The sequence below is a fragment of the Paraburkholderia haematera genome (genome assembly GCF_905220975.1).
Taxonomy (GTDB): Bacteria; Pseudomonadota; Gammaproteobacteria; order Burkholderiales; family Burkholderiaceae; genus Paraburkholderia; species Paraburkholderia haematera.
In genome coordinates, this window is the sequence record NZ_CAJNBK010000006.1 from 230378 (window position 1) to 285992 (window position 55615).

The window sequence follows — 55615 nt, forward strand, 5'->3', positions numbered from 1 at the left end:
GCGCGACCAGCGCCCGCGCCAGCGCCACGCGCTGCTTCTGTCCGCCCGAAAGCTGCGCCGGATGATTACCCGCCACGCTTTTCAACTCGAGCGCATCGAGCCAGTAATCGACTTGCGGGTGCGAGATCCGCGCGCGCGGATTGAACCACCCCTGCTGCAACCCGAAGCCAATGTTCTGCCGCACGTTCAGATGCGGAAACAGCGCGTAGTCCTGAAACAGATACGCGATCTTGCGCGCCTGCGGTTTTTGATCGACGCCACGCACGCTGTCGAATAAAGCGTTGCCGTGCAGCGTGATCGCCCCTTCGTCGGGGCGCAGCAAACCCGCGATGGCTTGCAGCGTCAAGCTCTTTCCTGCTCCGGATGGCCCGAACAGCACGACGCGCTGCGTGATCGCCTTGAACGAGACGTCGAGCGTGAAACGGCGCTCGGCGCTCTCGAAGGTCTTGCGGATGTCGACGGCGAGCGGCATATCAGCGGGACGACAAAAGCGTGTGCTGCGGCACCAGACGGCCCGCGAGCAACAGGATCACGACACACGTCACCGAAGTCACGAGCACGAGGAAATTAGCGGTGCTGTCGTCGCCGGCCTGCACGGCCGAATAAACCGCGACTGAAAGCGTCTGCGTGCGTCCTGGCAAGTTGCCCGCAATCATCAGCGTCGCGCCGAATTCGCCGAGCGCCCGCGCAAATGCCAGCAATCCGCCGGCGAGAATGCCGCGGGCGGCGAGCGGCAGCGTCACGCGAAAGAAGACGGCCGTTTCGCTGACGCCGAGCGTGCGCGCGGCCCGCTCGAGCTGCGGATCGACCGCTTCGAAGGCGGCGCGCGCCGACTTCAGCACGAGCGGAAACGCCACCACCGTCGACGCGATCACCGCACCCTGCCAGGTGAACACTAACTGGATATCGAAGCGGTCGAGCCACGCGCCGATCACGCCGCGTCGGCCCAGCAGGACAAGCAGGTAGTAGCCGAGCACGGTGGGCGGCATCACGAGCGGCAACATGAGCAGCGAATCGATCACGTCGCGCGCGCCCGAGCGCCAGCGCGACAAACCGAAGCCGGCCGCGACGCCGAACACCAGATTGAGCGCGGTGGCCCAGCCCGCGACTTTCAACGACAGAAGGAGCGGAATCCAGGCCTGTTGCATGAGCGTGCCGGTCCTGGATTAGTGTGCGGGCTTGAAGCCGTACTTCGCGAGCACGGCCTGGCCGGCCGGAGAGAGCACGAAGCCCATAAAGGCCTGCGCATCGGCCGCGTGACGGCTGCCTTCGACCTGCGCGATCGGATAGGTGATCGGCGTTTGCGTCGGCACGTTCATCGCGACCTTGACCTTGTCCGGCATAACGGCGGCGTCGGTGCTGAACACGAAGCCGGCGTCGACTTCGCCACGTGACACGTAGTCGAGGCTCTGGCGTACGTTCGATGCCAGCACGGCCTTCGCGCTAACCGCGTCCCACACGCCCGCGGCCTGTAGCGCGCCTTGCGCGTAGCGCCCGATTGGCACCGAAGCCGGATCACCATAAGCGACGCGCTTCACATTCGCCGACGCCAGATCGTTCAGCGAGGCCGGTGCGAAATGGCTGTCGGCCGGCACGATCAGCACCAGCGAATTGGCGGCGAAGTCCTTGCGCGTGGCGGGAACGATCACTTTTTCCGCGGCGGCCTTGTCCATCGCTTTCTGATCCGCGGAGGCGAATACGTCGGCGGGCGCACCCTTGGCGATTTGCTGCATCAGCACGTCGGACGCGCCGAAGTTCAGCAGGACCTTGGTGCCGGGATGCTGCTGTTCGAAGACCTCGCTCACTGCTTTGAACGCGTTGGTCAGGCTGGCGGCAGCGGAGACCACCAGTTCGTCGGCACGTGCGTTGGCGCTGACGGCAACGGAGAGGGCGCTGGCGATGAACAGCGCATGTTTCGCAAGGCGGAGGGACAGGGTCATGAAGACTTGAGTGTCCGGCGTGGACCGGAACGGTGGGTTAAAACGCTATCGTAATATATGAAAGGTTATAACGGTACCCATGACGATTATTCAACTGCGCGCATGAGGTGGCGCGTGGATCGGCGGGTGTGGACTTCAGTTGCCGGAAGGGCAATCGGTTGAGTGTGCTTCAGACGTCCGGCGAGTGCGGCGGCGTCAGCGTGTTGAGCGTTTGCGACAGCGGCGCCGTGGCGGGATGTACGTCACGCACGGCCCTCCACTTGGCTCGGATGAACGGCCGCTCGTGGCCGGACACCTTCAGCGCGATATGCGTGACCCAGCGTTGCGTCGGCACGTGCACGCCGTGCATCAGCACCGCGAGGACCATCAGACTCGCGGTGACGGGCAACGCCGACAGCCGGCCCGGCTCGAGATTCCACGCCATGCGCACAAAGACCAGCGCCGCCAGCGCGCCGACCAGGCAGCCGGTGACGGCTTCGGACGGTGAGTGCGCGCTCAGCACGACGCGCGACAAGCCGACCGCGATGCCCGCGGCGAGGCCCAGTATGACGCCCAGCAGACGAATTGCCGGACGCGCCGGCAGCAGCATCAGGAACAGCGCGACCGGATAGACGGCGGTAGAGAGCATGGCGTGACCGCTGACACCGGTGAAATCCAATTCGCGTACGCCGACGCCCCAGCCGAGAAAGGCCAGCTTGGTCACGGTCACAATGCCGATGGCAGCACCGAGCAGCAGCAACCAGCCGGCAGCCATGCGCCACGTGTAGCCGACCGCCAGCCAGAGTGCGATGGCGAACGCGAGCGGCAGCGTCATACCGGCGCCGCCGAGGCTGGTGATCGAGTACCACAGATGGGCAGGTAAATCGGGCATGGCAAAAAGCGCGACCAAGGCCGCGTAGAATCGGGTTGGTAGTGGTTTAACGCGCGAACGGCGTGAATCGCCGACGCCGCAAAGACGTGTTCCGAAATTATTTACCCGCCAGTATAGACGGGTGCTTCGGACCAGGCTTGCCACGCGTCAGGCTTTTTGTGACGGGACGTTGGCTGGCGAACAAGCTTTGCAATGATTTGACGTTGTTGCTGCTGCAAGGTTCGCCGGGCGGAAAAATCGGTGCTCGACAGGGGCTCAGGCTTCCAGCATCGCATGAGGAATGGTGTTATTGTGCATTGCACAACAAAGCGTCGTTCTATCGAGCGTCACCTGTCCCTTTTTGCGAGGTTACCCGCCGATGGCAAAAAGTCTATCGAAAATCTGGCTGCGCGGTCTCAAGCGGTTGCTCGCCATTCAAACCGAGCACGCCCACGCAACCACCAAGCGTGCTCCCACGCGGCCGGCACGCGCTGCGACCAGTAAGCCTTCGGCCAAGGTCCGTCCTGTCAAGCCGGTGGCCGCGCTGCGCGGATCCGCGAAACGCGAGGCGCCGCGCGCCGCGCCACGGGAGTCGCGGGTTCGTCCGCGCGCTTCGGCCTGGGCGAGCGGTTCATGGACGCGCTCGTTCCATTCGGCGCCTGTCTCGCCGGGGCGGCTCGTCAACCACCTTCAGTACGGTTTGTATATCCCGACCGGCCATGCACACGAGGCGATGCCGCTGGTGGTGATGCTGCACGGCTGCACCCAGTCGATTGAGGAATTCGCGGAAGGCACGCGGATGAATGTGCTCGCGGACCGGTTCGGCTTCGCCGTGGTTTATCCGGAACAGTCGAAGCATGTGCATTCGCATCGCTGCTGGCATTGGTACGACGCCGGCGATAACGCGGGCGGCGCTGAGGCGCGTGCGGTCGTCTCGCTGGTGGATTCGCTGCTTGCCGAGCACGGCTTTGACAGCGAGCGTGTGTATGTCGCCGGAATCTCCGCCGGCGCCGGGCTGACCGCGCTTCTGGCCGCCAACTATCCGGAGCATTTCGCTGCGGTCGCGCTGCATTCCGGCCCCGCTTTCGGGGAGGCGCGCTCCGGCATTACCGCCATGGACGTCATGAGGCGCGGCACACGACGCGAGCCCGCCGAGTTAGTCGACGAACTCGTTAATGTGGCGGATTACCCCGGCATGCCGGCCATCATTCTCCATGGCGACGCCGACCATGTGGTCGCGCCGGTCAATGCGGACCAGTTGGCGGAGCAGTTTCTCCGCCTGAACCGGATCGTCGACGAGAAAGGCGTGCGCAAATCGGGTGAGGTCAAGGAAGAGCGCAAGGGAGGCGTGGTGATGCGTGACTATGTGCGCGGCGGACGGCGCGTGGTGCGCCTGTGCCGCGTGCAAGGTCTCGCGCACGCCTGGAGCGGCGGTGACGACGCTGTACCGTTCCACTCCGCCAAAGGTCCCGACGCAAGCTCTATGGTGTGGGAATTCTTCCGGCACCAGCGCCGCACGGGCACCGGTCGTATCGCTGAAAGCACCGTCACAGAAGCCTCGGCGGACGAACGGTGAACTTGGAACAACACCTCGAAATGAGTGATAGCGTAATCCTAGGGTTTTCCCTATAATGCGGGTTATCCCCTAGGCGTTAACGCCTAAACTCATTGTCGAGGTTGACCATGTATCTGCTTAGCCGCCTGTTTCTGTTCCTGACCAAATCGCCCGATCAACTCGCGAAAGAACGCGCTGACGCTTTCCTCGCAGAAGCAACCGATCTGTACGATCTGGAATTCCGTATGCGCAAGCTGGATCGTGAGGCGACCACCCGCCATCCGTCGTGGATGACCCAGCACTAAGCTGCGCGAGTTGTTTGAAGCATCGGCGCGTATTGAAGAACGCCGGTGCTTGGGGGCGTGCCCAGGCGATCAGCGCCAAAACACGAGTAGCGACGGCAAACGGCGCTTCTTACAGTATTCCCAGACACTCCGATCACAACAACGTGAGCGGGTACTTACTTGCCGAAAAGGGCAAGCGTACGCTGCCGCGCCTCGTCGTGATCGACGATTGGTGCAGGACAATCCTTGCCCAATATCCCGCCGCATTCCTCTCGATCCCCTTTCCGCACCCGGCAGCCACGGCGCTCGCATCAGATGCGCTCGAATTGCTTGAGCGCATGGTATAGCGGGGCGTTGTCCATGCTGTACAGTTCGTGGCGAACCCAGACCAGACCGCTATCGAAGGCGTCGTCGAGGCGCTGAACGCGTCTCATCGGAATCCCACATTGCGTGCCGAGCCCGTAAAACGGTGCAGCGCCCATCCCCGTTTTGCAGGGCATGGGCGCTGTTTCAGGTGCCGCGATTTTGCCGTGCGGCGTCAACTATTCATCCACCAGCCGTTCAGGCGGCGGCTTACGCGATTTGCAGACGCACCGCGACGTTGTTGCGCGTAGCGTTCGAGTACGGGCAGACCTGATGCGCTGCGTCGACCAGTTCCTTGGCTGCGTCGGCAGCGAGGCCCGGCAATGAGACGCGCAGATCGATGTCGAGCGCGAAGCCGCCGTTGTCGTTCGGGCCGATACCCACTTCTGCCGTCACTTGCGTGTCAGCCGGCAAAGTTTGCTTGTGCTGGCCGGCGACGAATTTCATCGCGCTCAGGAAACATGCCGAGTAGCCGGCTGCAAAGAGTTGTTCCGGGTTTGTGCCCGCTGCGCCGTTGCCGCCCAGTTCACGCGGTGCTGCCAGCTTCACGTCCAGCGCGTTGTCCGACGATACTGAACGGCCGTCACGGCCACCGGTGCTGGTTGCGCTTGCTTTGTAGAGGATGTTCATGGTGATGCTCCATTGTCTCGGTTATCAGGGATTGCATGCTTGCCGCTGCTTGTCCGCCCTTCTGGCGGAGCCGTATCGAAGCGGCATGTGATAAAGATAGTGCACAAATCATTTGTGTGCAAATGAATTTTTGTATCAGATCGATAGCGTGCGTTTTCAAGCGGGCCGGCTAGTGGCCCATGTAGTCGTTGAGGGTGGCGCGCAGGCGCGTCAGATCGTCGCGCAGACGGAGCAGGAATTCCGGCGTCTGCTGGGTCGCGCAGAAGATCTCTGCCGGCACTTCGCGCGCCTGGCGCTTCAGGGCGGTGCCCGCTTTGGTGAGCCGAATGTAGACGAGCCGCTCATCTTCGATACCGCGTACCCGTTCCAGGTATCCCTGCGCTTCGAGACGTTTGAGCAGCGGCGTGACCGTTGCCGAGTCGAGATTCAACCGCGCGGCGAGGTCCTTGACCGTGACGTCGTCGGCTTCCCAGAGCACCAGCATCGCCAGATATTGCGGATACGTGAGGCCGAGCTTGTCGAGCAACGGCTTGTACGCTTTCGTCATTGCAAGCGAGGTCGAATAGAGCGCAAAGCAGAGTTGCTCGTCGAGCGTGAAGGGCAAGGCGGGGCGCTGGGTCATGGTGCATCTCGCATAAAAAGAGCGTGCAAATCGATTGCGCGCAAACTATTGTGCCGCAAATCGGGGCAGGTTGACGAGTACGGCTGGGATTTGACGAAGCAGCGGGCGGCGTGGCGCGCCCTGAGACGGAACTACGGCAGAACTACGGCCGGGCGCCAGAAAAGCGCCCGCGCCTGGACAGCGTTCAGGCCGCCGGGGTGGTCGGCAGGTCCGGTGCTTCGGGCGTTTGCACGCCGAAACAGCCGCGATAGGTCGCGTAGAACGAGCAATACAGCATGGTCGTGACGATCATCGTGGCGGGCATCAGAATCGCGAACGCGAAATCGGCCGCGCCCAGCGCCTGCATCAGTGCGGTCAGTCCGAACGAGACCGTTGTCGCCACCGCGAACCACAGTGCGCCGAACACGATGAACGCGCCGCGATTACGCCAGCAACTGACGACGCTGAAGAACATCGCCTTGATGGGCGGCACGTCGTGCCACGCGGTAAGAATCGGCGAGAACCAGAAAATCATCGCGACCGGAATATAGAACGCGAACGCGGCGATCACCGCCAGCGGGATATTGCTGTTGGCGATCGCGTCCTGATCCACTGTGGTAATACCGAGCATGACCTTCAGCAGCATGCCGCCGTCGGCGAGTGCCGAGCCGGCCAGCACCAACGCCATTGCGACGACGTACAGCACGCCCAGCAGCAACAGACGTTTGGCGACCGCCGGGCCGTAGGAGTGAAAACCGTCCACCAGAATGGTCGGGAACACGGGCTTGCCCGCGATGGTATTGCGGCACGCCGCCATAAAGCCCACCGCGACGCCCGGAATGAAAGCCAGCGGCAGCACGCCGCCAATGATCGGAATCTGCGCCGCCAGCGTCATGACCAGCAGATAGGTGAAAAAAAGCGTTAGAAACGCGAGCGGGTTCTTGCGGAACAGCCAGATACCCTGCCGGAACCAGACATAGCCGGTCTTCGCGGGGACTTCGATCAGTTGCATGAGGTATGAATGCCTGGAAGTGCAACGCCGGTCAGGCGTTCGCGCAGGATGCGCTCGAAATGGCCGGGGTCGTGCGGTTTGAGTAGCTCGGCCGCGCGCGGCAAATGAAAATCATACAGGCGCGAGACCCAGAAGCGGTAGGCGCCTGCACGCAGCATGTCGCCCCAATGGCGGTTTTCTTCGACGGTGAACGGGCGCACGGTCTGGTAGGCGCGCAGCATGGCTTCGGTGCGCGCTTCGTCCAGTTTGCCGCTTGCGAGGTCGACGCACCAGTCGTTAACCGTTACCGCGACGTCGAACAGCCACTTGTCGCAGCCGGCGAAATAGAAGTCGAAGAAGCCGCCCAGGCGTACCTCGTGGCCGGTTTCCGGCGCGGCACGCGCGAACAGCACGTTGTCGCGGAACAGGTCGGCGTGGCAGGGGCCTTCGGGCAGCGCGGCGTAATCCGCCGACGCGAAGAACGTCTCCTGATGCGCCAGTTCGGACGACAGCAAGTCGCGTTGCGCGCCCGCGATGAACGGCAGGATGGTCGGCACGGTTTCTTTCCACCACGGCAGGCTGCGCAGATTCGGCTGATAGCGTGTGTAAGCGCGTCCCGCCAGATGCATGCGCGCGAGCATTTGGCCAACCTCGACGCAGTGCTCGACTTGCGGCGCCAACTCCGGCACGCCTTCGAGCTTGGTCACGATGGCCGCGGGCTTGCCGTGCAGCGTGCCGAACAGCGCGCCGTCTTCGCGTGGCATGGGGTCCGGCACCGGCACGCGGTGCGCGGCCAGATGCTGCATCAGATCGAGATAGAACGGCAATTGCCCGGCCGTCAGCTTTTCGAAAATCGTGAGGACGTATTCGCCGCGCGTCGTCGTCAGAAAGAAGTTGCTGTTCTCAATACCGGACGGGATGCCGCGAAACTCGACGACTTCGCCGAGATCGTAGTGACGCATCCATTCTGCTAGTTGGGGTTCGGTGACAGCGGTGAAGACAGCCATGCGGGAAACGTCGGATCAGGTTAGTCGGGCTGGCGCGATGCGACCAGTGCGAGATGTGGGGTACTGAAAATCGGCAAGCAGGCTGAAAACCCGGGGCGACGCCCGCGGGCCGCACAGATCCAGGGGAGCGGCTTACGCCGCGCCGCCACCCCGGCATGCATCAATAAGTCAGATTCACGGACGGCAAACGCGTGCTCGCGCGGCCGTTGTCGCGCACCGTGGGCGACGTGTCGAGCGGCGCGCTCATCTGATAGCGCGTGCCGAGATTCGAGTGCACGTTGATTTCAACGGGCTTGCCTTTGTCGCGGTATTCGGTGATTTCGGTGCCGTTGGCGCTGCGTTCGTAGAAGCTTGGCGTACGCGGGACATTGATTTCGACCTTCGAGCTGACCTCGGCGGCCGGACGATTGATCTTCGCCAGGTCTGGCAGGCCAGCCCGTTCATTGGCGGACTGGGGCGCGCCGGCGGGCGGAGTGTCATCGACAGGCTGGGCAGCCATCGCGGCGTTGCCAAAGGCGAGGGCCAGTGCAACGGCGACGGGAAGGAGCGGCTTCATGGTGATTCTCCAATATGGTGCCCCGATTCTAGCAAATCCAGCCTTGCCTACGGGCGCGATCGCCTTATTTTGCGCCGCTTTCGCGCGACGTGCGCGCAATCTTGCGGGCGCTGTCGGGGCAGTTGTGATAGGCGCGCCGAGGTCATTTGGTGATCACGGGTTCCGTGGTAATGTCATCTCATCAATAGGGGCGAATGAAGATGAACAACGATATCAATCAACGCGCGGTGCAGACTCCCGCCAACAGCTTCCCAACCGAATCCTTTGACGACGCGACCGAGGCCGTCACGCGTTTGTCGGCGATCTACGAAGCGAACACCTCGTTCCTGCGCGACGCCTTCGCGCGCTACCGCCGCAACGAATTGTTCGAGCGCCGGGTGCGCGCCTGCTACCCGTTCGTCAGCGTGCGCACCGAAGTCAACACGCACATCGATTCGCGCCGCTCGTACGGTTTCGTTGCGGGCCCGGGCGTGTTCGAGACAACCGTCACGCGGCCCGATCTGTTCGGCAACTACTATCGTGAGCAATTGCGTCTGCTGACGAAGAACCATCATGTGAAAATCGAAGTCGGCGTGTCTGAACAGCCGATTCCGATTCACTTTGCCTTTGCCGAAGGCATCCACCTCGAAGGCGATCTGGATCGCGAACGCCTGTTCCTGATGCGCGACGTGTTCGACACGCCGGACCTGGCGCTGCTCGACGATCGCATCGTCAACGGCACGTATGAGCCGCCGCCGGGCGAGCCGCATCCGCTTGCGCTGTTCACGGCGGCGCGGGTGGATTTCTCGCTGCATCGGCTGAAGCACTACACGGCGACCTCGCCCACGCATTGCCAGAACTACGTGCTGTACACGAACTACCAGTTCTATATCGACGAGTTCGTCAAACTCGGCCGCACGATGATGGCCCATACCGACGACGAAGAACTGCGTGCCTATCGCAGCGAATACACGTCGTTCGTCGAACCGGGCGACGTGATCACGTACAACGAAAATCTCGGCGAGCAGGCGCAGGAAGGCACGGCGCCGCCGCGTCTGCCGCAGATGCCTGCGTATCACCTGAAGCGTGCAGACGGCAGCGGCATCACGATGGTCAACATCGGCGTCGGGCCGTCGAACGCGAAGACGATCACGGACCACATCGCCGTGCTGCGTCCGCATGCGTGGATCATGCTCGGCCACTGCGCGGGTCTGCGCAATACGCAGCGATTGGGCGACTACGTGCTGGCGCACGGCTATGTGCGCGAAGATCATGTGCTCGACGACGATTTGCCGCTGTGGGTGCCGATTCCCGCACTTGCCGAAGTGCAGGTGGCGTTGGAACGCGCGGTTGCGCAGGTCACACAACTGGATGGCGTCGAGTTGAAGCGCGTGATGCGCACGGGCACGGTGGCGAGTGTGGATAACCGTAACTGGGAACTGCGCGATCACCGCGAACCGGTGCAGCGGCTGTCGCAAAGTCGAGCGGTTGCGCTCGACATGGAAAGCGCGACGATCGCCGCCAATGGGTTCCGCTTCCGCGTGCCTTACGGCACGTTGTTATGTGTGTCGGACAAGCCTTTGCATGGCGAATTGAAACTGCCCGGCATGGCGGATCAGTTCTATCGCGCGCAGGTGGATCAGCATCTGCAAATCGGTGTGAAAGCGATGGAGCTGTTGCGGATGAATGGGCTGCATCGTTTGCATAGCCGTAAGTTGCGGAGTTTCGCGGAGGTGGCGTTTCAGTAAGCGGCGGTTTGGCAAAATCCCGCTGCGAGTGGACCGGCCATCTGGAGGGTTGTGGCTGCTCGGGAGAAAATTCGGACTTCTCTTATATGCGCGAGCCGGGACAATAGGTAGCGTCGAAGGTCACATTAAAAGAGTCGGATCGGATGATGTCGAGCGAATCGGCATCACCCGATCCGACTACAAGAGACCGGAGATGCCCCGATGCAGACCAAGGTTAGGACAATTGCAGATCTGAAGTACGGCCGGCGGGAATACTCCCGCGTCTTCGTAGCTGAGGTCGTTTTCCGTTCCGCGACAGTGAGCTGTAAGCTGCCGCAATGGCCCGACGAGGGTGTTCGAGTCAGCTTTGCAACCTGTTCCGCAAACTTTCCGTTATCAGTTGGGAATAAGGGCGGTTGCGGCATGGATGTTAGCTCAGACGTCCTGTTGGCAGCCCATCCGGCTAGCCGTTTGAGGGCTTCCGAATCGAGTCACTTGGAGCGCTGAGACTATGATAATCAGCCCTCCCTTCTTGCCCGAAACGCACGACGCCAACTCGACCGACCCCGTGATGGATGCGATTGATCGTTATGAAATGGCGCACGGTATCTATCCGGTTGCGTTCGATCGTCGCTGGCATCCCGGCATGCATCTAACACCGAGAATGCAGAACGAAAAAATTCGCGCGATCGCTGACGGCGAGGTCGTGGCGTATCGGGTGTGCCAACATGCCTTCGACGGCGGCGGCGGAGTACGGGACAGCAATGCGGGTTTCGTACTACTCAAACATACCACCGAGACAGGCGAAGGTCGTAAGCTGACGTTCTATTCGCTCTACATGCACTTGCTGGAACTCGATGGTTATAACGACCACGGAGTTCACTCAGACGTTTTACCGTCATTCTTGCGGGCGCCCTCGCCCGGACCCAATATGCAGCCGCCTGTCGTCGCTCCAGCTCAGGCCGGCGGCGACCGTAGAGTCTATCGGAAGGATATCCTCGGATTGACGGGACGATGCCACGGCCAGCAGCACTTGCACTTCGAAATCTTCATGACGAAACCGGATTTCGACGCGTATTTTGGGCATAGCCAATTAGGCGAGGAACAGGTTGCCACCCCTGCTACCGGGGACTATTGGGGCAACAGCTATTACGTCATTCCACCCCAACAGCAGTTCCTGCGATTGCCGGTGGGTGCGGACGCACACCACAAACTCAACGGTATCCGATTCGACGAATTGCGTGCTGGGCGCAATGCCGGCACGCTGTATGTCGAGACATGGTTTCACAAAGGCTCGAAATTCACCAAGGTGTGGCGCGACGCGGGGGCGGCGCGGTTCGAACTGCTGACCGCAGAACCGATTCGTGAGCCTGACTACGAATATAACCTGTATAGCCGGGCGAGCGCCTTATACCCGGGCTGTCCGAGTGACGGCTACGAGATGCTGCGCTTCGGGCGTGTGCTTAGTGCACCCGTAACGTTGCCGGAAGCGGCACGTACTACTTGGATGCGAGTTGCCTTTGCAGCGGGGCAGGAAGGGTATGTCGACATTAACAATCAGGGCATTTTGAAATTGTCAGACGCTGATTTCCCGTTCTTCAAGGGTTGGAAAAAGATCAGAGAAGGCGGCGGGCCATTCAATGCGGACGGGCTGTGCGACATCGATGCCTTGAAGAAAATATTGCAAGATGCGAAGGATCACGAGACACCGCAGGAAGCAGCGCAAACTGAGGAATACCAGAAGGAAGATGCGCTCGTTCGCTACGTGAAGACGACTGAGGGCGTGCGCGAACAGTTGCGTGGCTTTGTATGTGAAGCGCCGAGCGAATGGGACAGCACGCAAAACGAAGATCGCTTCCGGAAATTGAAAGACTCCGGCGAGTTCTACGATGGCAATGACGCCGGTTACACGAAATTTCTCCGCCTACTGACGTCTTTTCAGTTCTGGGATCACACGGGATTGCCTGCCGGCGGGAAGCTTTGGTTTTTTCATCCGACTGCGTTTATCCGACATTTCAGGAGGTGTGGATGGCTCTCCAAAAATGAGATCGCACAGTGCATCCCTCGCAAGATCCTGAAACTGCAAGGCCGTCAATTCGTTCCTGTGACGAATCAATGGCCTGCGGCGTTTCAGCAAGGAAAGGCATGGCATATCGACCTTAATCTGTCGATGAGAAAGTATCTTGTGGCTTCGACCATGCAGAGGGTCACTCACTTTTTGGCCCAATTAATGGAGGAGTCGGGATTTCTTCGGCTCGTCCGGGAGATTGGCGGGGAGCAGAGGAGCTACAGTCCGTATTTTGGGCGAGGTTTGATTCAGCTTACAAATCTTCCAAATTACGAAAAATATGGTGTTTATAGAAAATTTCCGATTGATAATGCGTCCGCGGCATCTGATTTCCATGCGCTTCGTTGGAATCCCAATGTTCTAATAGCACAAGATAATATCTCATTTAATCGTGCGAATTGTGCCGATAGTGCCGGACTCTACTGGGTATGTCCAGTCATGACAGCCGTTGGGAAGAACTCTCTGAAAACATCGGATTTGGGTATCGATGTTGCTAACGTTGTTGACTCATCGAAATCGACAAATGGGAATGTGGTTAATGAAAAAATAAATGGTTTGGAGTGCAGGCTGCAGTCTTTTATTTATATAAAATACATTCTCCTTGACTTGATCAAGTCAGATGCTACCGAGAGACTGTCGTTTGTTTGGCGCCGAAATTCAGAGCAGGAGCCCATCCTTAATCCTGACGGCACGCCCATGTTGGATCCGCATACGCATAGGCCTAAGAAAAAATTTTACCCGATAGTGCATACCATACAGGTCTCTTTGGAGAGGCAGAGCCCATGAGACGGCTTCTAATAGTTTTAGCATTGACTGTCTGCGTACCTGCTCAGGCCTGCGGATCATTCTCACTCAAGCACCGTCTTGCGTCCAAGCTGTTTTCCGATACGGATATGCGGCTTTTCGTTTGTGGAAGTGATAAGTGCTCAACCGATAAATTTTATCATGGCTTGAAATTTCGCGCATATTCTGAATCTTTTCGTGGCGGCCCTCTGAATATTTGTCTCGTTGATCCGATAAAGATCGCGCGAAACTCTTACACTGGTGTCTTTGCTGGTTTGCGAGGAAACCTTCACTTCCAATTAATTTCGTTCGGCACGGGAGTAGAAGTTGGTCATGACGTAGGTGGCGTGCCAGTTCTGACTGAGCACGATGCATATGATCCGTCGACAGGACACCAATCGGGTGCAGTATATGTTTGGAATGGAGCAGGTTTCGTTTTTGAAATGGATATTGATGCAGATCATTGAAAAATAAGAGCGACGTGTATCGGTGGCGGCGGGAAAATGTTGAGAAATATATTATTTAATATTTTATAAATGTTATTTTGTTGTGATACTTTGGCGTCGAGCAGGCGGGTAGGATTTTCGCCTGGTGATGGCGTAGAGGTGGCGTTAAAAGTGGAGGGAAAATCGATTTTTTATAGGATTCATGGAGCTAATTTCACCCGTAGCGGGGAAATAGCCGTCGATTCGGAGAGAAAGATAAATATAAAAGTTGAGAATTCTAATCTTGATAGGAAAAAGTATTTTTCGGTATGGTATGTCGATGATGGGATGGGGGGGCTACACAATCCACAGAATTTTTCTGTACTCAAAAAAGAGGTGGGCGTTTGTGGAGTATTTTCCAAGCTGTGGCGATGAGTTTATTGAGTTAAAGGTGGATAGAAAAAGAGGCAGTTGATTAGCACATACTTCGAAGACAATGTGTCGAAGTCTTGCATAACTTGCCTGCCGAAGAAAGTGCAATGAGCCGCCCATCATCTGCCCGTCAGTCAGCGTCGGGCAGCGCTTTCCGACCCCGCTAGGCTCAAAGAGAGCTCTTCTCGCCAAAGTAACGACGCCGTGCTTGGCGGAAAATTTCAGAACTGCCCAAACCCCGTCAGCCCAATCAAGCTCCCCGCCGCCAGCAGCCACAGCGGATGAATGCGCGTTTTCAACGCCAGCACAGCGGTAAAAGCGGTGATCGCCCATGCAATCGCCGTCGGGTTCGACGCTTCGGCGATCAGGGCCGCGCTCGCCGCAACAATGCCGGCCGTCACCGGCACCAGGCCCATTTGCGCGTAACGCCGCCACGGACGGTCCTTGAATCGATCCCACGCATGCAGCGCAAGAATCGTCACGAGCGAAGACGGTCCGAACTTCGCCACCGAAGTCACCAGCATCCCGGCCCAACCCGCCACGTGCCAGCCGACCAGCGTCACGATCATCAGATTTGGCCCAGGCGCCGCTTGTGCGAGCGCGAACAGTGCGCTGAATTCACTGGCCGGCATCCAGTGATGCACATCCACCACCTGACGCTGCATCTCCGGAAGAATCGTGTTGCCGCCACCGAACGCCAGCAGCGAAAGCTGACTGAAAATGATCGCAAGGGAAACGAGTGTGTCGTTCATCGTGCGGCCCTCGACGCGATGTAAATGCTGAGCGGCGTGAGTACCAGCATCGTAGGCAGAAGCGGTAGGCGCATGACCGCGATCGCGATGAAACCGAGCGCCGCGATGAGCGCGGCCATGGGTTTGTCCCGTAACGGCAGCAGGATTTTCACGGCCATCGAGATCAGCAGGCCGGACGCCGCCGCAGCGAGACCGGCAAACAGATGGCGGACGTGCGGGTCGTTTTGCGTGTGCTCATACAGCACGCCAAGTCCGATCACGACCATCGACGGCCCCGCGATCAATCCGAGCAAGCCGGCCAGCGCGCCCGGCACGCCGCGAAAGCGCATCCCGATCGCCACAGAAAGATTGATTACATTGCCGCCCGGCAAGAATTGGCAAAGGCTGAGCAGATCGGTGAATTCCGCGCCGGTCAGCCAGCGCCGCTGTTCGACCACGGCGCGGCGCGCCAGCGGCAGTGCGCCGCCGAACGAGATCAGCCCGAGCCCGAGAAAGCCGCCAAAAATTTCCCGCAATGTGGGCGTGGGCGCGAGAGCGGCCCCGGCCGAGGTGAGATCGTGATCCATATCGCTAAGCTTCCCGTTCAAGCCCAGAAGGTTAGCGCCGAACCGACGGTGAGCAAAACGATTTTTGAGCGCGCCTTTGTGATCTAGAATCACAAGCATGGCTCGTCAACTTCCTCCTTTTCCTGCGCTGCGCGCCTTCGAAGCTGCGGCGCGGCATGAAAGCTTCACCGCCGCGGCGAACGAATTGCATGTGACGCACGGTGCAATCAGCCGGCAAGTCGCGGCGTTTGAAATGTGGCTCGGCGTGCAGGTGTTCCATCGCCGCGGCAAGCGCGTGCGTCTGACCGACGACGGCCGCCGCTATCTGGCGACGGTGCAGGCCGCATTCGACAGCATCGCGCTGGCCACGGACCAATTGCGCGATACGGGCGTCGTGCACGTTTTAAGAGTGAATGCTCTGCCGACCTTCGCGATGAAATGGCTGCTGCCGCGGCTTCATCATTTCCAGCGCAAGGTGCCGAATGCAGAGCTGCGCTTGTCGACTTCAAACGCGCCGGTCGAAACGCTGGACAGCTTTGACGTCGCGGTGCGGCGTGGTCCCGCGCATTGGCCGAACTGCGTGAGCGGCCATTTCCTGGGTGAGAGCGAGATTCCAGTGTGCAGTCCCGCGCTCCTGCAACGCTCGCCCATCAACATGGCCGACGATCTCGCGAAGCATGTGCTGCTGCATTCCGACACGCGTCCCGATGCCTGGGGCAACTGGTTATCCGCCGCTGGCGTAACGGCGAATTGCCGGAAGAAGCAGTCATTCGATCACTTCTATCTGGCCTTGCAAGCTGCGGTGGATGGCCTCGGTGTGGCGCTCGGCCCGTTGCCTTTGCTCGCGGATGAGCTGGCATCGGGAAGACTTGTCGTGCCGTTGGCCGGCCCGCGTATCGATGCACGCGGCTATTGGTGGGTGGCGAGGCGGGAGGTTGCGCAGGCGCCGCTAGTGGCGCAGTTCTGCGAATGGTTGCAAGCGCAGGGTGATCAGACCGACTTAGCGGAAGCGAGCGACCTGGAGGCCGCCCGCTAGAACTCGCGCGCGTTGTTCAATGCACATTCAACAACGCATACTTAATTCGCGCACGGGGCGCGAAGGTTCAGCATTACAGATAGAACATCCGGTCTTCATCCGATTTGACCGGATGCGGTTCGGCTTCTTCGCGGTCTTCGTAGAACTTCAACACCGCTTCGAGTACCTGGTCCGGATCGTCGATCACCTGCATCAAGTCCATATCCGTCGGATTGATCAGGCCCATCGGCGTGAGCGAGTTCTTGAACCATGCAAGCAGGCCTTCCCAGAACTCGCCGCCCACCAGAATGATCGGCACGTGGCGCGACTTCTTGGTTTGAATCAGCGTGAGGACTTCAGCGAGCTCGTCTAGCGTGCCGAAGCCACCCGGCATGACGATCACCGCGTCCGAGTTCTTCACGAACGTGACCTTGCGCGTGAAGAAATGGCGGAAACGCAGCGAGATGTCCTGCCACTGATTGCCCGATTGCTCGTGCGGCAGTTCGATGTTCAGGCCGACCGATGGGGCCTTGCCCGCATGGGCGCCCTTGTTGGCCGCCTCCATGATGCCGGGGCCGCCGCCCGAGATGACAGCGAAGCCCGCGTCCGACAACTTGCGCGCGATTTGCGTAGCAAGTTTGTAATACGGCGAGTTCGGTTTCAGGCGCGCTGAACCATAGATGCTGACAGCCGGACGAATCTCCGAGAGGTACTCGGTCGCCTCGATAAACTCTGCCATAATCGTGAACATCTGCCACGATGCGCGGGCCTTCTTAGCCGTTGCGCGCTCTTGATCTGCGAGTGATCGCAGACTCGGAATCACTTTTCTCTTAGTCATAATGCCTGAAGAACGAAGCCTAGAAGGTAAGACCCTGCTATTGGTCGACGGTTCGAGTTATCTGTACCGGGCCTATCATGCGATGCCTGATCTGCGCGGACCCGAGGGTGGTCCGACGGGTGCGCTCTATGGAATGATCAATATGCTGCGGCGCATGCGCAAGGAAGTCACAGCAGAGTATAGCGCGTGCGTGTTCGACGCCAAGGGCAAAACGTTCCGCGACGACTGGTATGCCGACTATAAGGCGAACCGCCCGTCGATGCCGGACGACCTCTCGCGTCAGATCGAGCCGATTCACGTCGCCGTGCGTGCGCTCGGCTGGCCGCTCCTGATGATCGAGGGCGTGGAAGCTGACGACGTGATCGGCACGCTCAGCACCGAGGCGGAAAAACGCGGCATGAACGTGATCGTGTCGACTGGGGACAAGGATCTGGCGCAGCTCGTGTCGGATCATGTCACCCTCATCAATACGATGACGAACGAGAAGCTCGACCGCGAAGGCGTGATCGCCAAATTCGGCGTGCCGCCGGAGCGCATCATCGACTACCTGTCGCTGATTGGAGACACCGTCGATAACGTGCCAGGCGTCGACAAATGCGGGCCGAAAACGGCAATCAAATGGCTGACGCAGTACGAGACACTCGATGGCATCGTCGCACATGCTGACGAAATCAAAGGTGCGGTAGGAGACAATCTGCGACGCGCGCTCGATTTTCTGCCGATGGCGAAGAAACTCGTCACCGTCGAGCGCCAATGCGATCTGACCGGCCATGTCGTGTCGATCGAAGAAAGCCTGCAAAGCCGGCCCGAATCTCGCGAGGAACTGCGCGACGTGTTCGCGCGCAACGGTTTCAAGACCTGGCTGCGCGAAGCGGAAAGCGCGGAAGCGGTGGAAGGTCCGGAGGCCGATGTGCCGCCGGCGCTCACCGTGGATCACGAACGTCACTACGACACCGTGCAGACCTGGGAACAGTTCGACGCCTGGCTTGAGAAAATCAACGCCGCCGAGTTGACTGCGTTCGATACCGAAACCACTTCGCTCGATCCGATGGTCGCGCAGATCGTGGGGTTGTCGTTCTCGGTCGAACCCGGCTATGCCGCTTATGTGCCGGTCGCGCATCGCGGTCCGGATGCACCCGTGCAACTGCCGCGCGACGAAGTCCTCGCGAAGTTGAAGCCGTGGCTGGAAAGCGCCGCGCACAAGAAAGTCGGCCAGCACATGAAGTACGACGAACAGGTGCTGGCGAACTACGGCATCGAAATGCGCGGCGTCGAACACGACACGCTGCTGGAATCGTACGTGCTCGAATCGCACCGCACGCACGACATGGACAGCCTCGCGCTGCGCCATCTCGGCATCAAGACAATCAAGTACGAAGAGGTCGCGGGTAAAGGTGCGTCGCAAATCGGCTTCGACGAAGTCGCGCTGGATAAGGCCGCCGAATACGCGGCGGAAGACGCCGACATCACCTTGCGCCTGCATCAGGCCTTGTATCCGCAAGTGGCCGCTGAGAAGACACTCGACTACGTGTATCGCGACATCGAAGTGCCCACCTCACGCGTCTTGCGCAAGATGGAGCGCACCGGTGTACTGATCGACGCGGAAAAGCTGCGCGCGCAAAGCAGCGAAATCGCCACGCGTCTGATTCAACTGGAAAGCGAAGCGTACGTGCTGGCCGGTGGCGAATTCAATCTGGGTTCGCCGAAGCAGATCGGTCAGATCTTCTTCGAGAAGCTCGAATTGCCGGTGGTCAAGAAGACCCCGAGCGGCGCACCGTCTACCGACGAAGAAGTGCTGCAAAAGCTCGCCGAAGATTACCCGCTGCCGAAGATCCTGCTCGAACATCGGGGCTTGTCGAAGCTGAAATCGACCTACACGGACAAGCTGCCGCGCATGGTCAACGCCACCACCGGCCGTGTCCATACGAACTATGCGCAGGCCGTGGCGGTCACGGGCCGGCTCGCGTCGAACGATCCGAACCTGCAGAACATCCCGGTGCGTACCGGCGAAGGCCGTCGCATCCGCGAGGCGTTTATCGCCCCGCCGGGCCACAAACTTGTCTCCGCCGACTACTCGCAGATCGAATTGCGCATCATGGCGCACATTTCCGGCGACGAATCGCTGCTGCGTGCGTTCTCGCAAGGCGAAGACATTCACCGCGCCACTGCGTCGGAAATTTTCAGCGTCACGCCGCTTGAAGTGTCGAACGATCAACGGCGTGTGGCGAAAGTCATCAACTTCGGCCTGATCTACGGCATGAGCGCGTTCGGTCTTGCCGCCAACCTTGGCATCACTCGCGATGCCGCCAAACTGTATATCGACCGCTACTTCGCGCGCTATCCGGGCGTCGCGCGTTATATGGACGAAACGCGTCTGAGCGCGAAGGCCAAGGGCTACGTGGAAACGGCGTTCGGCCGCCGCCTGTGGCTGCCGGAGATCAACGGCGGTAACGGTCCGCGCCGTCAGGCAGCGGAGCGCGCGGCAATCAACGCGCCGATGCAGGGCACGGCCGCCGACCTGATCAAGCTGTCGATGATCGCGGTGCAGAAGTGGATCGAAGAGTCGAAGGTCGGTACACGCATGATCATGCAGGTGCACGACGAACTGATTCTCGAAGTGCCGGACGCGGAATTGTCCGATGTACGCAAGCGCTTGCCGGAACTGATGTGCGGTGTCGCTGCGCTCAAAGTGCCGCTGGTCGCCGAAGTGGGCGCCGGCTTGAACTGGGAAGAAGCGCATTGACGTGAATATGACGGAGCGCTTGATAGTCGATAACGTCGTGCGCATGTCACATATGCGTATTGATAGCTTGTGACAACCCGTGTCGGTCGCGGACAATCGCCAGAACAGACGGCGCGCCTTTGATGTTCAAGGCGCGCCGTCGCGACGCACTACCCATCGGCAAATACGGAGAGTTCAATGCATCGATTTATCGTCGTTGGCGGGGGCGCGGGGGGACTGGAGCTGGCGACACGCTTAGGCGACCGCTATGCACGCAACAAAAACAAAAGCGGTATACGCGCGCAAGTGACGCTCGTCGACCGTAATCCAACCCATATCTGGAAGCCGCTGCTGCATGAAGTAGCAGCCGGCAGCATGGACCCGTTCACCCAGGAGCTCGAGTATGCGGCGCAAGCGCGCTGGCACGGCTTTGAGTTTCAGCAAGGCGATCTAACCGGTCTGGATCGTGCGAACAAGCGTCTCACGCTCGGCACCGTGCTCGACGACGACGGCGCAGAACTGTTGCCCGAACGCCAACTCGAATACGACACGCTGATCATCGCGATCGGCAGCACCACGGCGTTCTTCGGCGTGAAGGGCGCGCCCGAGTTTTCTCTCGCGCTCGATACGGTCAGCCAGGCGGAGCGCTTCCGCAAACGCCTGATCGCGGCCTGTATCCGCGCAGAACATCAGGTGCATGAACCCGTCGAATCGAATCCGGGCACCTCGCCTTCCTCCGAGCCACGCATCCAGGTGGCGATCGTCGGCGGCGGTGCGACGGGCGTCGAACTCTCAGCCGAGTTGCGCAATACGGCCCAGGTGTTGTCCGCGTACGGCTTGCATAAGCTCGATCCGCGGCACGACGTCGGCATCGTGCTGATCGAGGCGGGGCCGCGCATTTTGCCGGCCTTGCAGGAGCGTGTGTCGACGGCCACGGCCGAATTGCTCACCAAGCTCGGTGTGAAGCTGATGATCGGTGAAACCGTGGCCGAAGTCGCGCCCGGCATGATCCGCACGGCCAGCGGTAAAACCGTGCGTGCCGACCTGACGGTGTGGGCGGCGGGCATCAAGGCGCCCGCGATCCTGAGTGAGCTCGACGGCCTGCCGGTCAACCGTCTGGGGCAACTCATCGTGCGCCGCACGCTGCAAACCGAAGTCGACGACAACATCTTCGCGCTGGGCGATTGCGCGGCTTGCCCATGGCCGGGCAACGAGCGCAACGTGCCGCCGCGCGCGCAAGCGGCTCACCAGCAGGCGAGCTTCCTGATGAAGGCGCTGGCGGCCCGGCTCGAGAACAAGCCGCTGCCCGAATTTACCTATCGCGACTTCGGCTCGCTGGTGTCGCTCGGGCACTTCAGTGCGGTCGGCAATCTGATGGGCGGCGTGATCGGCGGCAATATGCTGATCGAAGGACTGTTCGCGCGCTTTATGTACATGTCGTTGTACAGGCTGCATATCGCGGCGCTGCACGGCTACGCGCGGATGGTGCTCGACACCTTCGCGCACTGGTTGCGGCGCACTACGCTGCCGCGGGTCAAGCTGCACTGAAGGCTGACCGCGCTTAAGAAGGTTGCATGTGCAACAGGATGCGGGTCAGGGGTATCCTGTTGCCTCCAATCTGCACTTGATGAGCGCCGCATGCTGAAACCTGACATCGACAGCCTGGTCCCGCACGTTCCCTTCAATCGCCGTACGTTCATCAAAGCCGCGCTTGGCACCGGATTCGCCGTGGCCGTGCTGCCGGTGTCGGCGCAAACCATCCATACCGATAGTGACGGTCTTGAGGCCGGCGAGATTGGCGTGCGTTCGGGCGATACGCTCGTGCCGGCCTATCGCGCACAGCCGAAGGGCAAGACGCATCTGCCGGTGATCATCGTGATCCATGAGGCGTTTGGTGTGCACGAGCATATTGCCGATGTATGCCGGCGCTTTGCCAAGCTCGGTTATCTGGCGATCGCGCCGGATCTGTTCGTCCGCGAGGGCGATCCGATGGTGCTGCCGACCATCCAGCAGATCAGCGATCAGATTCTCAGCAAGGTGCCGGACGAGCAGGCGCTGGACGACCTCGACGCCACCGTCGCATGGGCGGGCGAACACGGCGGCGATCTGAACCGGCTCGGCGTGAACGGTTTTTGCTGGGGTGGGCGGATTGCGTGGCTGTATGCGGAGCACAATCCGAGGCTCAAGGCCGCGGTAGTGTGGTACGGGCGCGTGGGCGGAGAGCACAGCGCAACCACGCCGGCGAACCCACTCGATCGTGTCGGCGATCTGCACGCGCCGGTGTTGGGGCTATACGGGCGGCAGGATCAGGGCATTCCGCAAGAGACGCTTGCCCAGATGAAGCAGGCCATCCCGCAAGGTCCGCAGGTGGGCCGCGGCTCGCAATTCGTCGTGTATGACGATGCGGGCCACGCGTTTTTCGCCGACTACCGGCCGAGTTACAGAAAGGCCGACGCCGAGGACGGCTGGCGGCGGGCGCTAGTGTGGTTCAAGCAGCATGGGGTCGCTTAAGGATTCGGACCCGTTGCAACCGGCCGCTTCGGATCGGAACTCCATTCGCTCCACGATCCCGCGTAGAGCGCCGCGCCATGCATGCCGGCGACCTCCATCGCGAGCGCGTTCATGCATGCCGTCACGCCCGAGCCGCATTGCAGGACGACGTGTTCCGGCGACGTGTCGCCCAGCAGCGCGTGGAATTCCTCACGCAGCGTGTGTGCCGGTTTGTAGCGTCCGTCGGCCGTGAGGTTGTCCTTGAAGAACCGGTTGAGTGCGCCCGGAATATGGCCGCCGACGCGATCTAGCGTTTCGTTCTCGCCGCGATAGCGATCGCTCGCCCGGGCATCGACCACGACGCGTTCTTTCGTGCCGAGATTGCGCTCGACGGTCTGCGCGTCGACGGTGACAGAAAGGGGCGCGCCTGCTTTGAAATCGCCTGTGTTTTGCGCCGGTGCGTCTTGTGTCAACGGGTGGCCGGCGGCTTGCCAGGCTTGCAATCCACCGTCGAGCAGTGCAACCGCGTCGTGGCCGAGCCAGCGCAGCAGCCACCATGCGCGCGCGGCATACATGCCACCCTGCGCGTCATAGGCAATTACCTGTTGACCCTGCTTGAGCCCGCGAGACTCCAGCGTTTCCACGAGCCGCGCGCGGTCCGGCAGCGGATGGCGGCCATTTTGGCCGTTCTTCGGCCCTGACAGATCGCGATCGAGATGCAGATAATGCGCGCCTGGCAAATGCCCGGCCAAGTAGGCTTTCTCGCCCGCCTCGGTGTCGGCCAGATCGAAACGGCAATCGAGGACGAACACGCTGCCGGGCGCTGCGGCCAGCCGTTCCGCGAGGTTTGTCGCGGAGATGAGGGTGGTGTAGTGAGTGTGCGGCATGACGTCTCCTATGTCGACCGGAGTTAGCGCTTTAGCGCTTACTCCGGTCCCATGCATCAGCGGTCGACCGGAGTTAGCGCTTTAGCGCTTACTCCGGTCCCATGCATCAGCGGTCGACCGGAGTTGGCGCTTTAGCGCTTACTCCGGTCCCATGCACGATGGTTGCGAAGCGGGCGATTGCGGCGCTTGCCCGGCGGCTTGGCGCCGCTAGCGAATGGCCGAACGGTACTGATAGTCTAAACAAAAAAAGACGGGCCGAAGCCCGTCTTTCCATGCTTTGATGCGCTTCGCGCAAGTTCCGGCTCAAACACCGGTCAATGCGGGCAGCGCGTGGATCAGATTGCGCCGAGTTCGCGCCGCAAGAATTCGTGGAAGTGCTGCATGCCGTCTTCCATCGGGCTCTGATACGGGCCGACCTGCGATTCGCCGCGTTCCATCAGCGCGCGGCGGCCTGCGTCCATGCGCTCGGCGATCTCGTCGTCTTCGCGGGCCGTTTCCATATAGGCGGCGCGCTCCGCCTCGATGAACTCACGCTCGAACAGCGCGATTTCCTCAGGATAATAGAACTCCACCACGTTGGTGGTTTTCTGCGGACCGCGCGGAATCAGCCATGAAACGACCAGCACGTGCGGGTACCACTCGATCATGAGACCCGGGTAGTACACCATCCAGATTGCGCCGAACTCGGGGGCCTTGCCCTCGCGGAAGCGCAGCACCTGGTCGTGCCACTTGCGATACGTCGGGCTGCCCGGCTGCTCGAGGCCCTTATGGACCCCGACCGTTTGCACGCTGTACCACTCGCCGAATTCCCATGTCAGGTTGTCGCACGAGACGAAGCTGCCGAGTCCCGGATGGAACGGCGCGACGTGGTAATCCTCGAGGTAGACCTCGATAAACGACTTCCAGTTGTAGTTGCACTCGTGCACTTCGACGTGATCGAACATGAAGCCCGAAAAATCGAAGTGTTGCTTGGTGCCGAGGCGCGCCAGATCCCGCGCGACGTCGCGCCCCTGCGCTTCGAACAGCAGGCCTTGCCAGTTCTGCAGCGGCGTGGCGCCGAGATTCAGGCAGGGGTTATCCGCAAAATGAGGTGCGCCGAGGAGCTGGCCGTTCAGATCGTACGTCCAGCGATGCAAGGGACAGACGATGTTCTCCGTCTGGCCGCGGCCGTTGAGCATGATGGCTTGCCGGTGGCGACACACGTTCGACAGCAGTTCGACTTGCGACTGCTGGTTACGGACGAGCACACGCCCTTCGCTCTCGCTGGGCAAAGCAAAATAATTCCCCGCTTCGGGCACCATGAGATCGTGGCCGATGTAGCGAGGACCTTTCTTGAAAAGGGTGTCGATTTCGCGCGTTAGAAGCGCTTCGTCAAAGTAAGCCGTGACTGGCAGCTGGCTGTGGACAGACCGCAACTGCAATGCATTGCTCAGATTGGACATTCCCACTCCCGTGAAGACGTGAAAGCAGTGAACAACCCAACCATCGATAGATTCGATTTAGGGAGCCCGCGATTATACCCGATTCCCCTTCCGTGGGGCGCTTAAGTGCCTGATTTGGGTAAAAAATGTCAAGGAAGTTCAAGGTTTTCGCCGCAGACCAATCGTTTTTTTTCTGCGAGACTGAGGGTCGGACACGGAGGGCGAAGGCGGGGCGCGGGCTGGCCTGCGGATCGGAAATGTTGCTTTTGCCGTAGAATGTCCGACTTGTTTTAATTTTGCGACTATTCATGGCGAAGACCGCGTCGAAAGATACTGCTGCCGCGTCTGCTGAAGGCGTCGATACCACGCCGCTGCCCGAGAACTACGAGGCGGCCCAGGCCGAGCTGGAGGGGCTGGTTGCACGCATGGAAAGCGGCAATCTCAGCCTCGAGGAGTCGCTCGCGGCCTACCGGCGCGGTGCGGCCCTCGTGGCGTTTTGCCAGCAGCAGCTCGAGAAAGTCGAGCAGCAGGTGCGCGTGCTCGATGGCGAGACGCTCAAGCCGCTGCCCGTGAATACCGCAGGCACAGCCGCTACTGAAAGCGGGGACGACCTATGACATTCGAACAATGGACACGTGCGGTACTCGAACGTGTCGAATCGGCACTAGAACACTATCTGCCCACGGAGGCGACCGAGCCGGCCAAACTGCACGAAGCCATGCGCTATGCGGTGCTGGGCGGCGGCAAGCGGGTGCGCCCGCTGCTGTGCCACGCGGCCGGCGAGCTGACCGGCGCGCGTCCCGAGTGCCTCGACGCGGCAGCGGCGGCGCTGGAAATGATCCACGTGTACTCGCTCGTGCACGACGACATGCCCTGTATGGACGACGACGCGCTGCGTCGCGGCAAACCCACGGTACACGTCAAGTATGACGAAGCCACAGCGCTGCTGGTTGGCGACGCGCTGCAAGCGCAGGCATTCGTCGCGCTCACGTCGGACGTGCTGGCGCCGGCGCAGCAGGCGTCGCTCGTGAAGGAACTGGCCTTGGCGAGCGGCTCGATCGGCATGTGCGGTGGGCAGGCCATCGATCTGGCGAGCGTCGGCCATACGCTGACGCGTCCTCAGCTGGAAACCATGCACCGGATGAAGACCGGCGCCTTGCTGCGTGCTGCGGTGCGCATGGGTGCGCTGGCCGGCGAAACGCCGAATGCGGACGCAATGCGTTCGCTCGACGCGTATGCGGCCGCTGTCGGCCTCGCGTTTCAGGTTGTCGACGATATTCTCGACGTCACGACCGATTCCGCGACGCTTGGCAAAACGGCGGGTAAAGACGCGAAGGACGGCAAGCCGACCTACGTGTCGATTATTGGGCTGGATGCGTCGCGTGCGCTTGCAGCGCAACTGCGCAGCGACGCTCATGCTGCGATTGCGCCGTTTGGCGCGCGCGCGCAGCGTCTTGCCGAATTGGCCGACCTGGTGGTGAACCGGGTTAGCTGAACGCGAAAGCCCGCCGCCGCGCACCTTTGCTACGGGGTGCATGTATGAAGTGCGGGCGCGTAAGTTTTCCTACAATGGAACGACGATGTACGACTTGCTGAAAACCATCGACGACCCGGCAGCCTTGCGCCGCCTCGATCGCCGCCAATTGCAACCGCTTGCCGACGAGTTGCGTGCTTTTGTGCTCGACAGCGTATCGCAGACGGGCGGCCATCTTTCGTCCAATCTCGGCACGGTCGAGTTGACCATTGCTCTGCACTACGTGTTCGACACGCCACGCGACCGGATCGTGTGGGACGTCGGCCATCAAACCTATCCGCACAAGATCCTGACCGGCCGCCGCGACAAGATGCACACGTTGCGTCAGCTCGGCGGCATCTCGGGCTTTCCGAAGCGCGACGAGTCGGAATACGACACCTTCGGCACCGCGCACTCCAGCACCTCGATTTCGGCCGCGCTCGGCATGGCGATCGCGAGCAAGCTGAAGGGCGAAAACCGCACGGGCATCGCCGTGATCGGCGACGGCGCGATGACGGCCGGCATGGCCTTTGAGGCGATGAACAACGCCGGCGTTGAAGATGACGTGCCGCTGCTGGTCATCCTCAACGACAACGACATGTCGATTTCGCCGCCGGTCGGCGCGCTCAATCGCCATCTGGCGCGCCTGATGTCAGGCCGCTTCTACGCTGCCGCGCGTGCGGGCGTCGAACGCGTGCTGCGCGTGGCGCCGCCTATGCTCGATCTGGCGCGCAAGCTCGAAGAGCACGCGAAGGGCATGATCGTGCCGGCCACGCTCTTCGAAGAGTTCGGTTTCAACTACATCGGCCCGATCGACGGTCACGACCTCGATTCGCTGATCCCGACCCTGCAGAACATCAAGGAACTGCGCGGTCCGCAATTCCTGCACGTCGTGACGAAGAAGGGCCAGGGCTACAAGCTGGCTGAAGCCGATCCGGTGCTATACCACGGTCCGGGCAAGTTCAATCCGGCCGAAGGCATCAAACCGGCCACCACGCCGTCGAAGAAAACCTACACGCAGGTGTTCGGCGAATGGCTGTGTGACGCGGCGGAACTGGACGCGCGCGTGATCGGTATCACGCCGGCCATGCGTGAAGGCTCGGGCATGGTCGAGTTCGAGAAGCGCTTCCCGGATCGCTATTTCGACGTCGGCATTGCCGAGCAGCACGCAGTGACGTTCGCCGGCGGTCTGGCCACGGACGGCATGAAGCCAGTGGTCGCGATCTACTCGACCTTCCTGCAACGCGCTTATGACCAGCTGATCCACGACGTCGCGCTGCAAAACCTGCCGGTGGTGTTCGCCATCGACCGCGCGGGTCTGGTCGGCGCGGACGGCGCCACGCACGCGGGCGCTTACGATCTGGCGTTTATGCGCTGCATTCCTAACATGACCGTGATGGCGCCATCGGACGAAAACGAATGCCGTCAGATGCTGTACACGGCGTTGCAACAGCCGAACCCGACGGCAGTGCGCTATCCGCGCGGCGCCGGCACAGGCGTGGCAACCGTCAAGCAAATGACGGCGCTGCCGCTTGGCAAGGGCGAGGTTCGTCGCGAAACGTCGCAACCGGCCGGCAAGCGGATTGCGATTCTGGCATTCGGCACGATGGTTGCGCCGTCGCTGGCGGCTGCTGAGCAACTGGACGCCACGGTGGCTAACATGCGCTTCGTGAAGCCGCTGGACGCCGAACTGGTCCGCCAGTTGGCCGAAACGCACGACGCCATCGTCACCGTCGAAGAGGGCTGCGTGATGGGCGGCGCGGGTTCGGCTTGCGTCGAAGCCCTGCTTGAGAGTGGGGTTATGCGGCCCGTACTACAATTGGGCCTTCCGGATCGCTTCATCGATCACGGGGATCCGGCCAAGCTGCTCGCCGCGTGTGGTCTCGACGCCGCAGGCATCGCCAAGTCGATTCGCGAACGCTTTCTTTCCAGCGGCGCGGTCGCCGGTCAATCCTCGGTGAAGCGCGTCGCTTAACGGCGTTGCGTGGCTGTGTCGATTGACTGAGTCGTTCAGCTGCTCCGCCGTGCGCTGTGCCGCGGCTATGGCGGCCATAGCAATCTCCAACTTGAATCGATGGGCCTTCGGGTCCATCATCCAACGCCGGCAGGGGCCGGCGTTCGCCGTTGCGTGCCCTGATTCGCTCGGCTGCTGAGCGCCCCCAGATCTGTCGCTTTGCGACACTCCCACACGGGGCGTTCCCCCAATCCCCAAAAGGGACTCCCTTCGGGGCGGGATTTCCCGCGGAGCTGAAAACGTGGGACGGCCCGGCGTTTTCTTGAAAGGACAAGAATATGAACCAGATGAACCCCGCCTTTGTGATGCCCGACGTGCAGAGCACGCCCGATACGCGTCAGATTCCGATTCAACGAGTCGGCGTCAAGGGTGTGCGTCATCCGTTGACGGTGCGCACGCAAGGCGGCGAAGTGCAGCCTTCTGTGGGCACGTGGAATCTCGACGTGCATCTGCCTGCCGATCAGAAGGGCACGCACATGTCGCGCTTCGTCGCGCTGCTGGAAGAGAACAAGGCCCCGCTCGAGGCGGCCACGTTCCGCACCATGCTCGCCGCGATGCTCGAAAAGCTCGAGGCCGAGGCGGGTCGTATTGAAGTGTCGTTCCCGTACTTCGTGAATAAGACCGCGCCGGTGTCGGGTGTACAAAGTCTGCTGGACTACGAAGTGACGTTGACAGGCGAGACTCGCAACGGTGCGACACGTCTGTTCCTTAAAGTACTGGTGCCGGTCACGAGCCTGTGCCCATGCTCGAAGAAGATTTCGCAGTACGGTGCGCACAACCAGCGTTCTCACGTCACGATCAACGCCGAGCTGGCGGACGACGTGGCAGTGGAAGAGTTGGTTCGTATCGCTGAAGAAGAAGCGTCGTGCGAACTGTGGGGCTTGCTGAAGCGTCCGGATGAAAAGTTCGTCACCGAGCGTGCCTACGAAAATCCGAAATTCGTCGAAGACCTGGTGCGTGATGTTGCCCAGCGTCTGAATGCGGACGAGCGTATTGTTGCCTATGAACTCGAAGCTGAGAACTTCGAATCGATTCACAATCACAGCGCGTATGCAGTGATCGAGCGGGATAAACGGGCGGCGTGATTGGCGTGTTCGAGATCGCTTGAATGAAAAAGCCGCTCAAAGAGCGGCTTTTTTACGCCATCAGGTCGCGACGCTCAGCGTGCGAGGGACGTCAGATCCCAGCGCGGCTTCACCGTGAACGCATAGTCTTTACCCGACTGATCGGGCCAGCGTTGCAATCGCAAAGCGCCGGCCAACGCGATCATCGCGCCGTTGTCCGTACACAGCGACAGGTCCGGGTAGTGCACGAAAAAATTGCGTTTCTTCGCCGCGGCAGAAAGCGCCTCGCGCAGTTGCCGGTTCGCACCGACGCCACCCGCGACGACCAGCCGGTTGAGCCTGGTTCTTTTGAGCGCGGCCAGTGATTTCGCCGCGAGCACTTCCACGGCCGCGTCGACGAAACCGCGCGCCAGATCGGCTTTCGCCTGCTCGCAGATATTCGCGCCGCCCAGCTTTTTGGCATGCGTGAGGACGGCGGTTTTCAGGCCGCTGAAGCTGAAGTCGAGGTCACCGGAATGCAGCATCGGGCGCGGCAGGACGACTGCGCCAGGGGTGCCGAATTCAGCCATCCGCGACACTTCCGGGCCGCCCGGATAACCTAGGCCCAGGAGCTTGGCGGTTTTGTCGAAAGCTTCGCCGGCGGCGTCGTCCAGCGTTTCTCCGAGCGTCTCGTAGACGCCCACATCCGTCACACGCATCAGTTGCGTATGGCCGCCTGACACCAGCAGGGCGACGAACGGAAACGGCGGCGGCTCGTCCACCAGCAGCGGCGACAGCAGGTGCCCTTCGAGATGGTGGATGCCGATGGTCGGCTTGTCCCATGCCATGGCCAGCGAATTGGCGACGCTCGCGCCGACCAGCAGCGCGCCCGCGAGGCCTGGGCCCTGCGTATAGGCGATCGCGTCGATGTCGCTGCGCGCCGCACCGGCGCGCTCCATCACCTCTTCGAGCAGCGGCAGTGCGCGCCGGATATGGTCGCGTGACGCCAACTCCGGCACCACGCCGCCGTATTCCCGGTGCATCGCAATTTGCGAATGCAGCGCGTGCGCGAGCAGGCCGCGCTCTGTGTCGTAGAGCGCGAGACCGGTTTCGTCGCAGGAGCTTTCGATGCCGAGAACGAGCATGATGGGTGGTTTGAGCGGGCGCGCGAGTGAAGCCACTCCCGCTCCAAAAAGTGGAGAGGCAAGCCTCAAAGTATAGCAGCGCGGATAGTGTGCCGCAGACGCGCGGGTACAATGCGGCCCCATGGAATCCTTCGATATCGCAGTGATCGGCGCGGGCGCGGCCGGCATGATGTGCGCGGCCGTGGCCGGGCAACTCGGCCGTCGCGTGGTGCTGATCGACCACTCGCAGCGTCTCGCGGAAAAAATCCGCATTTCCGGCGGTGGCCGGTGCAACTTCACGAATCTGTACGCCGGACCGGCCAATTACCTGTCGGCCAACCCCCATTTCTGCCGTTCAGCGCTGGCGCGTTATACGCCGCGTGACTTCATGGCGCTCCTCAAGCGCCATCACGTGACGTGGCACGAGAAGCACAAGGGGCAGTTGTTTTGCGATCAGTCGAGCGACGCGGTCATCAACGTACTGAAGAACGAATGCGACGCGGGCCGCATTGCGTGGCGCACGCCGCTCGCGGTCGAGGAGGTGCGGCATGACGCCGAGGGACGGTTCACGCTGGACACCCACTCGGGCCCGATCGCAGCCCGCGCGCTCGTGGTGGCGACCGGCGGCCTGTCGATTCCCAAGATTGGCGCCACCGATTTCGCCTATCGCCTCGCCAAACAATTCGGCCACAAGCTGATCGACACTCGCCCCGCGCTGGTCCCGCTGACCTTCGCCCCGGCCGACTGGGAGCCGTTCTCGGCGCTCTCCGGCGCGTCACTCGAAGTGCAACTGGCGACCGGCAACAAGAAGACCGGCGCCGAGTTCAACGAAGACCTGCTGCTCACGCACCGCGGCCTGTCGGGCCCGGGGGTTCTGCAGATATCGAGCTACTGGCAGCCCGGCGAGCCGATTCACATCAATCTGCTGCCCGAGCGGGACGCCACGACCGCCTTGCTGGAAGCCAAAACCGGCACCAGGCGCCAGATCGCCAATCTGCTTTCGGAATGGGTGCCGCAACGGCTCGCCCACGTCTGGCTTGAAACCCATCAGATTCCCGCCGAGGCGCGCGTGGCCGATCTGCCGGACAAGACACTGCGCCGCGTCGGTGAAGCGTTGTCGCGCTGGACGCTCACCCCGAACGGCACCGAAGGCTACCGCAAGGCCGAAGTGACGCGCGGCGGTATCGACACGCGCGACCTGTCGTCGGCGACGATGATGAGCAGCCGCACACCGGGTTTGTACTTCATCGGAGAGGCGGTCGACGTGACCGGCTGGCTCGGCGGCTACAACTTCCAATGGGCCTGGGCCTCCGGCGTGGCAGCCGGCCAGGCGTGCTCGGAGTACGTTTTAGGGGCTTGACGGCGCATTAGCTTTGTGAGAAAGCTCTGCTATACTCCTGAACCTTTACAGCGTTCCGTTATTGAAAAATGACGACTGTCCACGTAAAAGACAACGAGCCGTTTGAAGTTGCCATGCGCCGCTTCAAGCGCACGATGGAGAAAAACGGGCTGCTAACGGAACTTCGCGCTCGCGAGTTTTACGAAAAGCCTACGGCCGAGCGCAAGCGCAAGAAGGCGGCTGCGGTTAAGCGTCATTTCAAGCGTCTGCGTGGCCAGATGCTGCCAAAGAAGTTCTACTGATTCTGGCGTTGCCGCGGTTCCCTTTGAACGGAGCGGCGACATCCAACGGTGACGGCCCAACTGGTGCCGTCGCGGAAAACACGGCCCTCCGGGCCAGCCGGCAGGGTCGCATCCACTACGCAAAATCGCGCCAACCCGCTTGAGGAAGCAGTCCCAAGCGGGCGTTTGTGCTGGATGCAGCGCGTTGATGCAGGGTATGGGTACGGTTAGCCGGCCGGTTTTTAAATTTTCAACGCATTCAGGTGAGTGATGAGTCTCAAGGACCAGATCAACGACGATATGAAAGCGGCCATGCGGGCGCGCGAGACCGAGCGTCTCGGCACGATCCGTTTGCTGCTCGCCGCGGTCAAGCAGCGCGAAGTCGACGAACGCGTCACCCTTGACGACGCGGCGATCACCGCCGTCATCGACAAGATGATCAAGCAGCGCAAAGACTCGATCAGCCAGTTCGAAGCCGCTGGCCGTACGGATCTCGCCGACAAGGAAAAGGCCGAACTGGCTATTCTGTCCGCCTATATGCCGGCGCAGATGTCCGAAGCGGAGATCGTTGCTGAAGTTCAGGCCGCGGTCGCGCAAACTGGCGCCGCCGGCCCGCAGGACATGGGCAAGGTGATGGGCGTGCTCAAGCCGAAGCTGGCCGGCCGTGCCGACATGACCGCTGTCTCGGCACAAGTCAAAGCCGCGCTCGCGAAGTAACTCCCGTATTTCCGGTCTGTGCGCGCCGTTGCTTGACGGCGCGCACAGCCTTGAGTTTTTTAGGTAGCGTCATTCACTGTGATTCCACCGTCATTCCTGCAGGACCTGCTCAACCGCGTCGATATCGTCGACGTGGTCGGCCGGTATGTGCAGTTGAAAAAGGGCGGCGCGAACTTCATGGGGCTGTGCCCGTTTCACAACGAGAAAAGCCCTTCGTTTACGGTTAGTCCGACTAAGCAGTTCTATCACTGCTTCGGCTGCGGCGCGCATGGTACGGCGATCGGCTTCCTGATGGAGCACGTCGGTTCCACGTTCCCGGAGGCGGTCAACGAACTCGCGCAATCGGTCGGGTTGACCGTGCCGAACGAGCCTTCCCCGGGATATGGCGGCGGTGGCTCCGGCGGGTATTCGCCGGCCGCGTCCAAGGCGGTGACCACGGCGCTGTCCGATGTCATGCAAACCGCATGCGACTACTACCGCAAGCAGCTACGCGGCGCGCCGGTTGCAATCCAGTATCTGAAGAAACGCGGCCTGACCGGCGAGATTGCCGCCCGCTTCGGCCTTGGCTATGCACCGGACGGCTGGCAGAACCTCGAGCCCGCATTCCCCAACTATCGGGACGACTCACTGGTCGAGTCGGGGCTTGTGATCGTCAGCGAAAAGTCGGATGCACAAGGTCAGAACCGCCGATACGACCGCTTTCGCGAGCGGATCATGTTCCCGATACGCAATGTGAAGGGGCAGGTGATCGGCTTCGGCGGGCGCGTGCTGGACGGCGGCGAGCCGAAATATTTGAATTCGCCGGAAACGCCTCTATTTAACAAAGGCAGCGAGCTGTACGGGCTGTTCGAGGCGCGTCTGGCCATTCGCGAACAGCACTACGTGCTGGTGGTCGAAGGCTACATGGATGTGGTCGCGCTGGCCCAATTGGGGTTCCAGAACGCGGTTGCCACGCTCGGGACGGCCTGTACACCGATTCATGTGCAGAAACTGATGCGCCAGACCGATACGGTTATCTTCAGTTTCGACGGCGATTCGGCAGGGCGCCGCGCCGCGCGCCGGGCGCTGGATGCCTGCCTGCCGCATGCGGCGGACAACCGGACCATCCGGTTCCTGTTTCTGCCGACCGAGCACGATCCGGACAGCTATGTGCGCGAATTCGGCACCGAAGCGTTCGCCGAGCAGGTCGAGCGTGCCATGCCGCTGTCGCAGTTCATGCTGAACGAGGTGCTGACCGGCAAGGAGCTGGACCAGCCGGAAGGCCGCGCCCGCGCGCTGTTCGACGCGAAACCACTGCTGCAGCAACTGCCGGCCAATGCGCTGCGCGCGCAGATCATGCATATGTTCGCCGACCGGCTCGATGTGCCGTTCGACGAAGTGGCCGCCTTATGCGAGGTCGACGCCCGGATTGCAGCGGCTGCCCGATCGGCTCCGGCCCGCAAGGACCGGCGGAGTGTGACCGGGATCGAAGAAAAGACACTGCGCAATCTGGTGATGTATCCGCGGACGGTGGCCGTGCTCGACGAGGAAGCCGAGCAGGCGCTTCTGAGCGTCACGCGGCACGGTGAGCTGTTCGAAGAAGTGACGACGCATGCGCGTGCGCTGGGCGATTCGGCGGAGTTTCAGTTGCTGTCCGACCTATTGCGAAACGGCGCGAATGCCCCAACTTTCGAGGAAATCTTTCGCAAAATTCTAGACTATGATGAAAATGTCCGGGATTTGCTGCTGAAGGACCCGGAGGATGCGACCGTCATCGAGGAGCGGCGCGAGCAGGAACGGATCGTGGGAGAGGAACTGAAAGCGGCGATTCTGAAGATGCGATACGACGCTTACTGTGATCGTCTCGAGCAGCTTTCGCGGCAATCCCGGCACACGCCGGAGGAGTTTGCGGAGCTGACGGGGCTGAATCAGAAGCGGGCTGAGATGAAGCGCCAGCTCGGGCTGTAAGCGGGATGGCAGGAACCTGGATGCTATAATAAAAGGTTTCTAGCGGTTTGTTTTTTCAATGGTTTTCCTAGCAAAGGCGAAAAGGCGATTGCGATGGCAAAGACACCAGGCGGAAAAAAAGCAACAGGCACAGGCTCGAACGAGCCGACCAGAAAGGTCACCGAGGCCAAGTTAGCTTCTTCCCCAAGAAAAACGTCTGCCGCAAGCGTCACACCTGCTGCCGGGAAGAAATCCTCGACCACTTCCGCTGCGCGAGCGGAGCCGGTCAGGGCGGCGAAAGCTGTACCACCACCGGCCGCAAAACGGCCGGATGTCAGAAGCGCAAGGGAAGCGCCTGCCGTGCAGGATGATGCGGTAGAGCGCGAGACTCCAGTATCCACGGTTCAACCGGCTGTTGCCCAACAGCCGCGAGTCGAGACTACAGCCGGTACGACGAACTCCATGACGAAAAAGCTGAACGAAACACCCGTCGATGACGATGCAACCCAAAGCGAGGAAACCCCTGCGGCCGTTCCCGGCAAGGTGGAAAAGGTCAAGGCTCGCGATCGTCGCGCAAAGGAAAAAGCACTGCTGAAAGACGCGTTCGCGTCGTCGCAGCCGGGCACCGTCGAGGAGCTCGAAGAGCGCCGCTCCAAACTGCGCGCGCTGATCAAGCTCGGCAAGGAGCGCGGCTTCCTCACGTACGCGGAAATCAACGACCACCTGCCGGACAACTTCACCGAGACCGAGGCGATCGAAGGCATCATCAGCACGTTCAATGACATGGGCGTGGCTGTGTATGAGCAGGCGCCGGATGCTGAAACGCTGCTCCTGAACGACAACGCACCCGCTGCTTCGTCTGACGACGAAGTGGAAGAGGAAGCGGAAGTCGCGCTCTCCACCGTCGACTCCGAATTTGGCCGCACCACCGACCCGGTCCGCATGTACATGCGTGAAATGGGTACGGTCGAGCTGCTCACGCGCGAAGGCGAAATCGAAATCGCCAAGCGGATCGAAGACGGCCTCAAGCACATGGTGATGGCCATCTCCGCCTGCCCGACCACGATCGCCGACATTCTGGCGATGGCTGAGCGCGTGGCGAACGAGGAAATCCGTATCGACGAACTGGTCGACGGCCTGATCGACGCCAACGCGGAAGATGCGGACGGCTTCTCGGCACAGGAAGCGGAAGCGATCGAAAGCGAAGACGAGGAAGCCGAGGAAGAGGAATCGGACGACGAGGAAGAAGACGACGGCGCCGCGCAAGCCACGGCCAACGCAGCGCAGATGGAAGCGCTCAAGCGTGCGTCTCTCGAGAAGTTCGCCATGATCAGCGAATGGTTCGACAAGATGCGTCGTGCGTTCGAAAAGGAAGGCTACAAGTCCAAGTCGTATCTGAAGGCGCAGGAAACGATTCAGAACGAACTGATGACGATCCGCTTTACCGCGCGTACCGTCGAGCGTCTGTGCGACACGTTGCGTGCGCAAGTAGACGAAGTGCGTCAGGTCGAGCGTCAGATCCTGCATACGGTGGTCGACAAGTGCGGCATGCCGCGTGCGGAATTCATCGCGCGTTTCCCGGGCAGCGAAACGGATCTGGAATGGGCCGACAAGATCGTCGGCGAAGGTCACGCGTATAGCGCGATCCTTACGCGTAACATTCCGGCCATTCGCGAACAGCAGCAACGCCTACTCGATTTGCAGGCACGTGTCGTGCTGCCGCTGAAGGACCTGAAGGAAACCAACCGGCAGATGGCGGCTGGCGAACTGAAGGCGCGTCAGGCGAAGCGCGAAATGACCGAGGCGAACTTGCGTCTCGTGATCTCGATCGCGAAGAAGTACACGAACCGTGGTCTGCAGTTCCTCGACCTGATTCAGGAAGGCAACATCGGCCTGATGAAGGCGGTGGACAAGTTCGAATATCGTCGCGGCTATAAGTTCTCCACGTATGCCACGTGGTGGATCCGTCAGGCCATTACGCGTTCGATTGCTGACCAGGCGCGTACGATCCGGATTCCGGTTCACATGATCGAAACGATCAACAAGATGAACCGCATCTCGCGTCAGATTTTGCAGGAAACCGGTCTCGAACCGGATCCGGCAACGCTGGCCGAGAAGATGGAGATGCCGGAAGACAAGATCCGCAAAATCATGAAGATCGCGAAGGAGCCGATCTCGATGGAAACGCCGATCGGTGACGACGACGATTCGCATCTGGGTGACTTCATCGAAGACAACAACACGGTTGCGCCGGCCGACGCCGCATTGCACGCCAGCATGCGCGATGTCGTGAAAGACGTGCTCGACTCGCTAACGCCGCGCGAAGCAAAGGTGCTGCGCATGCGTTTCGGTATCGAGATGAGCACCGATCACACGCTCGAAGAAGTCGGTAAGCAGTTCGACGTGACGCGTGAGCGGATCCGTCAGATCGAAGCCAAAGCGCTGCGCAAACTGCGTCACCCGAGTCGCTCGGACAAGCTGAAGTCGTTCCTCGAAGGGAATTGATCGAAGTTGGCGGTCGTGGGAAATGATGTGGCAGTTTGACAGGGGTCTCCCGGTTGTTTCGCTAGAGCGAAGCAGTTGCGGAGGCCCCTTTTTCGTGTAGTATGTCGGCCAATCAACGAATTGGCCCGGCACTCATGACCGGGTCTTTTTCTTGGGCCGGACGCCGTGCTGGTTGCAGGCAGCGGACTCATAATCCGCCTCCGAAAGGACACCGTCGGTTCGAATCCGACCCGGCCCACCAAAGGTTTCAGCGGTTTTGAACCCCAGTCGAGGATCACTGGCCATCGGCAGTGCGCCTATCCCGACACCCTCGCATCAAGCAGCCGCCAGTGCTTCTGCACGATTCACGCGAAACAGCATGGCCGGCAGCAGGAAACGCTCGGTCCCGTTTGCGCCCTCGAAGTCCCATCGGTGAGCCTGAAAGAAATCAAAAGAACATGCGCGCAACGATGACCCTCAAGGTCATCAATGCGTTGGGGCGTGTCGATACGCATCAGGCATCTCCTGGTAGTTTTGTGCGCGGTATCTCGCGGTTTGGCGGCGCGAAGACGTGATGGCGCAAGCGGCGCGCCGTCGCCCCCGTACGACGCGCCGCTGTCCCGCGTGCGGTAGACTCCGGGAGCAATTTATTTGTCGATCATGACGGTATATGGACCGAATCGATGCCATGAAGGTGTTCGTCGCGACGCTCGACGAGGGGAGTCTGGCTCGCGCGGGGCGCCGGCTCGGCCGCTCTCCCGCGGCGGTGAGCCGGGCCATTGCCTTTCTCGAAGAACATACGGGCACTCCCCTGTTGTACCGCACCACGCGCACGATCAAGCTGAGTGAAGCGGGTGAGCGGTATGCAGCGGCCTGCCGGCGCATCCTGGCCGATCTCGAAGAAGCCGATATGTTCGTGGCAGACGAACGCTCGGCACCACGAGGCATGCTGACCGTGACCGCACCGGTTGCGGCCGGCGAGGACATCTTGCGGCCGATCCTCGACGAGTTCATCGACCGTCACCCCACCGTATCGATACGGCTCCAACTCCTCGACCGTCCCGTCGGGCTGATCGACGAGGGGATCGACGTGGCCCTGCGCATTGCGCATCTCGCCGATTCGACGCTGGTTGCGATTCCCATCGGCGAAGTCCGTCGCGTCATCGTCGCGGCGCCCGGGTACCTGGCGAAACATCCCGCCATCAACGAACCGGCCGATCTCGCCGGACATCAAATCATTTCCATGACGCACTTTGGGCTGGATTCGTGGAGCTTCCCTCCGGCCGGCAAATCAGCGATTCCGCTGGTCGTCCAGTTCGTTCCGCGCTTCGTCGTCAATACGATTCGCGGCGCCGTGGCATCGGCAGTGGCCGGTCATGGCATTACGCGGATGTTTTCTTATCACGTGGCCGAAGAAGTCAACGCAGGGGCCCTGGAGATCGTCTTGCGCGATTGTGAGCATGCCCCGTTGCCTGTCAATCTTGTGACCCCTCACGGCCGCCTGTCCGCGCCCAAGGTGCGCGCTTTTGTCGACTTTGCGGCCCCGCGTCTGCGCGAGCAATTCGAGCAGATTCGGCAGATTACCGATGGCCATTAAATCGTCATACGGAAGAATGACTTTCGTCTGGCGGCGATTCTCCCGAACCGCGAACTAATCTACACTCGCCTCCAAAATCCACGCGTGTCCCGCGGGAATCGGGAGTTCGCATCGCGCGGGAGCCGCGCCCCCTTCGCTGGTTTCCGGCATGAGATTCGGGCACACTCGTTCATCCGGCGCTCGTCACGCGCGCAAGCACGCCGCGTATCAACTCGTTGGCGACGATAGAAAAGAACATGCAACGAAAATTCGACGATTTGTTGCTGGGCAGTATCGAGCTGTTCTGTCTGGCGGCGGAGCTTGGCAGCTTCACGTTGGCAGCGACCGCCGCAAGCGTCACACCGGCCGCCGTGAGCCGATCGGTCGCGCGACTGGAGGAGCGCCTCGGCGTGCGCCTCTTCGTACGGACGACGCGGCAGATCCGGCTGACCGATTCCGGCCGGCGCTACTTCGAGCAAACCCAGCAGGCGCTGTCTCAACTCGTCGATGCGGAACGTGAGGTGACGGGGCAGCAGACAACGCCCGCCGGCGTGCTGAGGATCAGCATGCCGACGCCGTACGGCCACTATCGCGCGCTTCCGCTGCTGCCGGCGTTTCGCGAGAAGTATCCGGAAGTGGAAGTCGAGACGCACCTGAGCAACCGGAACATCGACTTTGCCGACGAGGGATTCGATCTCGCGATTCGCGGCCGCGCGCCCGACGACTCGAGCCTGATCGCGCGCAAGCTGGAAGATGCGGAGCTCGTCGTGGTCGCGACGCCCGGATACCTGAAACGCGCGGGTACGCCGAAATCGATCGAGGAGCTGCAACTCCATGACTGCATACAGTTCGAGCTGCCAAGCAGCGGTCGCAACCTGATCTGGGCGTTTCGGGATGAATCCGGCGAAATCGACGTCGCGACGAAAGGCGGGTACGGGACGTCCGGCGACGTACTGTCCGGCGTGACACTTGCGCGCAGCGGCGCGGGCCTGTTCCAGACCTATCGCTTCATCGTCGAGCAGGATCTGCGCGACGGCCGGCTCGTCGAGGTGCTGCCCGGCAACGGCGGCTGTTCGCGGCCGTTCCTGCTGCTCTATCCGCATGGACGCTATCTCTCGTCGCGCGTCCGGGTGTTCGTCGATTTCCTCGTCGAACGTCTCACGCGTGTGTCGCCACGAACAAAGGCGCGATAAGCGAGGATTGTCCACGTCGCCACCGTAACCCGAGGTTGCAGCCTGCGTGGCGGCCGAATCCGGCCGCCCGACGGCGATCGCTTCTACGCTTTGACCGCGTTGCGATGCTGTACGTTGAAAGATCCGGGTTAGATCAGATTGATCGTGACCTCGATGTTGCCTCGCGTGGCTTTGGAATACGGGCAAGTCTGATGCGCGGCGTCCACCAGGGCCTGGGCGACATCGCGGTCCAGACCCGGCACGCTGACATTCAGGCGCGCCTGGAGGAAATAGGCGCCGTCTGTCGTGCCAAGATCCACTTCCGCGTCGACCGCCAGATCCGGTGGAAGCTTGATCTTCTTCGCGCCGGCTGCAAGTCCCATCGCGCCGATAAAGCACGCGGACCAACCGGCGGCGAACAATTGCTCCGGATTGGTGCCGCTGCCGGCGCTGCCGGGCGACGAAAGCGTGACGTCAAGACGGCCGTCGGAACTCCGTGCCGTGCCGTTCCGACCGCCGGACGAAACGTGCGTTTTGCCTGTGTAGATGACTTTTTCGATCTGGCTCATGATGTGTTCCTTGCTAGGTGACGATAGATTGATGTCGCATGCGAATGAATCGCATGCGACGCATTGTGGTGAGGATGTTCGGTGCTGTAAAGCGGTTTCGATTAAATCGCATGCGATGTATAATTTCACGCACACGCGATACATCGCCATCAGCGCGCTCCGCTCGAGGCGTCCCGTTCGATATCGCTTCCGTATCGCTTCCATATCGAATCGATCGCATCGTTAAGGATGCCGATGTCACAGATATCCAGAGAGTCGTCTTTTGCCCGGGCTGCGGCGGGGCCTGCGCCACCCGCATCCCGAGCGGTCCAGGTTATTTCAACGCTTTTTGCCTGCGATACTCGGGAACCGGCAGTCCGCCCCAGCCCCAGTTCTCCATCTCCACTTCTTCGATGACGACAAACGTGGCTTCGAGCGGCTTGTTCAGCACATCGAGCAGCAGGTGGCTCACGCCCTTGATGAGTTGAGCCTTTTCCTCCGCGGTGACAGAGTCGGCACCCGGTTTGGTGCCCTCACGGGTCACCTGAATCGTAACGATAGGCATGTCGGTTTCCTTGATCGTGATTGATGAAGAGGGCACCGCCTGGCAGCGCCCGGAGCGCGCTCAGTGACCGGCGATCTGGCCGCCGTCGACGTGCAGGATTTCGCCCGTCACGAACGGTGCCGAATCCAGATACACGATCGCATTGACGATGTCGCTCATTTCGCCCATGTGACCGACCGGATGCAGCGCGCCGAGTGCCGCGTGCGTTTCCGGCGCGTGCATCGGCGACTTGATGATGCCCGGTGCCACCGCATTCGCGCGAATCCCACGCTTGGCGTACTCGATCGCGAGCGACCGGGTCGCCGCGGCGATGCCGCCCTTGGTCAGCGATGCCAGCACCGAGGGCACGCCGTCGATCGCGTGGTCGACCAGCGTCGTCGTGATGCTGACCACGTGGCCGCTCGACTGCTTTTCCATCTGCGCTACCGCGAGTTGGGTGATGAAATGGAAGCCTGCGAGGTTCACACCGGTGACCGTTGCATAGTCTTCGGCGGTGTACTGGGTGAACGGCTTCGCGAGGAAGATGCCGGCGTTGTTGACCAGCGTGTCGACGCGGCCGAAGCGCGCGATCGCTTCATCAATCACACGGCGCGCGGTGGCCGGATCGGCGATGTCGCCGGCAACGGTGGCAATGTCCGGGTCATCGGACGGCTGAATGGTGCGCGACGTGGCGACGACCTGGTGGCCCAGCTTGCGGAATGCCTTGACTGTCTCCGCGCCAATGCCTTGCGACGCGCCGGTAACGACGATGACCTTCTTCGAATTGCTCATATCAAACCTCAGGATAAGTTGAGTTGGCTCTGTTTCTGACCGGGCTGACGTTGCCCTTGGGTGTGAATGTAGGCGCGTCGCCTCGAAACTCGAATACCCGCCATGGACAATCACTCTTGCGTACCAGGAACAAATCAAGGTCCGCGTAAAGCGCTACCGCATGTCTGGCGACGTCATTGGTGCGCAGAACGATATTGCGAAAGCCGTCCGGCGAATGCAGATAGCCCGGCGAGCGGGCCATGTGCACGGACGCTGCCAGCTCCCAGGTAAAACCTACGGAATCCTGATTGATATTGACCAATGCGTCGGCCGCGTCTTCTCCAGAGAGCACGTTGGCTTCGAAGGTGGGCTGGACAACCCGTTCACCTGGGAGCCGACGGTTGAGAAGTTCCACTGGCCCTCTATCGCAGCGATCCGGTACTGTTCAAGGCCACCGCGTCGTAGAAGGGCAAGCACGACTACCGCGCACGCGCCCATTGCGCGAGTCCCGCACATGCGACCAGCAGCGTGCCGGTAACGAAGAACACAGAGTGCAGTCCAAGATGCACACCGATAAAGCCGCCGATCACGGGGCCGACGACCTGGCCGCTGAATTGCGCCGATTGCAGATAGCCGAGCATTTGCCCGGTCCTGCTCTCGCTGACCGATTGCCGGGCCAGCTTGGCAATGGAAGGCAGCAGGCCCGCGAGGGTCATGCCCATCAATACGCGCAATCCGGCCAGTTGCCACCAGTGCACGACGAAGGCCTGCGGGATCATCACCAGACCGGTGAGTACAAGGCAGGCAAGGATCACGTTCCAACTGCCAATACGATCAGCCAGTGCGCCGAGCCGGGCCGCCGTCAACATGCTGCCCAATGCGGAACACGCCATGACCAGGCCCGCGACGCGAGTCAGGTGATCCGCCTGAACACCCAGCCCTCCGATGTACACCGTGATGATCGGCTCGATCGACATGTTCGCGAGCAGCACCATCATCGCGGTGACAAGGAGCGCGGCCAGCACCGCGTAATGGGTCGGACGACTCGATGCCGCGGTCTCGCTAGCGGCACGCTGCCGCGCGTGGTCCGCCGGATTGAAGTCTTCCTTCACGAACACGATCGTGAGCAGGGCCGCGAACGCGATCATCGCGCCGCCTGCGAAAAATGTGCCGCGAATGCCGATCCATCCCGGCAACAAGCCGCCCACCAGCGGTCCAACCAGGTTGCCCGCGAGGGCGCCGGTCGACAGTATCCCCAGCGCCCAGCCGGCCCGCTCACGGGGTGCCTGCGAGCCGACCATCACCGTGGACGCCGACGCGTAGCCGCCCACCAGGCCGGCGATCAGACGCAACGCAACCAGTTCATGGACCGTGTGGACGACCCCAATCAGCGACATCACCACGGCCATCCCCACCGCCGCGCGCACCAGCATCGGTTTGCGTCCGTAGCGATCGGCAAGGCGCCCCCACAGCGGCGCGGTGGCTGCCGTGCCAAGGAAGGTCGCGCCAAACGCGACCCCCGACCATTGAATGACCGCCGACGAGGATTCGACGCCGAGTTGTTTCACGTACAACGGCAGGAACGGCAACAGCATGCTCAGGCTGACCAGCGTCGTAAACGAACCGAATACGCAAACCGCAAGATTGCGCTTCCAGTGATTCTGGTTGCGTTCGGCGTAACTGGCAGGGCGCGGCGAGCGCGCCGGCCGTAACAGCGATTGAGCGGGTTGATTCATTTCGTCCTCAGCGCAGCAAACTGATCGACAACCGGCGCGAAGCCGCGCCGATCAAGACTTAAGCGGCAAGAACCTGGAGGACGTCGATCAACATTGCGTATCGCCTACCTCTCCGACAGACGGGTTAGCCGCCCGTTACCCGTCTTTGATGGAGCGAGTCTAGATTGAACCGGTTTGGGAGAGAATCTCCGCGATCCGGAAGACATCCTTCCGTCACTCGATTCAATCGGCCATGGAATCGGCCCCGTAGTTTTTGTCGCTCAACCATCGCGTGGATGATGGCTGGAAAGAATGCGCACTTACGATTTAATCGCATCCGATATATAATACGTCTCCCATGACGGACCAGCTTCGCGCTGAAGAGGACGCAGATGAACACGATCGAAACGGCCGACCGCACGACCCCGAAGCTGGCCGACTTTCTCTGCTTCGCGGTGTACTCGGCCAATCTTGCCTTCGGCAAGGCTTACAAGCCCATCCTCGATGAACTCGGGCTCACTTATACGCAATACATCACGATCATTGCGTTATGGGAAGAAGACAATCAGACCGTCGGCGGCCTGGGCGAAAAGCTGTTTCTCGAATCGAACACCCTCACACCTATTCTCAAGAAGCTCGAGGCGATGGGCTATCTCTACAGGCAGCGCGATCCTTCGGATGAACGACAGGTACTGGTGAGCTTGACCAAAAGTGGTCGGCGTCTGCGTGAAAAGGGCTTAGGCATGGATCTCGTGGATGCTTGCGGGCTGACGACCCAGGAGTTCGGCAAGGTGCAGAAAACCATCGCCACGCTCCGTAACAACCTCATCAAGGCCGTGCAAGAAAGGGAATGAGGGCGTGCCAGCCGGATTTGCCGGCAAAGATCCGATTAACCTCACGGCCAATCTTCCGACGATTTGTATTTCCTCGCATGGGGAATGTTGCACGGGCCTCGAAGCATCCAGCTGCTGTCTCTATTGTTGTTGTTTTGAAAACTGTGAATTCGCCGTAGCTCCATTGATGTCCTGTGTGCAGTGCTTAGAATGGATTCCGTGGACAAACCGTTCACGCGCATCAGAGTGCTGACTGAATCGCACGATTCAACGGTGTGGAGCATCAGATGGACATCCTTGACCTGGCTCGGAAATCGGGAATGACGGTGGTTCTTGACGCGAAGATTGGTCGTCAGGAGTACCGGACGGTGTACGGCTCCGTCGCGGCGCTTGAGCGCTTCGCCGAGCTTCTCGCCGCGTCAATGCACGAAGAGCTGGTGGAGCAGGATTGATGCGCGTTGACAGCAATCTCGAACAGGAACAGCAATGAACTACGACGGATCGAACACCATAAACATCAGCTTCACTGAGCGCACGAACGACAAGCGCAACGAAGGTTCGCCATCCGAAGCGGTCGCACCGGCGGTCGGCAAGACGCGTGTGACGGCAAGGAACTGGGCGTGGGCGCACAGCAACGAATCGTACGACTGGATGGACTCGCATAGCCCTTCCAGCACGCAGGAATCGGTTCATTAAACGCGTTGCATAGGGCCCTGGTTGTGCGCGATCGCGCCTGAGAGGGCCCACGTCTTCGCGAATCATTGCTTCGGGCAGCGCCGCGATACCGGTACCCACGAGTGCTGCAGCCCGCGGTCACGCCGCTTGAATGCGCGGGTCGAAATCGAACTCGAGCCTGATGCCGCCGGGTTCGTACACCATTGCGTGCCGCTTGGGTCCTTCACCCAGATTCTCCGGCGCGAACTCAACCATCACGCCGGGCCATCCTGAGACGCGCGCAAAGATCTCGTTGAGCGCTTCTTCGCTGTCTAGCCGAAACGCCAGGTGATGCAAACCGACATGGGTCTTGCGGTCGAACTCAACGCGGCTGTCTGGATTTGTAACCTGCCAGAGCGTCAGCATGATGTGTCCATCGGACACGAAGGCCGCGGGATAGTTAGGACGCTCTCCAACCAGGGTCCAGCCGAGACATTGGATGAAGAAGTCCCGCGTGACGCTCAGATCGCGAACCGTGAGCCCTATATGATCGACTCCGCGCGTTAAAGGGTTGCCGCTCATGGTCGCTCTCCTTTGATAACCAGACTATAGCGCCGCACGGTATTCTGGTTCGAGGGCCGATTGTGAGCCGCTGCGCGCGTAGTCTCACGCAGCTCAACGTACCCGCATGTGCCTTAAACCCCATTTGAAGAGGCTGAAACATGACTAAGCAGTCAGACAATCGAGCGCTCTTGCGCTTGCTGGGCATCGAAAAACCGATCATCCAGGCGCCCATGGCCGGTGTGAGCACGCCGGCGCTGGCGGCCGCCGTATCGAACGCGGGTGGTCTTGGCTCGTTGGGCGTCGGCGCGATGAACGCGGCGGGCGCCCGCAAGGTCATCAGGGACACCCGAGCGCTCACTGCGAAGCCCTTTAACATCAATGTCTTCTGCCATAGCCCCGCAACGGCCGACGAGCGGGTCGAGCGGCAGTGGCTGAACTGGCTTGCGCCCCAGTTCGAAAAGTATGGCGCGACGCCGCCCGCATCGCTGTCCGAGATCTATACGAGCTTCGTCGCAGATGCGGCGATGCTCGAAGTATTCCTCGAGGAGAAGCCGGCGGTCGTCAGCTTCCATTTCGGCCTGCCGTCCGCCGAAGTCATTGCCGCGTTGAAAAACGCGGGCATCAGACTGCTCGCTGCGACGACTAATCCGCAGGAAGCGGCGCAGGTGGCAGCAGCGGGTGTCGACGCGATCATTGCCCAAGGCATCGAGGCAGGCGGACATCGCGGCGTATTCGATCCGGATGGGGCCGACGACCGGCTGGGGACCTTCGCCCTGACACGGCTGTTGGTCAAGGAATTCGATCTGCCGGTGATTGCCGCGGGCGGCATCATGGACGGCGCCGGCATTGCCGCGGCCCTTGCGCTCGGTGCTCAAGCCGCGCAACTTGGAACGGCCTTCGTTGCCTGCCCGGAGACATCGATTGACGACGGATATCGTCGAGCCATTCTGGGCGACCAGGCTCGTCACACGACATTTACTGCGGCCATTTCCGGGCGCGTTGCGAGAAGCGTGGTGAACCGGTTCACAGAAGCCGGCAACGACGCGAGTGCACCGAAGACACCGGCGTATCCGGTTGCATACGACGCAGGCAAGGCGCTTCATGCCGCAGCCAAAGCCAGGGGCGAGTTCGGCTACGGCGCTCAGTGGGCTGGTCAGGCAGCCGCGCTCGCGAGGGCTTTGCCCGCAGCGGAATTGTTCGCGCAACTGGAGAGCGAATTGACGGAGAGCGTGCGGCAGTTGTCGCAAGTCATCGATCCGCGCTGATTCACCAAAACAGATTCATGGAATCATGAATCGTCATTTGTTGAGATGCCGGGCCGCAGAGTCCATGGCGAACCGGAAAAGGCGGTTCATCACTACGCCGCGCAGAACTACGAACGTATCGCACGGGCGTTTGTGCAGAGCGCGCAAGAACGGATTACCGGCGGCCCTAACCCCGGGCGCGACTCGAGCCGGCCCACCATCGTTATAAAGAAGGGTTCCGAGTTTTCGGAACCCTTCTTGTCTTGTGATGAGAAGCCAATATCAGATGCGGCAATACGCCACTTCCGCTGTGCGATTAATCTGGTGCGCGGAGCTTCCGAAGCGTCGCCTGTCTCCACGACAATATCGCCATTCGCTCGAAGTAAGACCGGCACTTGCGCGGCTGAATGCCAATTCGCGCCCCGGCTTTTATCGCCTTTATCACTTATCACTTTAATCAAGGCTATTACGCATATCCGGTCCCCTGGTGTTCGGGGTTTGAATGCAGACTGCATTAAGTCAATTAAGTTCCCGCTTTTCCAAAATAAATTTACGCGTGTCGAATTGGCTCCGTCGCAATTGCCTGATTTTCGAGCAATCAAACGTCTCGCGCTTTTCAAACGCTCCGACCCGATTAAGTCGCGCATATTAACTGCTGTTGCATACACACAACTTTAATATTGAAAAGTTGCAAATGACTTCTGTCCGGAGCAGGAGCGCCATCATCCACATTTTGCGATAAACGTATGAAAGATAAAGGCTTAGTGCTTGTCTCGATTTGATTGTTGCGGATTCTGAAAAATCATGTTGCGTAAATTGCGAGCGTCGCTACTAGGGTCTCCCCCTACACTCACGCTTCGCTTAAAGGGTGCCCGGCTGATCCGCAACGGTTCGGCCAACAGGGCGGCAGCGAGTGACGCATGAGCTGCTGAGGCAGGTTCCGCTCCCCGCGTAAATTTATCGAACTGGAGTCCCACGCATGAAAAAGAGTCTTATCGTTGTTGCGGTTACCGCATCGTTCGCTTCCGTCGCTCACGCACAAAGCAGCGTGACCCTGTATGGTCTGCTGGACGCAGGTCTGACGTACACCAGCAACGTCGCCCCCGCCAACGGCGTCGGCCACGGCAACGCAAAGTGGGCAGCGGGTAACGGCGGCATCAACCAAAGCATGTTCGGTCTGCGCGGTTCGGAAGACCTGGGCGGCGGTCTGAAGGCAATCTTCACGTTGGAAAGCGGCTTCAATATCGGTAACGGCAAGTTCGCTAACAACAACGGCATGTTCAACCGTCAAGCGTTTGTCGGTCTGTCGAGCGCGCAATTCGGTACGGTCACGCTGGGTCGTCAATACGACGCAGCACAAGACTACCTGGCACCGCTGACCGCAACGGGCAGCTGGGGCGGTACGTACTTCGCTCACCCGTTCAACAACGACAACCTGAGCACGAACGGCGGCTACGCAGTCAACAACTCGATCAAGTACTCGAGCGCTAACTACGCTGGCTTCACGTTCGGCGGCACGTATGGCTTCTCGAACCAGGCTGGCGCATTCGCAAACAACCGCGAATACAGCGTTGGTGCTGCATACCAGTGGCAAGGTCTGCGTTTGGGCGCTGCTTACGCACAGCAGAACAACCCGGGTGCAACGAACGCAGCAGGCGCAAGCAACGGCGGTGCTTCGGACGGTTCGATCCTGGGCCTCGCCGGCAGCTTCCGTCAGCGTGAGTTCGGTGCAGCAGGTTCGTACTCGTTTGGCCCGGCTACGGTTGGTCTGGCATGGACGCAATCGCGTGAAGACAACGCTATTGGCGGAAAATCGCTGAGCGCTAACAACTACGAAGTCAACGGCAAGTACAACGTGACCCCGGCTCTGGGCCTGGGCGTTGCTTACACGTTCACGGACGCGAAGGGTTACGGCGCTGCCGTGGACGGTGGTACGCCGTCGGTTCGCTTCCACCAGATCGGTCTGCAAGCTGACTACTCGCTGTCGCGTCGTACGGACGTCTACGCTCAAGCTGTGTACCAGCACGCAATGGGCGACGGCGGTGTTGCTTCGATCTACAGCGGCGACAACACGCAAATGCCGTCGTCGTCGAAGAACCAGACGGCCGCTACGATCGGTCTGCGTCACCGCTTCTAAGCTTCAGCAGAAGCGAGTTGTTGCAAAAAAGGTGCCGTTCGCGGCACCTTTTTTTATGGGCGCGCCAATGACAGACCACTACGCTCGCCGTGCCATTAACCCGCTGGCGCGATAACGTATTGCGATTTCTGACAATTGCGCACGCCAGTCTGACAATAATTGACCTTCTTGAAAGCGCGGTTGGGGTAGTCTGAAAACGATCAATTTATACACACTTTTTTCGCGGCGACGCTAGCACGTGTGCTGCAGGTGCGCGTTCTTACTGCATGGATACTCCCCCTTCAAACCCGCCGGCTCGCTCGCCAGCCATTCAGGATCTCACCGACGAGCAATGGCACCGCATCGTGCCGCTCCTGCCTGAAATGAAAGACCACGGACCTCGGCGTGGTCGTCCCTGCATCGATATTCGTCGCGTGGTGAACAGTGTGCTGTGGGTATTGCACACCGGCAGACCGTGGCATGCGATGCCCGACCGGTATGCGCCTTACCAGACTGCGCATCGCTACTATCTGCGCTGGAAAAATTCAGGCGTGCTGGCGAACATCGCTTTTGCGCTGTTCGACACCGATGCCGTGCTGGCGCGGCCTGTCACTCGCCGGAACGACCCGCGCACTGTCTAGCGGGTGCAGAATTGCTTTGGCAGGACAAACAGAAAGGCCGTCATCCGTTAACCGGATGGCGGCCTTTCTTATCGGCTGCATGAGCGCGCCGCTCAATCAGGCATGCTGTTCGACCTTGAACACGGCAGCTGCATTTCGCAGACGGTCGGTCTGCTCGTCGAGTGAACTTGTCGCAGCCAGCCACACGCGCTTACCCTAGATCTGTTCCTGACCGAACGCGCACAGGCGTTCGAGATCCAGTACGTCGATCTGGTTGTACGAGAGGCGCAAAATCTGCAGCCTTTCGAGGTTTTGCAGTGCCTGGTTGATCCGTTGCCGCGACACGCCTGCCAGCAGGCCGACTTCTTCCTGCGAAATGGCCAGCGTGCGTCCGGTGTCGGGATAGAGGTCGGGATTGAACAGTTGCGCAAGCGACTGGGCGACGCGCGCGTCTACGTCCAGCAGACGGCTATTCTGGATCGCCGCGATGAATTCGCCCATGCGGTTGTTCAATTGCCGGATCACGAACCCCGTGAACGGCAGACTCGACTCCAGGAGTGCATGGAACGTCTCCGATGGCACGAACATCACAAGCGAAGGCTGAATGGCCGCGACGTCGTATTTGCGCAATTCACGCTTGATCACGCTGCCTTCGCCGAACCAGCCGCCGGGTGGCACGCCGGAGAGCGTGCAACTGCGTCCTGAGGCGTTGTAGATGGCGAGTTTGATGAGGCCGGAATGGACGCCGATCCAGTAGTCCGACGGTTCCTGGCGGCGCGCGATCCATGCGCCCCCTTCCAGATGCTCCGCGTACGCGCTGGCAAGGACCCTGGCCTGATGCTCGGCGGCGAGCGCCCTGAACCACGCGCAGGTGCCGAACAGCCGCGGGAGATCGGCGCGCGGGACCCGTTCAGGACGGTGCGTGCGGACGTCTGCGAGGGCGGTGAACGAAGCGTCATCCATAAGGGGCTGGCAGGGCGTGGGCCGGTGAAGTCGGTTGAGTAGAGCCACGGCGCGCCACTCTGTCATTTGAATGACAGACAGTTCACCATGTCAGTTGCTAGGCTAGTTCATCAATCAGAACAGGCGACGGCGCGGCCAGCGCCTCAGGAGACAAAGCGATGAAGCACATGTTCGAAGAAGGCCTCCAGCGGCGTGAGGCCAATTATGTCCCGCTGACGCCCATCGATTTCATCGTGCGCGCAGCGGAAGTCTACGGTGAGCGGCCGGCGGTCGTCCATGGGGAGATTCGCCGCAACTGGCGCGAAACCTACGGGCGCGCACGGCGACTGGCCAGCGCGTTGCGGCAGGCCGGTATCGAGCGCGGCGACACCGTTGCTGCGCTGTTGCCGAATATTCCTCCGATGATAGAAGCGCATTTCGGTGTGCCGATGGCCGGAGCCGTGCTTAATACGCTGAATACGCGGCTCGACGTGTCGTCGCTGTTGTTCATGCTGCGCCATGGCGAGGCGAAGGCGCTGATCGTCGACACGGAGTACTGCGAATTCGCACACCGCGCGGCGCTGGAATTCCCCGAGTTGCGCGTGATCAGCGTGGCCGATGCAATGCCCGCCGACGTGGACAAGTTCATCCGTGCAACCGACTATGAAGCGTTCCTGCAAACCGGCGACCCCGAGTTCGCCTGGACCTTGCCGGTTGACGAGTGGGACGCTATTTCCTTGAACTACACCTCGGGCACGACCGGTGACCCGAAGGGCGTGGTCTATCACCATCGTGGTGCTTATCTGAATGCGCTCAGCAATATCCTCGAATGGGATATGCCAAAGCATGCGATCTACCTATGGACCTTGCCGCTCTTTCACTGCAACGGCTGGTGTTTCCCGTGGACGGTCGCCGCGCGTGCGGGCGTCAACGTCTGTCTACGAAAATTCGACGCGAAGTCGGTGTTCGAACTGATTCGCCGCGAAGGCATCACGCATTATTGCGGCGCACCGATCGTGCAAAGCGCGCTGGCGAACGCGCCCGCCGAATGGCGCGAAGGCATCGCGCATCGCGTGTCGACGATGGTGGCGGGCGCGGCGCCCGCACCGGCGGTGATCGCCAAGATGAAGGAGATCGGTTTCGATCTGACGCACGTGTACGGACTCACCGAGACCTACGGCCCGGCCGCGGTCTGTGCAAAACAGGAGGAATGGGAAACGCTCGACGACAACGCGCGCGCCGAAATGAACGCACGACAAGGCGTGCGCTATCACTTGCAGGCAGCCGTAGCGGTGCTCGACCCGGACACGCTCGCGCCAGTGCCTGACGACGGCGAAACGCTCGGCGAGATCATGTTCCGCGGCAACATCTGCATGAAGGGATATCTGAAGAACGAGCGCGCCACGGAAGCGGCCTTCCACGGCGGCTGGTTCCACACCGGGGACCTCGGCGTGCGGATGGCTGACGGCTATGTCCGTATCCGCGATCGCAGCAAGGACATTATCATTTCGGGCGGCGAGAACATCTCGAGCATCGAGGTCGAAGACACGCTGTACCGTCACCCTGCGGTCTCGGTTGCCGCCGTGGTGGCGATGGCCGATCCGAAGTGGGGTGAGGTGCCGTGCGCCTTTATCGAGCTCAAGGAAGGCGCTCAGGTCAGCGAAGAAGAGATCATCGCGCACTGCCGGCTGTTTCTTGCGGGATACAAGTTGCCCAAGGCGGTGCGCTTCGGCGAATTGCCGAAGACGTCGACGGGAAAAATTCAGAAATTCGAACTGCGCGCGCGAATCAAGGCGGAACAAACCGAATAGACCGCGCGCGATAGTCTAGCGCACCGAATGGCGCGCTATGGGGTGCTGAACGATGCAAGCGCGGGTTCCCGCGCGCACCAGATTCGACTCGCGCTTAACCGCGCGTGTCGACCCAGCGGCGTGCCCAGCGTGCCGAGTGCTGCAGTGCCTGTTCTTCGTTCGGGAAGTAGTCGAGCGAATAGAACTGGTAGCGCCCTTCGGTGCGCGCGCTGTCAGCGCGTTCGAGCAACAGGTTGGATGAAAAACTACCGTCGGGCAAACGATGCGCCGAGGGTTTGACGGCATAGCCGTTGTAATGATGAATATGTTTGTTCTGCATTTTATATTTTAATAATGTTCGAGTGCGCGCCTGCCGTGCGAGCCGTTGTACGGGCCACGGACGAGCTGATTCAAGCCATTGCGAGCCGAATCCAAACGCAGTCGGAAAGCGAAAAAAGGGCGTTAAAGCCAGAGGGGGAGAATGAGGTGCAACGAGGCGTTTGGCGCTTGGGACTTGCTGCTGAACAACGCATGCAGCTAAAAGCGATCGCGCCAACTGTGGGAGACAAAGCTCCGCGAGGATGTCGCTGCAGCCCGATGTCCGTTTCCGGACACCGAGCCCTTCAAACTTACAGCGGCTTGATGTTAGCCGCTTGCAGACCCTTCGGGCCTTGCTTTGTTTCGAAGCTCACCTTCTGATTTTCAGCCAGCGTCTTGAAGCCGTCGCCGCTGATTTCGGAGAAGTGCGCGAACAGGTCGTCGCCGCCCTTGTCCGGGGTGATGAAGCCAAAGCCTTTGCTGTCGTTGAACCACTTAACGGTACCGGTATCCATGAAGAATCCTTGAGTAAAAATAGAAAAATTTGCTCTGTTGAGGAGCGCGTGAAGCGTCAAGGAGGGAGAGGACAACGAATACCGCTGAGGAGCGAGACATTGATGAACAGCAATCGAACTTCTTGAACTTCGAACGCCACAGTAACCGCCGGGGCGTATCAGCGTCAACACTTATCTTGTAACTGTTTTGTTATACGCGCTGCTGCCGCGCGCTCGGCGCGCGGCGATGCGACCCTCGTTACTGGCTTGTCGTGTCGCGTGGCACGGCAAGCCGCGCAAGTGGAGTTGCCGTTTCAGATACCCACTTTATGCGCCGTCAGGATGAGGCGTAATCCGAGCGCGGCAACGGCAGTTGCGGCGACGCGATCGATCCAGGCTTTCCACTGCAGATAGACTTCGCGCGGCCGTTTGCTTGAAAAGCACAACGCGACCACGGTGTACCAGCCGGCTTCGATGGCGAAGATTGCAGGGGGCAATGCAAAGTAGCACCACAGCGGTGGATGTTGCGGAAGCAAGGCCGCGAAGATACTGCCGTAGTAGACCGCAGTTTTCGGATTGCTGAGTTGCGTGCTCAAACCGATCCAGAAGGATTTACGCACATTGGTCGCGGCGGCTTGCGCGGCATCGAACGCGAGCGGTTTGGCCGCACCGCGCCAGATCTTCGACGCAAGGTAGATCAGATAGAGGCCACCGGCCACTTTCAAGCCGACGTACAGCCACTCTACCGTCGCCAGCAAAGTGTACAGGCCGAGCAGGGCGATACCGCTGAAGAACACGCCGCCAATGCCCATGCCGGCTGCTGTTGCGAGGCCGTCGCCGCGCGAGAGTCCGATTGCATTGCGGGCGACGATGACGAAACTCGGTCCGGGGCTCATGGCACCGAGTAGCAGCGCGGCCAGAATGGTGACGATGGCTGTCGAGGCGGGCATTTTTATGTGTCTCCTACGGTCGGCGATTCGGGTCAATGAAACATAGCATGAGAAGGCGGGGTTCTGGTTCTGGTCAGCACAATAGATCTCGCAAGAATCGGACAGGCCGGTGCCGGACGCAAGCGGAATGACAAAGAAAACTCATCGCCGCAGGCAAACAATCTGTTGCTGCAAGCAGCGGAAATTGGATGCTAGAATCACCGTCCATACGCTAAAGCAGCCTTGGAGCACCAAGGCCAATCGGGCGCGATTCGAGCTGTTTGCCGACGACTTTCCCTTAATCCAGGATTTATTGGGCAGGATTCCAGATGCTAGTTGTTCAGCATCGGGAGATGCGTCGTGAGTTCGATTCGCACTCAACCCATCTGATTCACATCTAGGCTTCGCGTTGTTTAGCGAGGCTTTTTGTTTTTCGAACGCGAGCATTATCAGCCGCGAAACCGGTACGTTATGAAAGAGCGAGAAGAACAACGGCTGTTCGACCTCGACGGGAATGCTCGTGAGCGCCTGATCGTGTGGATCCGCCGACGCATGGACGAATACGGCATTACGATTGAAGCGCTTGCCGATGCAATTGAAGCCGACAAAGCCGCGGTCCGGGCCGTGATGTATCGCGACGCCTACGGTAATACGTGGGACGGTCATGGTGAAAAACCGGATTGGCTCGCACGCGCGATTTACGCAGGACAGAACATCGACCATTTCCGCTGTTGAGCGTGGCCACAGTTTCCTCTGCTAATCGTTTTCCCGTGTGGCCGTGCTACATCGCGTTGTTCGGCCTGCAGTGGCTGACTATCGGCGAGTCGTGCCGCGTTCGCTGAAAAGCAGGCTGATTGACTGGTGCCCATTGATTCGGCATCCAAACTGATGGCCGGGCGGGCGCAAAAATCAAAAAAAAGCCCGCACGGGGCGGGCTCAATTACTCGGAGTTTCGCGATCCAGTCGCTAGACGGATCATCTCCAGTGTATGCGAAAGCTATATGAAAGCATAGAAAATCCGCATCACAGATCGAAAAAGACGGTTTCCTTGTCACCCTGCATATAGATATCGAACCGGTACACGTTGGCCGCATTCGGCTCGCGGCGCGCGATCAGCGTGCCGCGACGCTCGGCAGGAACCGCTGCCAGCACCGCATCCCGTTCATTGGCTTCGGTTTCGTCCTCGAAATAGATGCGCGTGAAGGTGTGCAGCAGCATGCCGCGCATCGTCACGATCACATTCAGATGCGGTGCTTCATCCGGGCTCGAACGGCCAGGTTTCACCGTTTCAACGACAAAACGCTTCTGCGGATCCGTTCCGGTCCCGACGCGGGCGAAGCCGCGGAAGCCCGTCTTCAGGGTTTGCTCGCGTGATTCCGGATAGTCGCCTTGCGCGTCCACCTGCGACATTTCCAGCATTGCATCGCCGATTACGTTGCCGTCGCCGTCGAATACCTGGCCGACGATCGTGATGTGCTCGCCG

At 60.6% G+C, this 55615-nt stretch carries 55 protein-coding genes and 1 tRNA gene (2 of these 56 cut by a window edge); 29 read left to right on the forward strand and 27 right to left on the reverse strand.

All coding sequences use genetic code 11. The features are described 5' to 3' along the window. The 4 genes from KHO23_RS14140 to KHO23_RS14155 form a co-directional block, all read right to left on the reverse strand. On the reverse strand, positions 1–472 hold the 5' portion of the coding sequence (locus KHO23_RS14140) for a sulfate/molybdate ABC transporter ATP-binding protein (RefSeq protein ID WP_211611851.1). Its footprint begins 245 nt before the window's first position; 472 of the gene's 717 nt are visible here — the first part of the coding sequence; its start codon is at positions 470–472; its stop codon lies beyond the left edge, outside the window. 1 nt (position 473) lies between these two features. Next, positions 474–1148 carry a molybdate ABC transporter permease subunit gene (gene modB, locus KHO23_RS14145; RefSeq protein WP_211611852.1) on the reverse strand — a complete coding sequence of 225 codons (675 nt, stop codon included), beginning with the start codon at positions 1146–1148 and terminating at the stop codon, positions 474–476. A gap of 18 nt (positions 1149–1166) precedes the next feature. Further along, positions 1167–1940, reverse strand: a complete 774-nt coding sequence (gene modA, locus KHO23_RS14150; RefSeq protein ID WP_211611853.1) for a molybdate ABC transporter substrate-binding protein — start codon at positions 1938–1940, stop codon at positions 1167–1169. Between the two features lie 169 nt (positions 1941–2109). Continuing rightward, positions 2110–2811: a phosphatase PAP2 family protein gene (locus KHO23_RS14155; RefSeq protein WP_211611854.1), complete on the reverse strand. Its 702-nt coding sequence runs from the start codon at positions 2809–2811 to the stop codon at positions 2110–2112. 358 nt (positions 2812–3169) lie between these two features. On the opposite strand from KHO23_RS14155, the gene KHO23_RS14160 reads away from it, so the two are divergent. Both KHO23_RS14160 and KHO23_RS14165 read left to right on the forward strand, forming a co-directional pair. Further along, positions 3170–4366, forward strand: coding sequence for an extracellular catalytic domain type 1 short-chain-length polyhydroxyalkanoate depolymerase (locus tag KHO23_RS14160; protein ID WP_211611855.1), 1197 nt, complete (start codon positions 3170–3172; stop codon positions 4364–4366). Between the two features lie 107 nt (positions 4367–4473). Then, complete coding sequence (locus KHO23_RS14165; protein WP_120293517.1) at positions 4474–4650, forward strand: DUF3563 family protein; 177 nt, start codon at positions 4474–4476, stop codon at positions 4648–4650. A gap of 290 nt (positions 4651–4940) precedes the next feature. Here KHO23_RS14165 and KHO23_RS14170 read toward each other — a convergent pair whose 3' ends face one another. From KHO23_RS14170 to KHO23_RS14195, 6 genes are all read right to left on the reverse strand, one after another. Further along, on the reverse strand, positions 4941–5129 hold the full coding sequence (locus KHO23_RS14170) for a hypothetical protein (protein ID WP_211611856.1): 189 nt from the start codon (positions 5127–5129) through the stop codon (positions 4941–4943). A gap of 73 nt (positions 5130–5202) precedes the next feature. Beyond that, the gene (locus tag KHO23_RS14175) at positions 5203–5622 is read right to left on the reverse strand and encodes an organic hydroperoxide resistance protein (RefSeq protein ID WP_211611857.1); all 420 of its coding nucleotides are present in this window, start codon (positions 5620–5622) and stop codon (positions 5203–5205) included. 169 nt (positions 5623–5791) lie between these two features. Beyond that, positions 5792–6244, reverse strand: a complete 453-nt coding sequence (locus KHO23_RS14180; protein WP_211611858.1) for a MarR family winged helix-turn-helix transcriptional regulator — start codon at positions 6242–6244, stop codon at positions 5792–5794. Positions 6245–6428: 184 nt separating this feature from the next. Beyond that, positions 6429–7235, reverse strand: coding sequence for a BPSS1780 family membrane protein (locus KHO23_RS14185; protein ID WP_211611859.1), 807 nt, complete (start codon positions 7233–7235; stop codon positions 6429–6431). Continuing rightward, on the reverse strand, positions 7226–8221 hold the full coding sequence (locus KHO23_RS14190; RefSeq protein ID WP_211611860.1) for a homoserine kinase: 996 nt from the start codon (positions 8219–8221) through the stop codon (positions 7226–7228). The genes KHO23_RS14185 and KHO23_RS14190 overlap by 10 nt, the downstream gene beginning before the upstream one ends. 160 nt (positions 8222–8381) lie before the next feature. Further along, positions 8382–8777 (reverse strand): hypothetical protein, encoded by a 396-nt coding sequence (locus KHO23_RS14195; protein ID WP_211611861.1) that lies wholly within the window; start codon positions 8775–8777, stop codon positions 8382–8384. A 200-nt stretch (positions 8778–8977) separates the two neighbouring features. Here KHO23_RS14195 and KHO23_RS14200 point away from each other — a divergent pair, with 200 nt between their 5' ends. The 3 genes from KHO23_RS14200 (at position 8978) to KHO23_RS14210 (ending at position 13801) form a co-directional block, all read left to right on the forward strand. Next, positions 8978–10504, forward strand: a complete 1527-nt coding sequence (locus KHO23_RS14200; RefSeq protein ID WP_211611862.1) for an AMP nucleosidase — start codon at positions 8978–8980, stop codon at positions 10502–10504. 550 nt (positions 10505–11054) lie between these two features. Further along, positions 11055–13337 (forward strand): M23 family metallopeptidase, encoded by a 2283-nt coding sequence (locus tag KHO23_RS14205; protein WP_236066840.1) that lies wholly within the window; start codon positions 11055–11057, stop codon positions 13335–13337. Beyond that, positions 13334–13801 carry a hypothetical protein gene (locus KHO23_RS14210; protein WP_211611864.1) on the forward strand — a complete coding sequence of 156 codons (468 nt, stop codon included), beginning with the start codon at positions 13334–13336 and terminating at the stop codon, positions 13799–13801. Before KHO23_RS14205 ends, KHO23_RS14210 begins: the two co-directional genes overlap by 4 nt. Positions 13802–14412: 611 nt before the next feature. Here KHO23_RS14210 and KHO23_RS14215 read toward each other — a convergent pair. Together KHO23_RS14215 and KHO23_RS14220 are read right to left on the reverse strand one after the other, a co-directional pair. After that, entirely contained in the window at positions 14413–14943 is a 531-nt protein-coding gene (locus tag KHO23_RS14215; RefSeq protein ID WP_211611865.1) for a chromate transporter, read from the reverse strand. Continuing rightward, positions 14940–15509: a chromate transporter gene (locus tag KHO23_RS14220; RefSeq protein ID WP_211611866.1), complete on the reverse strand. Its 570-nt coding sequence runs from the start codon at positions 15507–15509 to the stop codon at positions 14940–14942. The genes KHO23_RS14215 and KHO23_RS14220 overlap by 4 nt, the downstream gene beginning before the upstream one ends. 97 nt (positions 15510–15606) lie before the next feature. On the opposite strand from KHO23_RS14220, the gene KHO23_RS14225 reads away from it, so the two are divergent. After that, entirely contained in the window at positions 15607–16524 is a 918-nt protein-coding gene (locus KHO23_RS14225; RefSeq protein WP_211611867.1) for a transcriptional regulator GcvA, read from the forward strand. Between the two features lie 73 nt (positions 16525–16597). Here the strand turns inward: KHO23_RS14225 and KHO23_RS14230 are convergent, their stop codons facing one another. Further along, complete coding sequence (locus KHO23_RS14230; protein WP_063498463.1) at positions 16598–17341, reverse strand: LOG family protein; 744 nt, start codon at positions 17339–17341, stop codon at positions 16598–16600. A gap of 1 nt (position 17342) precedes the next feature. Between KHO23_RS14230 and polA the strand changes: the two genes are divergently transcribed. The 3 genes from polA to KHO23_RS14245 all read left to right on the forward strand — a co-directional run bounded on the left by polA (position 17343) and on the right by KHO23_RS14245 (position 22574). Continuing rightward, entirely contained in the window at positions 17343–20084 is a 2742-nt protein-coding gene (gene polA, locus KHO23_RS14235; RefSeq protein ID WP_211611868.1) for a DNA polymerase I, read from the forward strand. A gap of 177 nt (positions 20085–20261) precedes the next feature. Continuing rightward, positions 20262–21611, forward strand: coding sequence for an NAD(P)/FAD-dependent oxidoreductase (locus KHO23_RS14240; RefSeq protein ID WP_211611869.1), 1350 nt, complete (start codon positions 20262–20264; stop codon positions 21609–21611). A gap of 90 nt (positions 21612–21701) precedes the next feature. Further along, complete coding sequence (locus KHO23_RS14245) at positions 21702–22574, forward strand: dienelactone hydrolase family protein (protein WP_211611870.1); 873 nt, start codon at positions 21702–21704, stop codon at positions 22572–22574. Here KHO23_RS14245 and KHO23_RS14250 read toward each other — a convergent pair. Then, positions 22571–23440 (reverse strand): sulfurtransferase, encoded by an 870-nt coding sequence (locus tag KHO23_RS14250; protein ID WP_211611871.1) that lies wholly within the window; start codon positions 23438–23440, stop codon positions 22571–22573. The genes KHO23_RS14245 and KHO23_RS14250 overlap by 4 nt on opposite strands. Before the next feature lie 335 nt (positions 23441–23775). After that, complete coding sequence (locus KHO23_RS14255) at positions 23776–24882, reverse strand: aromatic ring-hydroxylating oxygenase subunit alpha (RefSeq protein WP_211611872.1); 1107 nt, start codon at positions 24880–24882, stop codon at positions 23776–23778. Between the two features lie 287 nt (positions 24883–25169). On the opposite strand from KHO23_RS14255, the gene KHO23_RS14260 reads away from it, so the two are divergent. From KHO23_RS14260 to folE2, 4 genes are all read left to right on the forward strand, one after another. Further along, positions 25170–25478: an exodeoxyribonuclease VII small subunit gene (locus tag KHO23_RS14260; protein WP_211611873.1), complete on the forward strand. Its 309-nt coding sequence runs from the start codon at positions 25170–25172 to the stop codon at positions 25476–25478. Next, a complete protein-coding gene (locus KHO23_RS14265; protein WP_211611874.1) occupies positions 25475–26356 on the forward strand; it encodes a polyprenyl synthetase family protein in 882 nt (293 codons plus the stop codon). The genes KHO23_RS14260 and KHO23_RS14265 overlap by 4 nt, the downstream gene beginning before the upstream one ends. A gap of 85 nt (positions 26357–26441) precedes the next feature. Next, positions 26442–28349, forward strand: a complete 1908-nt coding sequence (gene dxs / locus KHO23_RS14270) for a 1-deoxy-D-xylulose-5-phosphate synthase (RefSeq protein WP_211611875.1) — start codon at positions 26442–26444, stop codon at positions 28347–28349. 317 nt (positions 28350–28666) lie between these two features. Further along, entirely contained in the window at positions 28667–29473 is an 807-nt protein-coding gene (gene folE2, locus KHO23_RS14275; RefSeq protein WP_211611876.1) for a GTP cyclohydrolase FolE2, read from the forward strand. Between the two features lie 74 nt (positions 29474–29547). Here the strand turns inward: folE2 and tsaD are convergent, their stop codons facing one another. Next, positions 29548–30576 (reverse strand): tRNA (adenosine(37)-N6)-threonylcarbamoyltransferase complex transferase subunit TsaD, encoded by a 1029-nt coding sequence (tsaD, locus tag KHO23_RS14280; RefSeq protein WP_211611970.1) that lies wholly within the window; start codon positions 30574–30576, stop codon positions 29548–29550. A 121-nt stretch (positions 30577–30697) separates the two neighbouring features. Here tsaD and KHO23_RS14285 point away from each other — a divergent pair, with 121 nt between their 5' ends. The 8 genes from KHO23_RS14285 to KHO23_RS14320 all read left to right on the forward strand — a co-directional run bounded on the left by KHO23_RS14285 (position 30698) and on the right by KHO23_RS14320 (position 40071). Then, positions 30698–31915 carry a BaiN/RdsA family NAD(P)/FAD-dependent oxidoreductase gene (locus KHO23_RS14285; protein ID WP_211611877.1) on the forward strand — a complete coding sequence of 406 codons (1218 nt, stop codon included), beginning with the start codon at positions 30698–30700 and terminating at the stop codon, positions 31913–31915. Positions 31916–31983: 68 nt separating this feature from the next. Continuing rightward, positions 31984–32196 carry a 30S ribosomal protein S21 gene (gene rpsU, locus KHO23_RS14290; protein WP_115778899.1) on the forward strand — a complete coding sequence of 71 codons (213 nt, stop codon included), beginning with the start codon at positions 31984–31986 and terminating at the stop codon, positions 32194–32196. 249 nt (positions 32197–32445) lie between these two features. Then, positions 32446–32892, forward strand: a complete 447-nt coding sequence (locus KHO23_RS14295; protein WP_028196181.1) for a GatB/YqeY domain-containing protein — start codon at positions 32446–32448, stop codon at positions 32890–32892. Positions 32893–32970: 78 nt separating this feature from the next. Beyond that, the gene (gene dnaG / locus KHO23_RS14300) at positions 32971–34839 is read left to right on the forward strand and encodes a DNA primase (protein WP_211611878.1); all 1869 of its coding nucleotides are present in this window, start codon (positions 32971–32973) and stop codon (positions 34837–34839) included. 93 nt (positions 34840–34932) lie between these two features. Continuing rightward, positions 34933–37323, forward strand: a complete 2391-nt coding sequence (gene rpoD / locus KHO23_RS14305) for an RNA polymerase sigma factor RpoD (protein WP_211611879.1) — start codon at positions 34933–34935, stop codon at positions 37321–37323. Between the two features lie 153 nt (positions 37324–37476). After that, positions 37477–37564: transfer RNA gene (locus tag KHO23_RS14310), tRNA-Ile, on the forward strand. Between the two features lie 408 nt (positions 37565–37972). Next, positions 37973–38899 carry a LysR family transcriptional regulator gene (locus tag KHO23_RS14315; protein ID WP_211611880.1) on the forward strand — a complete coding sequence of 309 codons (927 nt, stop codon included), beginning with the start codon at positions 37973–37975 and terminating at the stop codon, positions 38897–38899. 236 nt (positions 38900–39135) lie between these two features. Continuing rightward, complete coding sequence (locus KHO23_RS14320) at positions 39136–40071, forward strand: LysR family transcriptional regulator (RefSeq protein ID WP_211611881.1); 936 nt, start codon at positions 39136–39138, stop codon at positions 40069–40071. 128 nt (positions 40072–40199) lie between these two features. Here the strand turns inward: KHO23_RS14320 and KHO23_RS14325 are convergent, their stop codons facing one another. The 5 genes from KHO23_RS14325 to KHO23_RS14345 all read right to left on the reverse strand — a co-directional run bounded on the left by KHO23_RS14325 (position 40200) and on the right by KHO23_RS14345 (position 43649). Next, positions 40200–40619 carry an organic hydroperoxide resistance protein gene (locus tag KHO23_RS14325; RefSeq protein WP_211611882.1) on the reverse strand — a complete coding sequence of 140 codons (420 nt, stop codon included), beginning with the start codon at positions 40617–40619 and terminating at the stop codon, positions 40200–40202. Positions 40620–40932: 313 nt separating this feature from the next. Further along, positions 40933–41163 carry a tautomerase family protein gene (locus KHO23_RS14330; protein ID WP_211611883.1) on the reverse strand — a complete coding sequence of 77 codons (231 nt, stop codon included), beginning with the start codon at positions 41161–41163 and terminating at the stop codon, positions 40933–40935. Between the two features lie 60 nt (positions 41164–41223). Then, positions 41224–41934, reverse strand: a complete 711-nt coding sequence (locus tag KHO23_RS14335; RefSeq protein ID WP_211611884.1) for an SDR family NAD(P)-dependent oxidoreductase — start codon at positions 41932–41934, stop codon at positions 41224–41226. Position 41935: 1 nt separating this feature from the next. Continuing rightward, positions 41936–42328 (reverse strand): hypothetical protein, encoded by a 393-nt coding sequence (locus tag KHO23_RS14340; protein ID WP_211611885.1) that lies wholly within the window; start codon positions 42326–42328, stop codon positions 41936–41938. A 64-nt stretch (positions 42329–42392) separates the two neighbouring features. Next, complete coding sequence (locus tag KHO23_RS14345; RefSeq protein ID WP_211611886.1) at positions 42393–43649, reverse strand: MFS transporter; 1257 nt, start codon at positions 43647–43649, stop codon at positions 42393–42395. Positions 43650–44020: 371 nt separating this feature from the next. Between KHO23_RS14345 and KHO23_RS14350 the strand changes: the two genes are divergently transcribed. The 3 genes from KHO23_RS14350 to KHO23_RS14360 all read left to right on the forward strand — a co-directional run bounded on the left by KHO23_RS14350 (position 44021) and on the right by KHO23_RS14360 (position 45157). After that, positions 44021–44482, forward strand: a complete 462-nt coding sequence (locus tag KHO23_RS14350) for a MarR family winged helix-turn-helix transcriptional regulator (RefSeq protein WP_211611887.1) — start codon at positions 44021–44023, stop codon at positions 44480–44482. A 266-nt stretch (positions 44483–44748) separates the two neighbouring features. Then, on the forward strand, positions 44749–44913 hold the full coding sequence (locus KHO23_RS14355) for a hypothetical protein (RefSeq protein ID WP_211611888.1): 165 nt from the start codon (positions 44749–44751) through the stop codon (positions 44911–44913). A gap of 34 nt (positions 44914–44947) precedes the next feature. Then, entirely contained in the window at positions 44948–45157 is a 210-nt protein-coding gene (locus tag KHO23_RS14360; RefSeq protein WP_211611889.1) for a hypothetical protein, read from the forward strand. Positions 45158–45274: 117 nt separating this feature from the next. On the opposite strand, the gene KHO23_RS14365 is transcribed toward KHO23_RS14360, so the two are convergent. Beyond that, positions 45275–45697: a VOC family protein gene (locus KHO23_RS14365; protein ID WP_211611890.1), complete on the reverse strand. Its 423-nt coding sequence runs from the start codon at positions 45695–45697 to the stop codon at positions 45275–45277. Positions 45698–45837: 140 nt separating this feature from the next. Between KHO23_RS14365 and KHO23_RS14370 the strand changes: the two genes are divergently transcribed. From KHO23_RS14370 to KHO23_RS14380, 3 genes are all read left to right on the forward strand, one after another. Then, complete coding sequence (locus KHO23_RS14370) at positions 45838–46944, forward strand: NAD(P)H-dependent flavin oxidoreductase (protein ID WP_211611891.1); 1107 nt, start codon at positions 45838–45840, stop codon at positions 46942–46944. A gap of 958 nt (positions 46945–47902) precedes the next feature. Next, positions 47903–49060 (forward strand): porin, encoded by a 1158-nt coding sequence (locus KHO23_RS14375; protein WP_211611892.1) that lies wholly within the window; start codon positions 47903–47905, stop codon positions 49058–49060. 266 nt (positions 49061–49326) lie between these two features. After that, positions 49327–49680: a transposase gene (locus KHO23_RS14380; protein ID WP_211611893.1), complete on the forward strand. Its 354-nt coding sequence runs from the start codon at positions 49327–49329 to the stop codon at positions 49678–49680. 195 nt (positions 49681–49875) lie between these two features. Here the strand turns inward: KHO23_RS14380 and KHO23_RS14385 are convergent, their stop codons facing one another. After that, positions 49876–50622 (reverse strand): Crp/Fnr family transcriptional regulator, encoded by a 747-nt coding sequence (locus KHO23_RS14385; protein ID WP_211611894.1) that lies wholly within the window; start codon positions 50620–50622, stop codon positions 49876–49878. 158 nt (positions 50623–50780) lie between these two features. On the opposite strand from KHO23_RS14385, the gene KHO23_RS14390 reads away from it, so the two are divergent. Then, positions 50781–52412, forward strand: coding sequence for an acyl-CoA synthetase (locus tag KHO23_RS14390; protein WP_211611895.1), 1632 nt, complete (start codon positions 50781–50783; stop codon positions 52410–52412). Between the two features lie 94 nt (positions 52413–52506). Here KHO23_RS14390 and KHO23_RS14395 read toward each other — a convergent pair whose 3' ends face one another. From KHO23_RS14395 to KHO23_RS14405, 3 genes are all read right to left on the reverse strand, one after another. Further along, positions 52507–52731, reverse strand: a complete 225-nt coding sequence (locus KHO23_RS14395) for a hypothetical protein (RefSeq protein ID WP_025495857.1) — start codon at positions 52729–52731, stop codon at positions 52507–52509. Positions 52732–53020: 289 nt separating this feature from the next. Then, complete coding sequence (locus KHO23_RS14400) at positions 53021–53224, reverse strand: cold-shock protein (protein WP_012428559.1); 204 nt, start codon at positions 53222–53224, stop codon at positions 53021–53023. Between the two features lie 293 nt (positions 53225–53517). Next, entirely contained in the window at positions 53518–54153 is a 636-nt protein-coding gene (locus tag KHO23_RS14405) for a LysE family translocator (RefSeq protein ID WP_211611896.1), read from the reverse strand. A 450-nt stretch (positions 54154–54603) separates the two neighbouring features. Here KHO23_RS14405 and KHO23_RS14410 point away from each other — a divergent pair, with 450 nt between their 5' ends. After that, on the forward strand, positions 54604–54867 hold the full coding sequence (locus KHO23_RS14410; RefSeq protein WP_054034930.1) for an H-NS family nucleoid-associated regulatory protein: 264 nt from the start codon (positions 54604–54606) through the stop codon (positions 54865–54867). Positions 54868–55155: 288 nt separating this feature from the next. Here KHO23_RS14410 and pcaG read toward each other — a convergent pair whose 3' ends face one another. Further along, a protein-coding gene (gene pcaG / locus KHO23_RS14415; RefSeq protein ID WP_211611897.1) for a protocatechuate 3,4-dioxygenase subunit alpha crosses the window boundary here: on the reverse strand, positions 55156–55615 show its 3' portion. The gene runs 128 nt beyond the window's last position; 460 of the gene's 588 nt are visible here — the last part of the coding sequence; its start codon lies beyond the right edge, outside the window — the gene reads right to left on this strand; the stop codon is at positions 55156–55158.

Coding starts and splice junctions, on each gene's coding strand:
- modB (WP_211611852.1), bottom strand. CDS start 1,148: ATGCAACAGGCCTGGATTCCGCTCCTTCTGTCGTTGAAAGTCGCGGGC.
- modA (WP_211611853.1), bottom strand. CDS start 1,940: ATGACCCTGTCCCTCCGCCTTGCGAAACATGCGCTGTTCATCGCCAGC.
- KHO23_RS14155 (WP_211611854.1), bottom strand. CDS start 2,811: ATGCCCGATTTACCTGCCCATCTGTGGTACTCGATCACCAGCCTCGGC.
- KHO23_RS14160 (WP_211611855.1), top strand. CDS start 3,170: ATGGCAAAAAGTCTATCGAAAATCTGGCTGCGCGGTCTCAAGCGGTTG.
- KHO23_RS14165 (WP_120293517.1), top strand. CDS start 4,474: ATGTATCTGCTTAGCCGCCTGTTTCTGTTCCTGACCAAATCGCCCGAT.
- KHO23_RS14170 (WP_211611856.1), bottom strand. CDS start 5,129: ATGCCCTGCAAAACGGGGATGGGCGCTGCACCGTTTTACGGGCTCGGC.
- KHO23_RS14175 (WP_211611857.1), bottom strand. CDS start 5,622: ATGAACATCCTCTACAAAGCAAGCGCAACCAGCACCGGTGGCCGTGAC.
- KHO23_RS14180 (WP_211611858.1), bottom strand. CDS start 6,244: ATGACCCAGCGCCCCGCCTTGCCCTTCACGCTCGACGAGCAACTCTGC.
- KHO23_RS14185 (WP_211611859.1), bottom strand. CDS start 7,235: ATGCAACTGATCGAAGTCCCCGCGAAGACCGGCTATGTCTGGTTCCGG.
- KHO23_RS14190 (WP_211611860.1), bottom strand. CDS start 8,221: ATGGCTGTCTTCACCGCTGTCACCGAACCCCAACTAGCAGAATGGATG.
- KHO23_RS14195 (WP_211611861.1), bottom strand. CDS start 8,777: ATGAAGCCGCTCCTTCCCGTCGCCGTTGCACTGGCCCTCGCCTTTGGC.
- KHO23_RS14200 (WP_211611862.1), top strand. CDS start 8,978: ATGAACAACGATATCAATCAACGCGCGGTGCAGACTCCCGCCAACAGC.
- KHO23_RS14205 (WP_236066840.1), top strand. CDS start 11,055: ATGGATGCGATTGATCGTTATGAAATGGCGCACGGTATCTATCCGGTT.
- KHO23_RS14210 (WP_211611864.1), top strand. CDS start 13,334: ATGAGACGGCTTCTAATAGTTTTAGCATTGACTGTCTGCGTACCTGCT.
- KHO23_RS14215 (WP_211611865.1), bottom strand. CDS start 14,943: ATGAACGACACACTCGTTTCCCTTGCGATCATTTTCAGTCAGCTTTCG.
- KHO23_RS14220 (WP_211611866.1), bottom strand. CDS start 15,509: ATGGATCACGATCTCACCTCGGCCGGGGCCGCTCTCGCGCCCACGCCC.
- KHO23_RS14225 (WP_211611867.1), top strand. CDS start 15,607: ATGGCTCGTCAACTTCCTCCTTTTCCTGCGCTGCGCGCCTTCGAAGCT.
- KHO23_RS14230 (WP_063498463.1), bottom strand. CDS start 17,341: ATGACTAAGAGAAAAGTGATTCCGAGTCTGCGATCACTCGCAGATCAA.
- polA (WP_211611868.1), top strand. CDS start 17,343: ATGCCTGAAGAACGAAGCCTAGAAGGTAAGACCCTGCTATTGGTCGAC.
- KHO23_RS14240 (WP_211611869.1), top strand. CDS start 20,262: ATGCATCGATTTATCGTCGTTGGCGGGGGCGCGGGGGGACTGGAGCTG.
- KHO23_RS14245 (WP_211611870.1), top strand. CDS start 21,702: ATGCTGAAACCTGACATCGACAGCCTGGTCCCGCACGTTCCCTTCAAT.
- KHO23_RS14250 (WP_211611871.1), bottom strand. CDS start 23,440: ATGCCGCACACTCACTACACCACCCTCATCTCCGCGACAAACCTCGCG.
- KHO23_RS14255 (WP_211611872.1), bottom strand. CDS start 24,882: ATGTCCAATCTGAGCAATGCATTGCAGTTGCGGTCTGTCCACAGCCAG.
- KHO23_RS14260 (WP_211611873.1), top strand. CDS start 25,170: ATGGCGAAGACCGCGTCGAAAGATACTGCTGCCGCGTCTGCTGAAGGC.
- KHO23_RS14265 (WP_211611874.1), top strand. CDS start 25,475: ATGACATTCGAACAATGGACACGTGCGGTACTCGAACGTGTCGAATCG.
- dxs (WP_211611875.1), top strand. CDS start 26,442: ATGTACGACTTGCTGAAAACCATCGACGACCCGGCAGCCTTGCGCCGC.
- folE2 (WP_211611876.1), top strand. CDS start 28,667: ATGAACCAGATGAACCCCGCCTTTGTGATGCCCGACGTGCAGAGCACG.
- tsaD (WP_211611970.1), bottom strand. CDS start 30,576: ATGCTCGTTCTCGGCATCGAAAGCTCCTGCGACGAAACCGGTCTCGCG.
- KHO23_RS14285 (WP_211611877.1), top strand. CDS start 30,698: ATGGAATCCTTCGATATCGCAGTGATCGGCGCGGGCGCGGCCGGCATG.
- rpsU (WP_115778899.1), top strand. CDS start 31,984: ATGACGACTGTCCACGTAAAAGACAACGAGCCGTTTGAAGTTGCCATG.
- KHO23_RS14295 (WP_028196181.1), top strand. CDS start 32,446: ATGAGTCTCAAGGACCAGATCAACGACGATATGAAAGCGGCCATGCGG.
- rpoD (WP_211611879.1), top strand. CDS start 34,933: ATGGCAAAGACACCAGGCGGAAAAAAAGCAACAGGCACAGGCTCGAAC.
- KHO23_RS14315 (WP_211611880.1), top strand. CDS start 37,973: ATGGACCGAATCGATGCCATGAAGGTGTTCGTCGCGACGCTCGACGAG.
- KHO23_RS14320 (WP_211611881.1), top strand. CDS start 39,136: ATGCAACGAAAATTCGACGATTTGTTGCTGGGCAGTATCGAGCTGTTC.
- KHO23_RS14325 (WP_211611882.1), bottom strand. CDS start 40,619: ATGAGCCAGATCGAAAAAGTCATCTACACAGGCAAAACGCACGTTTCG.
- KHO23_RS14330 (WP_211611883.1), bottom strand. CDS start 41,163: ATGCCTATCGTTACGATTCAGGTGACCCGTGAGGGCACCAAACCGGGT.
- KHO23_RS14335 (WP_211611884.1), bottom strand. CDS start 41,934: ATGAGCAATTCGAAGAAGGTCATCGTCGTTACCGGCGCGTCGCAAGGC.
- KHO23_RS14345 (WP_211611886.1), bottom strand. CDS start 43,649: ATGAATCAACCCGCTCAATCGCTGTTACGGCCGGCGCGCTCGCCGCGC.
- KHO23_RS14350 (WP_211611887.1), top strand. CDS start 44,021: ATGAACACGATCGAAACGGCCGACCGCACGACCCCGAAGCTGGCCGAC.
- KHO23_RS14355 (WP_211611888.1), top strand. CDS start 44,749: ATGGACATCCTTGACCTGGCTCGGAAATCGGGAATGACGGTGGTTCTT.
- KHO23_RS14360 (WP_211611889.1), top strand. CDS start 44,948: ATGAACTACGACGGATCGAACACCATAAACATCAGCTTCACTGAGCGC.
- KHO23_RS14365 (WP_211611890.1), bottom strand. CDS start 45,697: ATGAGCGGCAACCCTTTAACGCGCGGAGTCGATCATATAGGGCTCACG.
- KHO23_RS14370 (WP_211611891.1), top strand. CDS start 45,838: ATGACTAAGCAGTCAGACAATCGAGCGCTCTTGCGCTTGCTGGGCATC.
- KHO23_RS14375 (WP_211611892.1), top strand. CDS start 47,903: ATGAAAAAGAGTCTTATCGTTGTTGCGGTTACCGCATCGTTCGCTTCC.
- KHO23_RS14380 (WP_211611893.1), top strand. CDS start 49,327: ATGGATACTCCCCCTTCAAACCCGCCGGCTCGCTCGCCAGCCATTCAG.
- KHO23_RS14385 (WP_211611894.1), bottom strand. CDS start 50,622: ATGGATGACGCTTCGTTCACCGCCCTCGCAGACGTCCGCACGCACCGT.
- KHO23_RS14390 (WP_211611895.1), top strand. CDS start 50,781: ATGAAGCACATGTTCGAAGAAGGCCTCCAGCGGCGTGAGGCCAATTAT.
- KHO23_RS14395 (WP_025495857.1), bottom strand. CDS start 52,731: ATGCAGAACAAACATATTCATCATTACAACGGCTATGCCGTCAAACCC.
- KHO23_RS14400 (WP_012428559.1), bottom strand. CDS start 53,224: ATGGATACCGGTACCGTTAAGTGGTTCAACGACAGCAAAGGCTTTGGC.
- KHO23_RS14405 (WP_211611896.1), bottom strand. CDS start 54,153: ATGCCCGCCTCGACAGCCATCGTCACCATTCTGGCCGCGCTGCTACTC.
- KHO23_RS14410 (WP_054034930.1), top strand. CDS start 54,604: ATGAAAGAGCGAGAAGAACAACGGCTGTTCGACCTCGACGGGAATGCT.